Source organism: Streptomyces sp. NPDC007905 (assembly GCF_042959345.1).
Classification (GTDB): Bacteria; Actinomycetota; Actinomycetes; order Streptomycetales; family Streptomycetaceae; genus Streptomyces.
Genome location: NZ_JBIBKS010000010.1, coordinates 1 through 57,671, shown reverse-complemented (window position 1 = coordinate 57,671; position 57,671 = coordinate 1). Strand labels below are relative to the sequence as shown.

At 71.3% G+C, this 57,671-nt stretch carries 47 protein-coding genes and 2 tRNA genes (1 of these 49 running past the window's edge); 9 read left to right on the top strand and 40 right to left on the bottom strand.

Translation table 11 applies throughout. The annotated features are described in order from the left end of the window. The 3 genes from ACFZDC_RS19110 to lepA all read right to left on the bottom strand — a co-directional run. Positions 1-1,551, bottom strand: partial view of a SpoIIE family protein phosphatase gene (locus ACFZDC_RS19110; protein WP_391325639.1) — the 5' portion only. 321 nt of this gene lie to the left of the window's left edge; 1,551 of the gene's 1,872 nt are visible here — the first part of the coding sequence; it begins with the start codon at positions 1,549-1,551; its stop codon lies beyond the left edge, outside the window. Between the two features lie 241 nt (positions 1,552-1,792). Continuing rightward, positions 1,793-3,667 (bottom strand): AMP-binding protein, encoded by a 1,875-nt coding sequence (locus ACFZDC_RS19105; RefSeq protein WP_391325192.1) that lies wholly within the window; start codon positions 3,665-3,667, stop codon positions 1,793-1,795. A gap of 261 nt (positions 3,668-3,928) precedes the next feature. Next, positions 3,929-5,803, bottom strand: a complete 1,875-nt coding sequence (gene lepA / locus ACFZDC_RS19100; RefSeq protein WP_391325190.1) for a translation elongation factor 4 — start codon at positions 5,801-5,803, stop codon at positions 3,929-3,931. A 226-nt stretch (positions 5,804-6,029) separates the two neighbouring features. Between lepA and rpsT the strand changes: the two genes are divergently transcribed. Further along, on the top strand, positions 6,030-6,296 hold the full coding sequence (gene rpsT, locus ACFZDC_RS19095; protein ID WP_030735567.1) for a 30S ribosomal protein S20: 267 nt from the start codon (positions 6,030-6,032) through the stop codon (positions 6,294-6,296). Positions 6,297-6,499: 203 nt separating this feature from the next. Here rpsT and ACFZDC_RS19090 read toward each other — a convergent pair whose 3' ends face one another. The 9 genes from ACFZDC_RS19090 to leuS form a co-directional block, all read right to left on the bottom strand. After that, a complete protein-coding gene (locus ACFZDC_RS19090) occupies positions 6,500-6,895 on the bottom strand; it encodes a nuclear transport factor 2 family protein (protein WP_391325188.1) in 396 nt (131 codons plus the stop codon). Between the two features lie 112 nt (positions 6,896-7,007). Further along, positions 7,008-7,997 (bottom strand): DNA polymerase III subunit delta, encoded by a 990-nt coding sequence (gene holA / locus ACFZDC_RS19085; RefSeq protein ID WP_391325186.1) that lies wholly within the window; start codon positions 7,995-7,997, stop codon positions 7,008-7,010. A gap of 221 nt (positions 7,998-8,218) precedes the next feature. Continuing rightward, positions 8,219-8,464: a hypothetical protein gene (locus ACFZDC_RS19080; protein WP_391325184.1), complete on the bottom strand. Its 246-nt coding sequence runs from the start codon at positions 8,462-8,464 to the stop codon at positions 8,219-8,221. 220 nt (positions 8,465-8,684) lie between these two features. After that, positions 8,685-9,527: an arylamine N-acetyltransferase gene (locus ACFZDC_RS19075; RefSeq protein WP_391325182.1), complete on the bottom strand. Its 843-nt coding sequence runs from the start codon at positions 9,525-9,527 to the stop codon at positions 8,685-8,687. Positions 9,528-9,555: 28 nt separating this feature from the next. Then, the gene (locus ACFZDC_RS19070) at positions 9,556-12,099 is read right to left on the bottom strand and encodes a ComEC/Rec2 family competence protein (RefSeq protein ID WP_391325180.1); all 2,544 of its coding nucleotides are present in this window, start codon (positions 12,097-12,099) and stop codon (positions 9,556-9,558) included. Then, a complete protein-coding gene (locus tag ACFZDC_RS19065) occupies positions 12,096-13,238 on the bottom strand; it encodes a helix-hairpin-helix domain-containing protein (protein WP_391325178.1) in 1,143 nt (380 codons plus the stop codon). The genes ACFZDC_RS19070 and ACFZDC_RS19065 overlap by 4 nt, the downstream gene beginning before the upstream one ends. Positions 13,239-13,359: 121 nt before the next feature. Continuing rightward, positions 13,360-14,205 carry a DegV family protein gene (locus ACFZDC_RS19060; protein WP_391325176.1) on the bottom strand — a complete coding sequence of 282 codons (846 nt, stop codon included), beginning with the start codon at positions 14,203-14,205 and terminating at the stop codon, positions 13,360-13,362. Positions 14,206-14,277: 72 nt separating this feature from the next. Next, positions 14,278-15,000 (bottom strand): hypothetical protein, encoded by a 723-nt coding sequence (locus ACFZDC_RS19055; protein WP_391325175.1) that lies wholly within the window; start codon positions 14,998-15,000, stop codon positions 14,278-14,280. Positions 15,001-15,153: 153 nt separating this feature from the next. Further along, complete coding sequence (gene leuS / locus ACFZDC_RS19050) at positions 15,154-18,033, bottom strand: leucine--tRNA ligase (RefSeq protein WP_391325173.1); 2,880 nt, start codon at positions 18,031-18,033, stop codon at positions 15,154-15,156. A gap of 402 nt (positions 18,034-18,435) precedes the next feature. On the opposite strand from leuS, the gene ACFZDC_RS19045 reads away from it, so the two are divergent. Then, a complete protein-coding gene (locus tag ACFZDC_RS19045; RefSeq protein WP_391325171.1) occupies positions 18,436-19,722 on the top strand; it encodes a cytochrome b/b6 domain-containing protein in 1,287 nt (428 codons plus the stop codon). After that, positions 19,719-21,329 (top strand): NADH-ubiquinone oxidoreductase-F iron-sulfur binding region domain-containing protein, encoded by a 1,611-nt coding sequence (locus ACFZDC_RS19040; protein ID WP_391325170.1) that lies wholly within the window; start codon positions 19,719-19,721, stop codon positions 21,327-21,329. The genes ACFZDC_RS19045 and ACFZDC_RS19040 overlap by 4 nt, the downstream gene beginning before the upstream one ends. A 121-nt stretch (positions 21,330-21,450) precedes the next feature. Here ACFZDC_RS19040 and ACFZDC_RS19035 read toward each other — a convergent pair. After that, positions 21,451-21,523: transfer RNA gene (locus ACFZDC_RS19035), tRNA-Ala, on the bottom strand. Positions 21,524-21,650: 127 nt separating this feature from the next. On the opposite strand from ACFZDC_RS19035, the gene ACFZDC_RS19030 reads away from it, so the two are divergent. Next, complete coding sequence (locus tag ACFZDC_RS19030) at positions 21,651-22,886, top strand: glycosyltransferase 87 family protein (protein WP_391325167.1); 1,236 nt, start codon at positions 21,651-21,653, stop codon at positions 22,884-22,886. On the opposite strand, the gene ACFZDC_RS19025 is transcribed toward ACFZDC_RS19030, so the two are convergent. The 3 genes from ACFZDC_RS19025 to ACFZDC_RS19015 form a co-directional block, all read right to left on the bottom strand. Continuing rightward, the gene (locus ACFZDC_RS19025; RefSeq protein ID WP_003976229.1) at positions 22,865-23,098 is read right to left on the bottom strand and encodes a hypothetical protein; all 234 of its coding nucleotides are present in this window, start codon (positions 23,096-23,098) and stop codon (positions 22,865-22,867) included. The two genes, ACFZDC_RS19030 and ACFZDC_RS19025, sit on opposite strands and share 22 nt — an antisense overlap. Positions 23,099-23,101: 3 nt before the next feature. After that, on the bottom strand, positions 23,102-23,275 hold the full coding sequence (locus tag ACFZDC_RS19020) for a hypothetical protein (RefSeq protein WP_391325165.1): 174 nt from the start codon (positions 23,273-23,275) through the stop codon (positions 23,102-23,104). A 69-nt stretch (positions 23,276-23,344) separates the two neighbouring features. Next, entirely contained in the window at positions 23,345-24,709 is a 1,365-nt protein-coding gene (locus ACFZDC_RS19015; protein WP_391325637.1) for an MFS transporter, read from the bottom strand. Positions 24,710-25,029: 320 nt separating this feature from the next. On the opposite strand from ACFZDC_RS19015, the gene ACFZDC_RS19010 reads away from it, so the two are divergent. Further along, the gene (locus tag ACFZDC_RS19010) at positions 25,030-25,917 is read left to right on the top strand and encodes a helix-turn-helix domain-containing protein (protein WP_391325163.1); all 888 of its coding nucleotides are present in this window, start codon (positions 25,030-25,032) and stop codon (positions 25,915-25,917) included. A gap of 78 nt (positions 25,918-25,995) precedes the next feature. Here ACFZDC_RS19010 and ACFZDC_RS19005 read toward each other — a convergent pair. The 7 genes from ACFZDC_RS19005 to ACFZDC_RS18975 all read right to left on the bottom strand — a co-directional run bounded on the left by ACFZDC_RS19005 (position 25,996) and on the right by ACFZDC_RS18975 (position 30,374). Next, positions 25,996-26,068, bottom strand: a tRNA-Ala gene (locus ACFZDC_RS19005). Positions 26,069-26,172: 104 nt separating this feature from the next. Beyond that, positions 26,173-26,841 carry a histidine phosphatase family protein gene (locus tag ACFZDC_RS19000; protein ID WP_391325161.1) on the bottom strand — a complete coding sequence of 223 codons (669 nt, stop codon included), beginning with the start codon at positions 26,839-26,841 and terminating at the stop codon, positions 26,173-26,175. Further along, a complete protein-coding gene (gene rsfS / locus ACFZDC_RS18995) occupies positions 26,838-27,275 on the bottom strand; it encodes a ribosome silencing factor (RefSeq protein WP_391325159.1) in 438 nt (145 codons plus the stop codon). The genes ACFZDC_RS19000 and rsfS overlap by 4 nt, the downstream gene beginning before the upstream one ends. A 102-nt stretch (positions 27,276-27,377) precedes the next feature. After that, positions 27,378-29,108, bottom strand: a complete 1,731-nt coding sequence (locus tag ACFZDC_RS18990; RefSeq protein WP_391325157.1) for a LytR C-terminal domain-containing protein — start codon at positions 29,106-29,108, stop codon at positions 27,378-27,380. Between the two features lie 16 nt (positions 29,109-29,124). Further along, positions 29,125-29,853, bottom strand: a complete 729-nt coding sequence (nadD, locus tag ACFZDC_RS18985) for a nicotinate-nucleotide adenylyltransferase (RefSeq protein WP_391325155.1) — start codon at positions 29,851-29,853, stop codon at positions 29,125-29,127. A 56-nt stretch (positions 29,854-29,909) separates the two neighbouring features. Then, the gene (locus ACFZDC_RS18980) at positions 29,910-30,065 is read right to left on the bottom strand and encodes a hypothetical protein (protein WP_391325153.1); all 156 of its coding nucleotides are present in this window, start codon (positions 30,063-30,065) and stop codon (positions 29,910-29,912) included. Positions 30,066-30,209: 144 nt separating this feature from the next. Beyond that, on the bottom strand, positions 30,210-30,374 hold the full coding sequence (locus ACFZDC_RS18975) for a hypothetical protein (RefSeq protein WP_391325151.1): 165 nt from the start codon (positions 30,372-30,374) through the stop codon (positions 30,210-30,212). 103 nt (positions 30,375-30,477) lie between these two features. On the opposite strand from ACFZDC_RS18975, the gene ACFZDC_RS18970 reads away from it, so the two are divergent. After that, complete coding sequence (locus tag ACFZDC_RS18970) at positions 30,478-31,572, top strand: M48 family metalloprotease (protein ID WP_391325149.1); 1,095 nt, start codon at positions 30,478-30,480, stop codon at positions 31,570-31,572. A gap of 128 nt (positions 31,573-31,700) precedes the next feature. Here ACFZDC_RS18970 and ACFZDC_RS18965 read toward each other — a convergent pair whose 3' ends face one another. The 5 genes from ACFZDC_RS18965 to proB all read right to left on the bottom strand — a co-directional run bounded on the left by ACFZDC_RS18965 (position 31,701) and on the right by proB (position 36,689). Continuing rightward, positions 31,701-32,771, bottom strand: a complete 1,071-nt coding sequence (locus ACFZDC_RS18965; protein WP_391325147.1) for a hypothetical protein — start codon at positions 32,769-32,771, stop codon at positions 31,701-31,703. Positions 32,772-32,860: 89 nt separating this feature from the next. Next, a complete protein-coding gene (locus ACFZDC_RS18960; protein ID WP_391325146.1) occupies positions 32,861-33,460 on the bottom strand; it encodes a hypothetical protein in 600 nt (199 codons plus the stop codon). Between the two features lie 57 nt (positions 33,461-33,517). Continuing rightward, positions 33,518-34,804: a glutamate-5-semialdehyde dehydrogenase gene (locus ACFZDC_RS18955; protein ID WP_391325144.1), complete on the bottom strand. Its 1,287-nt coding sequence runs from the start codon at positions 34,802-34,804 to the stop codon at positions 33,518-33,520. A 184-nt stretch (positions 34,805-34,988) separates the two neighbouring features. After that, positions 34,989-35,423, bottom strand: coding sequence for a hypothetical protein (locus ACFZDC_RS18950; protein ID WP_391325142.1), 435 nt, complete (start codon positions 35,421-35,423; stop codon positions 34,989-34,991). Positions 35,424-35,573: 150 nt separating this feature from the next. Continuing rightward, positions 35,574-36,689, bottom strand: coding sequence for a glutamate 5-kinase (gene proB / locus ACFZDC_RS18945; RefSeq protein WP_391325635.1), 1,116 nt, complete (start codon positions 36,687-36,689; stop codon positions 35,574-35,576). A 232-nt stretch (positions 36,690-36,921) separates the two neighbouring features. On the opposite strand from proB, the gene ACFZDC_RS18940 reads away from it, so the two are divergent. Then, positions 36,922-38,307: a polysaccharide pyruvyl transferase family protein gene (locus ACFZDC_RS18940; protein ID WP_391325140.1), complete on the top strand. Its 1,386-nt coding sequence runs from the start codon at positions 36,922-36,924 to the stop codon at positions 38,305-38,307. Positions 38,308-38,329: 22 nt separating this feature from the next. Here ACFZDC_RS18940 and ACFZDC_RS18935 read toward each other — a convergent pair whose 3' ends face one another. From ACFZDC_RS18935 to ACFZDC_RS18880, 12 genes are all read right to left on the bottom strand, one after another. Beyond that, entirely contained in the window at positions 38,330-39,490 is a 1,161-nt protein-coding gene (locus tag ACFZDC_RS18935; RefSeq protein WP_391325633.1) for a glycosyltransferase, read from the bottom strand. A gap of 360 nt (positions 39,491-39,850) precedes the next feature. Beyond that, a complete protein-coding gene (locus tag ACFZDC_RS18930; protein WP_391325138.1) occupies positions 39,851-41,974 on the bottom strand; it encodes a hypothetical protein in 2,124 nt (707 codons plus the stop codon). 166 nt (positions 41,975-42,140) lie between these two features. After that, positions 42,141-43,637, bottom strand: a complete 1,497-nt coding sequence (locus ACFZDC_RS18925; protein ID WP_391325136.1) for a D-ribitol-5-phosphate cytidylyltransferase — start codon at positions 43,635-43,637, stop codon at positions 42,141-42,143. Positions 43,638-44,190: 553 nt separating this feature from the next. Then, positions 44,191-45,741 carry an alkaline phosphatase D family protein gene (locus ACFZDC_RS18920; RefSeq protein ID WP_391325134.1) on the bottom strand — a complete coding sequence of 517 codons (1,551 nt, stop codon included), beginning with the start codon at positions 45,739-45,741 and terminating at the stop codon, positions 44,191-44,193. Positions 45,742-45,980: 239 nt separating this feature from the next. Further along, a complete protein-coding gene (locus ACFZDC_RS18915) occupies positions 45,981-46,121 on the bottom strand; it encodes a hypothetical protein (RefSeq protein WP_391325133.1) in 141 nt (46 codons plus the stop codon). 223 nt (positions 46,122-46,344) lie between these two features. Continuing rightward, entirely contained in the window at positions 46,345-47,796 is a 1,452-nt protein-coding gene (obgE, locus tag ACFZDC_RS18910) for a GTPase ObgE (RefSeq protein ID WP_391325131.1), read from the bottom strand. Positions 47,797-47,948: 152 nt separating this feature from the next. Next, the gene (gene rpmA, locus ACFZDC_RS18905) at positions 47,949-48,203 is read right to left on the bottom strand and encodes a 50S ribosomal protein L27 (RefSeq protein WP_030605064.1); all 255 of its coding nucleotides are present in this window, start codon (positions 48,201-48,203) and stop codon (positions 47,949-47,951) included. A 14-nt stretch (positions 48,204-48,217) separates the two neighbouring features. Next, positions 48,218-48,538 carry a 50S ribosomal protein L21 gene (gene rplU / locus ACFZDC_RS18900; protein ID WP_003990208.1) on the bottom strand — a complete coding sequence of 107 codons (321 nt, stop codon included), beginning with the start codon at positions 48,536-48,538 and terminating at the stop codon, positions 48,218-48,220. Between the two features lie 226 nt (positions 48,539-48,764). Continuing rightward, entirely contained in the window at positions 48,765-53,261 is a 4,497-nt protein-coding gene (locus tag ACFZDC_RS18895; protein WP_391325129.1) for an Rne/Rng family ribonuclease, read from the bottom strand. 262 nt (positions 53,262-53,523) lie between these two features. Next, entirely contained in the window at positions 53,524-54,309 is a 786-nt protein-coding gene (locus ACFZDC_RS18890) for a TIGR03936 family radical SAM-associated protein (RefSeq protein ID WP_391325128.1), read from the bottom strand. Between the two features lie 46 nt (positions 54,310-54,355). Next, on the bottom strand, positions 54,356-55,447 hold the full coding sequence (locus ACFZDC_RS18885; protein WP_391325126.1) for a hypothetical protein: 1,092 nt from the start codon (positions 55,445-55,447) through the stop codon (positions 54,356-54,358). 36 nt (positions 55,448-55,483) lie between these two features. After that, positions 55,484-56,155, bottom strand: a complete 672-nt coding sequence (locus ACFZDC_RS18880; protein WP_391325124.1) for a hypothetical protein — start codon at positions 56,153-56,155, stop codon at positions 55,484-55,486. Between the two features lie 89 nt (positions 56,156-56,244). On the opposite strand from ACFZDC_RS18880, the gene ACFZDC_RS18875 reads away from it, so the two are divergent. Then, positions 56,245-56,835 (top strand): hypothetical protein, encoded by a 591-nt coding sequence (locus ACFZDC_RS18875; RefSeq protein WP_391325122.1) that lies wholly within the window; start codon positions 56,245-56,247, stop codon positions 56,833-56,835. Then, positions 56,763-57,497, top strand: coding sequence for an alpha/beta hydrolase family protein (locus ACFZDC_RS18870; protein WP_391325120.1), 735 nt, complete (start codon positions 56,763-56,765; stop codon positions 57,495-57,497). Before ACFZDC_RS18875 ends, ACFZDC_RS18870 begins: the two co-directional genes overlap by 73 nt. Positions 57,498-57,671: the final 174 nt, after the last annotated feature.

Here is a 57,671-nt window from a genome sequence, read left to right as displayed (position 1 = left end):
CGGCAGGGGGTGTCCGGCGGAGGCGAGGGTGCAGCGGACGCCGCCGTCGTGCGGGGTCAGCTCGCCGTAGAGGAGGGACAGGAAGCGGGTCTGCGGGCCGTCCCCGGCGACCACCGGCCGGCCGCCGGCGGCGACCAGCGCGCGGGCCGCCGCGTCGGCGGCCTCGGTGGCGTCGTCCAGGAGGAGCTGGTTGAGCCGGTCGAGGACGTCGGCGACCCGGTAGCCCTCGCGGGCCAGCAGCCGCAGCCAGGGGCGGGCGAGTCCGATCACCACCGCCGCCTCCGGCCCCTTGCCCTGCACATCGCCCACCGCGAAGCACCAGCGGCCGTCGCCCGCCGGGAACAGGTCGTAGAAGTCGCCGCTCGGGCCGCCCTTGTCGCAGGGTTCGTAGACGAGCGCGCTGCTCATCCCGGGGATCTCGGCGACCGCGCCGGGTAGCAGACCGCGCTGCAGGACGGCGCTGATGGTGGCCTGCCGGGCGTACTGGCGAGCCGCGCCGATGGCGAGGGCCACCCGGCGGCCGAGGTCCTCGACCAGTCCGGTGACCTCGTCGGGGAAGCGCTCGAGGCCGCAGCGCCCGATCACCAGCGTGCCCAGCGGGCGGCCGCCCGCGATCAGCCGGTAGGCCAGCGCCGTACCGTGGCCGCCGTGCGGGCCGAGCGCGTCGCCGGGCCACGGGTACGGCTCGGGGCCGGACCGCAGCCCGTCCCGCGGGCACGGCGGGCCCTTCTCCAGCGCGCGGGCCAGCTCCTCGATGCGGTTCTCGCTGGCGTGCCAGACACGCGCGGGCGCGCTGCCGTCGCCGCCGCGCACGGTCGCCTCGTCCTCCAGCCACACCGCGCACCAGTCCGCGAGCCGGGGCACGATCAGCTGGCCGGTGAGGGCCGTGACCAGGTTCTCGTCCAGCTGCCCGGCGAGCAGGTCGGAGGCCTCGGCGAGGAAGGACAGCGCGCCCCGGCCGAGCCAGTCCCGGCCGTCCCCGGGGCGCTGCGGCTGCGGTGCGAGGGCCTCGGCGGCCTCCAGGGTGTGCTCCGGGGCGGGACCGTCCGGGCGGTCCCGCCCACCGGCGGGCAAGCGCGCCCATACCGTCTTGGCGCCGGTGCGGTAGGTGACGCCCCAGGACTCGGCGAGCGTGGCGACCAGGCGCAGGCCGCGCCCGTGCTCGGGCATGTCGTACCACGCCTCGCCGCCCGCGGGGTCGCGCGGGGCGCGCGCCGGGTGGTGGTCGCGCACCTGCACGACGAATGCGCCGGTCTCCTCCAGGCACCAGTCGACCTCCACCTCCGTGCCCGCGTGGACGACGGCGTTGGTGACGAGTTCACTGACGACGGCCATGGCGTCGGCGGCCAGCCGGGCGGACCCCTCCGGCAAGGTGAGCCCCTGGTCGGCCCACTCGGCGAACGCGGCGCGCAGCAGCGCACGGGCGGAGCCCGGCGCGAGAGGACTGCCGGGCAGGGTGGCACACCCCTCGGCCCGCGGCCCCGCGCCCCGGTACGCGGGCGCGTCCCAGGCCCGGGAATCCGTCTCCCGCTGCGTCGGTATCGCCGCCATGTCCATGCGGCCAGGGTGACAGACAGACCCCACGCCTAAGCGTTGAGTTACCGAAGTGGACGGTCGCGCGTGAGAACTGTGCTACGGCTGTGCTCGAACACGGTCGGAAAATGTACGGAATGCGAGCGACCGCACGTCCTCGGTCCGGTCCTCGATGCGGTTCGGCTGCTTCCGGCCGGCCGGCTTCCGGGCACGCGCCGGCCCCGGAAGGTCCCAGTCCTTCCGGGGCCTGACGGTCGTCTCACGCCTCCCGCGTACCGGCGTACATCTCGTCGATCAGGTCCTTGTACTCCCGCTCGACCACCGGCCGCTTCAGCTTCAGGCTCGGCGTGATCTCACCGTGCTCCACGTCCAGGTCGCGCGGCAGCAGCCGGAACTTCTTGACGGTCTGCCAGCGCTGCAGGCCCTCGTTGAGCTGCTTGACATAGCCGTCGACCATCTCGACCGTCTGCGGCGCGGCGACGATCTCGGCGTACGACTTGCCCTCCAGGCCGTTGTCCTTGGCCCACTGCAGGATGGCGATCTCGTCGAGGGCGATGAGGGCGGTGCAGTAGTTGCGGTCGGCGCCGTGCACCAGGATGTTGGAGACGTAGGGGCACACCGCCTTGAACTGGCCCTCGACCTCGGCCGGGGCGACGTACTTGCCACCGGAGGTCTTGATGAGGTCCTTCTTGCGGTCGGTGATGCGCAGGTAGCCGTCGGGCGACAGTTCGCCGATGTCGCCGGTGTGGAACCAGCCGTCGGACTCCAGCACCTCCGCGGTCTTCTCGGGCTGCTGGTGGTAGCCGTCCATGACGCCGGGGCCGCGCAGCAGGATCTCGCCGTCGTCCGCGATGCGCACCTCGCAGCCGGGCAGCGGCTTGCCGACGGTGCCGGTGCGGTAGGCCTCCCCGGGGTTGACGAAGGAGGCGGCGGAGGTCTCGGTGAGGCCGTAGCCCTCCAGGATGTGGATGCCGGCGCCGGCGAAGAAGTAGCCGATCTCGGGGGAGAGCGCGGAGGCGCCGGAGACACAGGCGCGCAGCCGGCCGCCGAAGGCCTCACGGAGCTTGGAGTAGACGAGGGCGTCGGCGACCTTGTGCTTGGCGCCCAGCCCGAACGGCACCGCGTGGGTGCCGGTGCGCCGGAAGTTGTCCTGCGAGACCTTGGCGTACTCGCGGGCGATCTCCGCAGCCCACTGGAAGATCTTGTACTTGGCGGCGCCGCCCGCGCGGGCCTTGGCCGCGACACCGTTGTAGACCTTCTCGAAGATGCGCGGCACGGCCGCCATGTAGGTCGGCTGCACCACCGGAAGGTTCTCGATGATCTTGTCGACGCGGCCGTCGACGGCGGTGACGTGCCCGACCTCGATCTGCCCGGAAGTGAGCACCTTGCCGAAGACGTGCGCGAGCGGCAGCCACAGGTACTGCACGTCCTCGCCAGTGATCAGCCCGGTCGCCACGGTGGCCTTCGCCATGTACGCCCAGTTGTCGTGCGGCAGACGCACGCCCTTGGGACGGCCGGTGGTGCCGGAGGTGTAGATCAGGGTGGCGAGCTGGTCCTTGGTGATCGCGCCGACCCGCTCCTTGATCAGCTCGGGGTGCTTCTCCAGGTAGGCGGCGCCGCGCTGCTCCAGCTCGGTGAGGGTGATCACCCAGTCGTCCGTCTCGACGCCGGCCGGGTCGATGACGACGACCTTGGTCAGGGCGGGCAGCTCGGCGCGCTTCTCCACCGCCTTGGCGACCTGGGCCGCGTCCTCGGCGATCAGCACCCGGCTCTCGGAGTCGGAGAGGATGAACGCCGACTCGTCGGCGTTGGTCTGCGGGTAGACGGTCGTGGTGGCGCCGCCCGCGCACATGATGCCGAGGTCGGCGAGGATCCACTCGACGCGCGTGGAGGAGGCGAGCGCCACCCGCTGCTCCGGCTGAAGGCCCAGTTCGATGAGGCCGGCCGCGATGGCGTACACCCGCTGCGCCGCCTCGCCCCAGCTCAGCGACTTCCAGTCGTCTGGGCCCTGGCCGGAGGCCGGCGGTACGGGGTAGCGATAGGCCTCGGCGTCCGGTGTGGCCGCCACGCGCTCCAGGAAGAGGGCTGCCACGGACGGCGGACGGTTCTCGATCAGGGTCTGTGTGTCGCTCACGACATCCTCCGGGGGGCCCGCGACAGTGCGGCTGACTCGTGCGGCTGGGTTAACTCACGGTGGGGTTCGCGCTTGTTGTTTAACTCGCGAGTAACTATCGAGCAGGGATCAGAGTAAGGGGCGACCGGCCGCTGCGTAAGGGGCATCGGCCTGTCACTTTCCACGCAGAGCGACGCTACGCACGCGTAGGGGCCCGCCGCACTTTCGTACGACGAGCCCCCGCATGCCCGGTTTGGGCGCGTAACCCCTTGTTACCGTTGGTTACTTCTTGCCCTTGGCCGACCCCGCGCTGTCATCGCTGGAGAGCACCGCGATGAAGGCCTCCTGCGGAACCTCCACGGAACCCACCATCTTCATCCGCTTCTTGCCTTCCTTCTGCTTCTCCAGAAGCTTCCGCTTACGGGAGATGTCACCGCCGTAGCACTTGGCGAGGACGTCCTTGCGGATGGCGCGGATGGTCTCGCGGGCGATCACCCGGGAGCCGATGGCGGCCTGGATGGGCACTTCGAAGGCCTGCCGCGGGATGAGCTCGCGCAGCTTGGCCACGAGCCGCACGCCGTACGCGTAGGCCGCGTCCTTGTGGGTGATCGCCGAGAAGGCGTCCACCTTGTCGCCGTGCAGCAGGATGTCGACCTTGACCAGGCTCGACGTCTGCTCGCCGGTGGGCTCGTAGTCGAGGGAGGCATAGCCGCGGGTCTTGGACTTCAGCTGGTCGAAGAAGTCGAAGACGATCTCCGCGAGCGGGAGGGTGTAGCGGATCTCGACCCGGTCCTCGGAGAGGTAGTCCATGCCGAGCAGGGTGCCGCGCCTGGTCTGGCACAGCTCCATGATCGAGCCGATGAACTCGGTCGGCGCCAGGACGGTGGCACGCACGACCGGCTCGTACACCTCGTTGATCTTGCCTTCGGGGAACTCGCTCGGGTTGGTGACGGTGTGCTCGGTGCCGTCCTCCATGACCACGCGGTAGACCACGTTGGGCGCCGTGGCGATCAGGTCGAGCCCGAACTCGCGCTCGAGCCGCTCCCGGATCACGTCGAGGTGCAGCAGGCCGAGGAAGCCGACGCGGAAGCCGAAGCCGAGGGCGGCGGAGGTCTCCGGCTCGTAGACGAGGGCGGCGTCGTTGAGCTGCAGCTTGTCCAGGGCCTCGCGCAGCTCCGGGTAGTCGGAGCCGTCCAGCGGATACAGACCGGAGAAGACCATCGGCTTCGGGTCCTTGTAGCCGCCCAGTGCCTCGGTGGCGCCCTTGACCTGGCTGGTGACGGTGTCACCGACCTTGGACTGCCGGACGTCCTTCACACCGGTGATGAGGTAACCCACCTCACCGACTCCGAGGCCGTCCGCCGGGAGCATCTCGGGCGAGTTGGTCCCGATCTCCAGCAGCTCGTGGGTCGCGCCGGTCGACATCATCTTGATGCGCTCGCGCTTGTTGAGCTGGCCGTCGATGACACGGACGTACGTCACGACACCGCGGTAGGAGTCGTAGACCGAGTCGAAGATCATCGCGCGGGCCGGCGCGTCGGCGACCCCGACCGGCGCCGGGATCTCCTTGACGACCTTGTTCAGCAGTGCATCGACGCCGAGACCCGTCTTCGCGGAGACCTTGAGCACGTCGTCCGGGTCGCAGCCGACCAGGTTCGCCAGCTCCTCGGCGAACTTCTCCGGCTGCGCGGCCGGCAGGTCGATCTTGTTCAGTACGGGGATGATCGTGAGGTCGTTCTCCATCGCCAGGTAGAGGTTGGCGAGGGTCTGCGCCTCGATGCCCTGGGCGGCGTCGACGAGGAGAACGGTCCCCTCGCAGGCGGCCAGCGACCGCGAGACCTCGTAGGTGAAGTCGACGTGCCCCGGGGTGTCGATCATGTTGAGGATGTGGGTCGTGCCCTGGTCGGGGCCCTCGGTCGGGGCCCAGGGCAGACGCACCGCCTGGGACTTGATCGTGATGCCGCGCTCGCGCTCGATGTCCATCCGGTCGAGGTACTGAGCACGCATCTGCCGCTGCTCGACCACGCCGGTCAGCTGGAGCATCCGGTCGGCGAGTGTGGACTTGCCGTGGTCGATGTGCGCGATGATGCAGAAATTGCGGATCAGAGCCGGGGCGGTACGGCTCGGCTCGGGCACATGGTTAGGGGTCGCGGGCACGCAGGGTCCTGTCTCTTGAGGCGCCTTATGCCTCGGGTCGGATCGATACGTAGTCTCCATGGTCCCACGCGGAGGGACCGGGGACCGTTTTGGGCCGCCCGGTGGGCCACTGGTACTGTAGATGGCTGTGCCTCATGCCCTCTCAGCGCGAGGCACGTCCGAGAAATTTTGGATCACCGGTGCGGGACCCGAGCGGCCCCGCACCAGAACCTGAAAAGGCTCCTTCGTGGCGAACATCAAGTCCCAGATCAAGCGGATCAAGACCAACGAGAAGGCGCGGCTGCGCAACAAGGCCGTCAAGTCCTCCCTGAAGACCGCGATCCGCAAGGCCCGTGAGGCCGCGGCCGCGGGTGACGCCGAGAAGGCCACCGAGCTGCAGCGCGCTGCCGCGCGTGCGCTCGACAAGGCTGTCTCGAAGGGCGTCATCCACAAGAACCAGGCCGCCAACAAGAAGTCGGCGCTTGCTTCCAAGGTCGCTTCCCTCAAGGGCTGAAACTCCCTTTTGATCTGACCGCCGGAAGGACCCAGAGCGGGCCCTCTCTCATCCGCTCCCGACCGGCACCCCAGGATCCGCGCGCGGCCTGCGTTCGCCACGCGGGCGCGGATCCGACGAGCTTGATCCGCAGGCCCCGGCGCTCGCCCTTCCCCAGGGTGGGCGGCGGGGCCTTCGGTATGGCCGCCCCGGTGACCCGTGCGTCACGACCAGAAGTCGTCGTCCTTGTCGATGTCCGGTACGCACTGGTCGATGTCGGTGATCTTGCCCCCGACGATCCGGAAGACCAGGCACGCGTCCTCGTGGTAGCGCCTGCCCTCGCGCTCCGCCGTGATGCGGTGCAGGGCCACCGCATGGCCCCGGCCGTCGACGAACACACTGCGCAGGTCGGCACGGAAGCTGCCGCCGGTCTCCTGGAAGAGCCGGCCGTACATGCCGATGACCGCGTCCTGGCCCTTGAAGTCACCGGACAGCGGATGGCTGCCGGGCACGTGGTGAGTGACGTCCGCCGTCATCAGCCCGCGCAGGGCCTCCATGTCGACACGGAGGAATGCGTCGTACCCCTTGCGGACGAGGGTCGCATGCGGGTGTTCAGCCATGGCGATCGCCACCTTTCCACGCCTCGGCGATGACGGCTGACAGCTCCGATTGTCCTCGCCGACGGGCCGGGGGCGACCCGGAGGGTGATCGGGTCACCGCTCCCGGGGCGTCTCAGCCGCGTCCTCTGGACCGTGCGGCCCTGGCGACGGTCACGACCGCCTTCTCCAGGGCGTACTCGGGGTCGTCTCCACCGCCCTTGACCCCGGCGTCGGCCTCGGCGACCGCCCGCAGCGCCGCGGCCACCCCGTCCGGCGTCCAGCCCCGCATCTGCTGACGCACCCGATCGATCTTCCACGGCGGCATCCCCAGCTCACGGGCCAGGTCGGCGGGCCGGCCGCCGCGCGCCGACGACAGCTTCCCGATCGCCCGCACGCCCTGGGCCAGCGCACTGGTGATCATCACCGGGGCCACACCGGTGGCCAGCGACCACCGCAGGGCCTCCAGCGCCTCCGCCGTACGGCCCTCCACCGCCCGGTCGGCGACCGTGAAGCTGGACGCCTCGGCGCGCCCCGTGTAGTACCGCCCCACGACGGCCTCGTCGATCGTCCCCTCGACGTCGGCGACGAGCTGCGCCACCGCAGAGGCCAGTTCGCGCAGGTCACTGCCGATCGCGTCGACCAGGGCCTGGCAGGCCTCGGGCGTGGCCGACCGCCCGAACCCGCGGAACTCCCCCCTGACGAAAGCCAGCCGGTCCGCCGGCTTGGTCATCTTCGGACAGGCGACCTCCCGCGCCCCCGCCTTGCGCGCGGCGTCCAGCAGCCCCTTGCCCTTGGCACCGCCGGCATGCACCAGCACGAGGGTGATCTCCTCCGCGGGCGCCCCGAGGTACGCCTTCACGTCCTTGACCGTGTCGGCCGAGAGATCCTGCGCGTTGCGCACGACCACGACCTTGCGCTCGGCGAAGAGCGAGGGACTCGTGAGCTCGGCGAGCGTGCCGGGCTGCAACTGGTCCGGCGTCAGGTCCCGTACGTCCGTGTCGGCGTCCGCGGCCTTGGCGGCGGCCACCACCTCCCGCACGGCACGGTCGAGCAGGAGGTCCTCCTGGCCCACGGCAAGGGTCACCGGGGCGAGAGGGTCGTCATTCGCAGTCTTCCTGGCCATCGCCTACAGCATCCCATGCGGCACTGACAGCGAACCGGCTCCGCATCCCGATCGGCCCCCGACCGCACCCGGAGTTCCGTCCGGGCCCCGTGGTCACCGTCCTGTCGTCACCTTGCCGTCGTCAGCCCGCAGGGCGGGCCCGCGATGGCGAGGGGCGTGCCCCCGAGCGAGCGTGTTCGCGCGCGGGGAGCGTGCGATCGCAAGGACGACAGGGCCCGGGGTCACGGCTCCTCGCGCCAGCCGTCCCACTCCCCCGCGAACGCGTCCAACTCGGCGGGGTCCAGGCTTGCCTCCTCGTCGTGCAGGACCAGCAGCCACTGGGCGTCCTCCGCGTCGTCCTCGCCGGCCAGGGCGTCCCGGACGAGCTGGGGGTCCTCGTCGACGCCGAAGCGCTTCCCGAGCGCCTCGGCCGCCTCCTCGGCGGCGTCGCGGTCGGGCAGCACCAGCACGTGTCTCACTTCGCTCACGGCCCCATTCTCCGGCAGCCGGTGGAGCTCGAACCGCCGGGTCGGTTCGGGTCGGGGGCTGGGGCTCCCCGGCTGAGGCACGAGCGCGGGCTCGTGCGGGGGCTCGGGCTCAGGCAGGGGCTCAGGCTCGGGCAGGGGCAGAAGCTGGGCACGGGCGCGGGTTCGGGCTCGGGCACGGACCCCCGTCCGGTACGCACAAGCTGTCAGCCGCTGATCTCCCTCAGCCGTTCCAGTTACGGTCTCGCACAGTCGGCACACGGCTCAGCGCGATCCCGAACCGCTCCCGGTACACCGACAGCACCTCCTCGTCCGTGCCCAGTTCCCGTGTCTCCTTCCGCCCGTCGGGGGCCGTCGTCGTCAACGCCCGGCCGCTGAGGGTGATCCGCCCCCCGTCCTCCGTCACTCGCGAACAGACCAGGGACCGGGTGAAGTGCGACTGCGGCGAGGTGCTGTGCCACCAGGCCCCGGCCGCGAAGTCCTCGAGCACGCGGGGCCGCGTCTCCAGCCGGTACTGCGGCCTGCCGTCCCGTACGACGTCCAGGTCCGCGCTCCCGGCCGTGTCGCCCCCGCCACCGAGCACCCCGGCGGGGTCCGCACCGGCCTCCGCCACCCGGAACGCCCCGGCGGGGTCCGTCTGCTCCCCGCGTTCCGTGAACGCCAGCGGCCAGTGACTGTGCGCCCCGAACCCGACGTCGGCGAGCCACTCACCCCCGTCCGCCGTCCGCACCCACAGCGCGAGATGGTCGTACGGGATGCCGAGCCGCCCTTCCTCCCCGTACACCCGCGCCGCGAGCAGCCGAACCTCGTAGCCGAGAGCGGCGAGCAACGCCGCGAACGCGCCGTTGAGTTCGTAGCAGAAGCCACCCCGCCGCCCCTCGACCACCTTGTCCAGCAGCCGCTTCTCCTCCAGCACGATCTCCTCGCCGAGATGGATCGACAGGTTCTCGAAGGGGACGGCCCGCAGATGGCGCAGGTGCAGCTCGCGCAGGGCCCCGATGGTGGCGCGCTGCGGACGGGCGGTCCCGATGCGGCGAAGGCAGGCGTCTGCCTGTGCTGAGTTCATGCCCTCAGTCTGGGCGAACCGCCGCGGCTCAGTCTCTCGTCACCCGCACCTCCCGGTCCGTCCCGCCGACCGCCAGCGCTCCGTCCCGGTCGGTGCGCAGGACCATCGCGCCGCCGGCCCGCAGCGCGGCCACGGTCGCCGTTGCCGGGTGGCCGTAGGGGTTCCCTGCGCCGCAGGAGATGAGCGCCACTCGCGGGGCGGCCAGCCGTATCAGGTCCGGGTCCTGATACGCCGAGCCGTGATGGGCCACCTTCAGGACGTCCACGCCCGCCAGCTCGGCCGCGGCCGGGGAGTGCAACAGGGCCTGCTGGGAGGGCGGTTCGAGGTCCCCGAGCAGCAGCAGCCGCAGTCCGCCGGTCCGGACCAGCAGGGCGACACTGGCGTCGTTCGGTCCGTCCGGCTCCGCCACCGGGACCTGACCCGGGGCAGGAGCGGCGGGGGGCCACAGCACCCGCCAGTCCACCGGCCCGGTGCGCCGCTTCTCCCCGGCCACGGCCCGGGTGAGCGGAATGTGCCGTTCGGCCGCCTCCTTCCTCACGAACTCGACCTCGCCCGCCGGTTCCTCGAAATCCGTGGTCTCGATCGCGGCCACCGAGCGGCCCCGCAGGACGCCGGGAAGCCCCGCGACATGATCGGCGTGGAAGTGGGTCAGGACGACCAGGGGAATGCGGGTGATGCCCAGCTCCCCAAGGCAGTGGTCGACACGCGCGGGATCGGGTCCGGCGTCCACGACCACCCCGGTCCCCTCGCCTGCGGCCAGTACGGTCGCGTCGCCCTGCCCGACGTCGCACATCGCGTACCGCCAGCCCGGTGGCGGCCAGCCCGTGACCACCCGGGTCAGCGGCGCCGGCCGCACCACCACCAGCAGGAGCAGCACCCCGAGCGCACCGCACCACCAGGGGTTCCGCAGCAGCAGCCGCCCAGCCGACACGACGCCCCCGGTGACCGCTGCGAGGAGCAGCGCCCCGGGCCAGGTCCCCGGCCAGTCCACTCCCCCGCCGGGCAAGGCAGCCCCGGTCCGGGCGACACTCGCGATCCAGCCGGCGGGCCAACCGGCACACCAGGCGAGCGCCTTGGCCATCGGCATCGCCACCGGCGCCGTGGCGAGCGCCGCGAACCCCAGCACCGTGGCAGGGGCGACCGCGACCTCGGCCAGCAGGTTGCAGGGCACCGCCACCAGGCTCACCCGTGCCGACAGCACCGCCACGACCGGCGCGCACACGGCCTGCGCGGCGGCGGCCGCGGCCAGCGCCTCGGCGAGCCGGGCGGGCACCCGGCGCCGCTGCAGCGCCTCGCTCCAGCCCGGCGCCAGCACGAGCAGCGCGCCGGTGGCCAGCACGGAGAGCAGGAAGCCGTAACTGCGGGCCAGCCAGGGGTCGTACAGCACCAGCAGGAGTACGGCCGTGGCCAGTGCCGGGACGAGGGATCTGCGGCGCCCGGTCGCCAGGGCGAGCAGGGCGACCGAGCCGCAGGCCGCGGCCCGCAGCACGCTGGGGTCGGGTCGGGAGACGATCACGAAGCCGAGCGTGAGGACTCCCGCCAGCAGTGCGGTGGCCCGCAGCGAGAGCCCCAGGCGCGGGGCGAGTCCGCGGCGCTCCACGCGCTGGGCCAGGCCGGGCGGCCCGATGAGCAGGGCCAGCAGGATCGTGAGGTTGCTGCCCGAGACGGCGAGCGTGTGTGCCAGATCCGTCTCCTTGAAGGCGTCGTCCAGTTCGGGTGTGATCCGCGAGGTGTCACCGACGACCAGCCCAGGAAGCAGCGCCCGGGCGTCCGCAGGCAGCCCCTCGGTCGCCTCCCGCAGCCCGGCCCTGAGCCGGCCCGCCAGCCGTTGCGGCCCGCTCGGCCCCGCCACGACGTCCGGCACGGGCTCGCTCCGCACCCGCAGCACGGCCGTGGTCCGGTCGCCGCCGGTCAGGGCGGGCGCCAGCCGGGCGTTGACCCGCAGCCGGGTGGACGGCAGCAGCCCGAGCCAGGCCGGACGCGCACCGTGCGTGCTCTGCGCGGCGGGCACGCCCCCGGTGGGAGGTGCCCGCGGCGCCGGAACGTCCCCGTCGACGACCAACAGCACGGGAGTTCGCGTCCTGACAGCCGCCCCGCCCCTCTCCTCCACGCGGCGCACCTCAGCCCGGGCCAGTACCGCCACGGTCGCCGCATGATCGCCCCGCACCCGCGGCCTGCTCAGCCACGGGTCGCCGCTCAGCTCGACCTCGGCGGTCACGGTCGCGAACCGCCGCGCCAACTCGGGTACCGGCCCGCGCCGCACATCCGCTCCGTGCAATCCGGCGGAGGCGGCGGACGCGGCCACGCAGAGGAGCACGGCGGCGAGCGGGGCCCGGGCCCAGGCGAACCGGACGGGCGATCGGTCCGGCCTCCCCCACCGGCGGGCCCCCAGCAGGCCGGCTCCGGCGATCGCGCAGGTGACCGCGATACCCACGCTCCAGCCGAGCGGAGCATCGAGGACCAGGGCGGCCGTCGCCCAGACAGCGAGTGCGGGAGGAACCAGGCGCAGGTCGGTCGGGGCCGGCCGCGGGTCGGTCGGGTCCGATGGCTGCTTGCCGGAGGGGCCGCTCATGGCCGCACCATGGTTCGCAGGTCGGCGAAGCGGCGAGCGCCGATGCCGTTGACCTGGCGCAGTTCGTCCACCGAGCGGAAGCCGCCGTGCCGCGTGCGGTAGTCGATGATGTGCTGGGCCAGCACGGGGCCGACACCGGGCAGGGTGTCGAGCTGGTCGGCGGTCGCCGTGTTGAGGGAGACCGGGGCCGCGGGACCCGTCGCCGCCGGTCCGGGGCCCGCACCGCCGCCGGGCCCGGGCGGTGGGAGCGCCGTCCCTGCTGGGGCGCCGACCAGGACCTGCTCGCCGTCCACCAGGAAACGGGCCCGGTTGAGCCCGTCGGTGCTCACGCCCGGCCGCACCCCGCCCGCCGCCCGCAGCGCGTCGGCCACCCGCGAGCCGGCCGGCAGCCGCCGGATCCCGGGCTCGCGGACCTTGCCGCTGACGTCCACGACGATCTCGCCGCCCGGCGTGGCGGAGGCGCTCAGGGCGACACCGGACTTCCCGCCCTCGTCCTTCTTGGTCAACGGCGCCTCGGCCCGCACCACCTGAGGAGCACTCACGGTCCGCGTCCGGCCGGTCCAGAAGTGCTGGACGGCGAACACGGCTGCCACCACGAGCACCACGGCGAGGGCGACCACTCCCCGCCGCTCCACCCCGCACCGCACCTGCACCCACACCGGCAGCCGCTCGCGCAGGGCGAGCCCGGCCCGTTCCCGCAGGCTCGGTGCGAGGGGTTCGGCCGTCTGCGAACGGCTCTTGGGACCGGCCGGCTGCTCCTCGGGGGTCCTGGCGGCCCCGGGCCCGACGGACGGCGCGCGTGCCCCGCCCAGCCCGGGCGGAACCGTGCCGGCCGTACTCCGCCCCGGCGTCGGTCCCGTGGGCGTCGCCGTGCCCAACCCGGGCGCCGCCCCCGTCACCGTCGCCGTAGTCGCACACGGCCGCCCGTCCGGTGGAGCGTTGCCCGACTCCCCCCATTCCACGGCCCGTTCGCCGAAGAGGAGTTCCGCGCGGCGGCGCAGTTCCTCCGCGGGTGCGGGCACACGGTGGCGGGCGCGGCGGCGGTCGGCGGGGTAGCGGCGGACGCGGCCGTCGGAAGCGGGTCCGCGGCCGGGTCCGCTGGTCGGGACGGCTGTGCGTGAACGTGATCGAAGCGCCATGCGACGAGGATCGGGTATCTCGCCGCTTCGCGATGATCTTGGTCAATTCCCGGGGAAAACCGCTCCCTTGTGGAAAACTCCGTCACTCGCACGAGTGATGACGAGACCGAGGAGCAGGGTGTCAGCGCGTTGAGACGACCGCTCCCAGCAGCCCGGGCCCGGTGTGTGCGCCGATCACGGCACCGACTTCGCTGACATGCAGGTCGGCCAGTCCGGGGACCCGCACCCGCAGCCGGTCGGCGAGGGCGGAGGCACGGTCGGGGGCGGCGAGATGGTGCACGGCGATGTCGACCTCGGCGCCGCCCGCCCGCTCGGCGACGATCTCCTCGAGGCGGGCGATCGCCTTGGATGCCGTACGGACCTTCTCGAGGAGTTCGATGCGGCCGCCGTCCAGCTGGAGCAGCGGCTTGACGGCCAGCGCGGAACCGAACAGGGCCTGTGCGGCTCCGATCCGGCCGCCGCGGCGCAGATAGTCGAGCGTGTCGACGTAGAAGTAGGCGGAGGTGCCCGCGGCCCGCTTCTCGGCGGCCGTCACGGCCTCGTCCATCGTTCCGCCGGCCTCCGCCGCCGCGGCCGCGGCGAGCGCGCAGAAGCCCAGGGCCATCGCGACCATCCCGGTGTCCACCACCCGCACCGGCACCGGTGCCTCACGCGCCGCCAGGACCGCCGCGTCGTGGGTGCCGGACAGCTCGGCGGACAGGTGCAGGGAGACGATGCCGCTCGCCCCGGACTCGGCGACCTTGCGGTAGGTCTCCGCGAACACCTGAGGGCTGGGGCGGGAGGTGGTCACCGAGTGCCGCTTCTGCAGCGCATGGGCCAGGGAACGGGTCGAGATCTCGGTGCCCTCTTCGAGCGCCTGGTCGCCGAGGACCACGGTCAGGGGCACCGCGGTGATGCCGTGGCGCTCCATCGTCCGCGGCGGCAGGTAGGCCGTTGAATCGGTGACGATCGCGACATGGCGGGACATGAGCTGGAGATTACCTGCCGTGGCGCTCGTGTGGCAGCCCGGCCCCTCGCTGCCGGACCGGGAGCAGCCCGGTCATGTGGTGCTCTCGGGACGCGGCTTTTTCTGCCAGGGATAGGCGGGGCGCTGCGTGGGCGGCGCGATCGCGGGGGCCGGCCGCTCCTCTGCGGTGTGGGGGGTGTGCTGCCGCATCCCCGGGCCGTCGGCGGCGGCCGGGGCGTTGGGCCACGGCGGGGGCGCCGGTGCGGGTTCCGTCCTCGTCCAGTGCCGAAGGGCCCCCGCCTCGACGTCGATCTGGGCGCTCAGTGTGTCCAGGTCGTCGTCGCAGAAGCGGCGGGCCCGGTCGCGGGCGGCCCAGCGCAGGGAGTCGGCGGACTGAGTGATGCGCTCGGTGCGGCCTCGCAGCTCGGGCAGCCGCGCGACGAGCGTGTCCCGGTCGGGCTCGGACTCCAGGCGCTTGAGGTCGGCGTCCAGCTCGTGCCCGTGCGCGCTGAGCCGCTCGAAGAGACCGAGGGACTCCTTCAGCGACTCGTCCTCGACCGCGCCCGCGTACAGCGCGTCCTGGGTGGCCCGCATCGAGGCGCGCAGCGTGAGCCGCAGCTGGGCGATCTCGCCGCCCGGGCCGAGCTGGGCGAAGGACTTGGCGCGCAGGGTGTGGTCCTCGACCGTGCGCCTGGCCTGCGCGATCGTACGGTCCACTCCGCGCTTGGCGGCGCCGACCGCCTTCACCGTGGCGTACGCGCCGAGGCCGATGAAGAGCAGGAAGAGCAGGGCGAACACGGTGATCACTACTTCCATGGCGCTCCTCCTACAGCCGGCGCGGCACAAGTCGCCGCGCTCTCCACGGTAAACGCAATGGGCAGGTCCGGAGTTCCAGAAAAACCCCGAACCTGCCCGTAGGGGACTACCCCGAGGCGGAGTGCACCCGGCGTCCCGTGTACGCGGGAACCGTCACGCGGGGACGATGTTCACCAGCTTCGGCGCCCGCACGATCACCTTGCGGATGCCCGCGCCGCCCAGCGCCGCGACGACCTTCTCGTCCGCCAGCGCCGCCTTCTCCAGCTCCTCCTCGGAGATGGCCGGCGGCACCTCCAGTCGCGCCTTGACCTTGCCCTTGATCTGCACGACGCAGGTCACGGTCTCGTCCACCACGTACTGCGGGTCGGCGACCGGGAAGTCCTGGTGGACGACCGAGTCGGTGTGACCCAGCTTGCGCCACAGTTCCTCGGCGATGTGCGGGGCCAGCGGGGCGACCATCAGCACCAGCGGCTCGGCGACCGACCGCGGCACCGCGCCACCGGCCTTGGTCAGGTGGTTGTTCAGCTCGGTGACCTTGGCGATGGCGGTGTTGAAACGCAGGCCCTCCAGGTCCTGGCGCACGCCGTCGATCGCCTTGTGCAGGGCGCGCAGCGTCTCCTCATCGGGCTCGGCGTCGGTGACGGTGACCTCGCCCGTGTTCTCGTCGACGATGTTGCGCCACAGCCGCTGCAGCAGCCGGAACTGGCCGACCACCGCGCGCGTGTCCCAGGGCCGGGAGACGTCCAGCGGGCCCATGGCCATTTCGTACAGGCGCAGCGTGTCGGCGCCGTACTCGGCGGCGATCTCGTCCGGGGTCACCGCGTTCTTCAGGGACTTGCCCATCTTGCCCAGCAGGCGGGTGACCTTCTCGCCCTGGTAGTAGTACGCGCCGTCCAGCTCTTCGACCTCGGCGGCCGGCACCGCGATGCCACGGCTGTCGCGGTAGACGTAGGCCTGGATCATGCCCTGGTTGAACAGCTTGTGGAACGGCTCCGCGGAGGAGACGTGCCCCAGGTCGTACAGCACCTTGGACCAGAAACGCGCGTACAGCAGGTGCAGCACGGCGTGCTCGGCGCCGCCGACGTACAGGTCGACGCCACCGTGCGGCCGGCCCTCACGCGGGCCCATCCAGTACCGCTCGATCTCCGGGTCGACCAGCTTCTGCTCGTTGTGCGGGTCCAGGTAGCGGAACTCGTACCAGCAGGAACCGGCCCAGTTGGGCATGGTGTTGGTCTCGCGCCGGTACTTCTTCGGCCCGTCGCCCAGGTCCAGGGTGACGTTGACCCACTCCTCGTTGCGCGACAGCGGCGTCTCGGGCTGGGTGTCCGCGTCGTCCGGGTCGAAGGTGCGCGGGCTGTAGTCCTCGACCTCGGGCAGCTCCAGCGGCAGCATCGACTCGGGCAGCGCGTGGGCGACGCCGTCCTCGTCGTAGACGATCGGGAAGGGCTCGCCCCAGTAGCGCTGGCGGCTGAACAGCCAGTCGCGCAGCCGGAAGTTGACGGTGCCCTCGCCGATGCCCTTGCGCGCCAGCCACTCGGTGATGCGAGCCTTGGCCTCGACGACGCCCAGGCCGTCCAGGGAGACCTCCTCGTTGGCGGAGTTGACGATCTTCGCGTCGTACGAGGCGAAGGCGTCCTCCCAGGTGGAGGTGTCCGTGCCGCGGCCGTCGGCCGGCTCGACCACGCAGCGGATCGGCAGCTCGAAGGCCCGCGCGAACTCGAAGTCGCGGGTGTCGTGCGCCGGGACGGCCATGATCGCGCCGGTGCCGTAGCCCATCAGGACGTAGTCGGCGATGAAGACCGGCACCTGCTCGCCGTTGACCGGGTTGGTCGCGTACGCGCCGATGAAGACGCCGGTCTTGTCCTTGGCCTCGGCCTGCCGCTCCACGTCGGACTTCGAGGCGGCCTGCGCGCGGTAGGCGGCGACGGCCTCGGCCGGGGTGGCGTGGCCGCCGGTCCACACCTCGTGCGTGCCCTCGGGCCATGCCTCGGGGGTGAACTTCTCGACCATCGGGTGCTCGGGCGCCAGCACCATGTAGGTGGCGCCGAACAGGGTGTCCGGGCGGGTGGTGAAGACCGTGATGCGCTCGCCGTCGATCGGGAAGTCGACGCGGGCGCCCTCGCTGCGGCCGATCCAGTTGCGCTGCTGCAGCTTGATGGCCTCGGGCCAGTCCAGCTCCTCCAGGTCCTCCAGCAGCCGGTCGGCGTAGGCGGTGATGCGCATGTTCCACTGGCGCAGCTTGGCCTTGAAGACCGGGAAGTTGCCGCGCTCGGAGCGGCCGTCGGCGGTGACCTCCTCGTTGGCCAGCACGGTGCCCAGGCCGGGGCACCAGTTGACCGGCGCGTCGGAGGCGTAGGCCAGTCGGTACTCGCCCAGGACCTCGGCGCGCTCGGTGTCGCTCAGCTGGTTCCACGCGCGCGTGGTGCCCGGGATCGCGCGCTCACCGGACTCGAACCGGGCGATCAGCTCGGCGATCGGGCGGGCCTTCTTCGCCTCCTCGTCGTACCAGGAGTTGAAGATCTGCAGGAAGATCCACTGGGTCCACTTGTAGTAGTCCGGGTCGATCGTGGCGAACGACCGGCGCTTGTCGTGGCCCAGGCCCAGCCGGCGCAGCTGGGCCTTCATGTTCTCGATGTTGGCCTCGGTGGACACGCGCGGGTGGGTGCCCGTCTGCACGGCGTACTGCTCGGCGGGCAGGCCGAAGGCGTCGAAGCCCAGGGTGTGCAGGACGTTGTGGCCGGTCATGCGCTGGAACCGGGCGTAGACGTCGGTGGCGATGTATCCCAGGGGGTGACCGACGTGCAGACCCGCACCCGAGGGGTACGGGAACATGTCCATGATGAACTTCTTGGGCTTCGCGACCAGGTCGGGGTCTCCCGCCAGGTCGCCCTTCGGGTTGGGCGCACCGTACGTGCCGTCGGCGTCCCAGAAGTCCTGCCAGCGTGCCTCGATCTCGGCGGCCAGGCCGGCCGTGTAGCGGTGCGGCGCGGCGTCCGGCGCCGCAGCGGTGGCAGCGGGGTTCGTCTCGCTCATGATCCTCAAAGCTCCATCGATCGTCTCTGCCTGCGGAAATGAAAAAACCCCTCGCACAGGAGGGGACGCCGCGCCGATGCCGACCACACGGTTCGACCGGGGGTCGGTACTGATCAGCGCGGCCCGCTAAGCAGAAGGCGTACGGCACGCATGGCGTTAGAGTACCGCAGGCCTTGAGCAAGCCGCGACGCGCTTCCGTATGCCTTGTGGACATGCCACGAACCCGACCGGAACCGAACGAAAGTCAAGGGTTACTTCGCGTAACAGCCATTAAGGGACATTGGCCCAGTCGCATTGTCCTTTGATAACAACGCAATAACTCAAACCTCGTACTGATCGGTATGGCTCCACTTAGAGTTCGGCAGCGGGACCGCTTTCCCGAAACTGCTCGGAGTTGCCCCCATGAACCCTCGTCGTAGTAACAGCTCGCTCCCCAAACCGGGCCGGTCGGCCTATGGGGTGGCATCCGCTGTCATCCTGCTGCTCATACCCGTGATCGTGCTGGTCGGAGGCAGCCAGTTCCGCGAGTTCCTGAACTTCGGTGCGGGCGTGCTGTCCCTGGTCTCGCTCAGTTGCTCGGTGATCTGGGGCCTGTTCGCCCAGGACCGGATCTTCCTGAACACGCGCCAGCGGATCGTCGGCCAGGCGGTGCACCGGACGACAGCGGTCGCCTCGATCGCGTTCCTGCTGCTGCACATCACCACGAAGATCGCGCTGGACCACACCAAGCTGATCGCAGCGATCATCCCGTTCTCGCTCGGCCTCACCGGAAGCGCCGGCCTGATCGGACTCGGCTCACTGGCGGGCCTGCTGATGATCTTCGTGGGCGTCACCGGCGCCCTGCGCAGCAACTTCGCCGCCCCGGCCCCCGTCGCCGCCCGCTGGCGGGCCATGCACATGCTGGCGTACCCCGCCTGGTGCGCGGCGCTGATCCACGGGCTCTACGCGGGTCGCCAGGCGAAGCCGATCTTTGTGATCCTCTACAGCCTGTCCCTGCTGGGCGTCATGGGCGCCCTGGCGCTGCGCTCGGCCCCGCGTCCCTTCAAGCGCAAGGTCGCCGACCGGCTCGTCGCCCTCCTGGGCAGCTCCGAGCGGCCCGGCATGGACGATCTGGAGGCGAGCCGTTCCCGGGTCGCCGAGTCCGGCCCCCAGGGCTTCGAGGGACGGCGCGAGCCGAGGGCGCGCCCCGCCGAGGCCCCGACCCGCTCCGCGCCGCTGTACCAGACCCCGATGGCCCCGGCCGTCGAGGCCGCCTCCGGCTTCGCCGCCGCCTACCGGGCGGTGCAGATGCCCGGCTCCCAGCAGCCGTTCGCGCCCGGCCCGACGACGCGCATGGACCTGCCGCTGGACCTGCAGGCCACGGAGGCGATGCCGCGCGTGGACGGCCCGTCCAGCACCTCGGGCAGCTGGCCGATCCCGTCGCCGCCGCCGGTCGGCGAGGCCCCGCCGTCGGCGTACGACCCGCTCCAGGACACCGGATACAACATCCCGGCCTACGGCAATCCGGGCACCGCCGGCTACGGCCGGAGTGACATGTACGACACCGGTGAGACGAACAACCGCTATGGGACGTACAACTCGAACGACACGTTCAACGGCGGTCCCGCCACCGAGACAAACCCCGGTGCCTCGTACGACGCACCGGGTTCGGGCGAACCCTGGAACACGCCTTCCGGAGGCTATAGGTGAACGAGGCCCTGCCCGACGTACCCGAAGTCCGCGTGGTCGGTCTTCCCGTGCTCACGTCGGGCTTCGACCTTGTGGAGCGGCTCGACCTGCCCATGCACCTCAAGGTGCACGGGCCGCTCGACCCGCTCGGCGGTGAACAGCTCGCCCAGCTCGCCGAGCGCATCAACCTCAAGGGGCGCGGCGGCGCGGGCTTCCCCTTCCACAAGAAACTGCGCTCGGTCGCCGAGACGGCGATCAAGCGGGGCGTGCGGCCGGTCGTCGTCGTCAACGGCAGCGAGGACGAACCGGCCTGCCGCAAGGACACGGTGCTCATCAACCGCGCCCCGCACCTCATCCTGGACGGCGCGCTGCTGTGCGCCGAGGCCCTCGGCGCCCGCACGCTCGTGATCGGGGTCACCCGGGAGTCCACGCAGCGCTCCATGGAGGCCGCGCTCGCCGAGCGCGGCCTGAGCAACAGCCGCCGGTCGGCCCTGCGCGCGTGGGTGCAGCGCAACCCGGTGCGCATGGTCACCGGCGCCGCCGCGTCGCTGATCCGCTCGGTGGACGGCGGCCCGGCGATCCCGCCCGGCCGCAAGATCAGCGCCTCGCAGAGCGGCGTCGGCGGGGCGCCCACGCTGCTGTCGAACGCGGAGACCTTCGCGCAGCTGGCCATCGCCGCCCGGATCGGCCCCGAGCGCTACGGCAACACCGGCCTGTACGACGAGCCGGGCACCGTCATGCTCACGGTCTCCGGCGCGGTCGCCCGCCCGATGGTGATCGAGGTCCCCACGGGCGTGCCGCTGCGCTACGTACTGCAGCTGGCCGGTGCCCCGCCGGTGCCGCAGGGTGTGCTGACCGGCGGTTACCACGGCAAGTGGATCGACTCGGCGACCGTCAACGAGGCGATCGTCTCGCGCAACTCGCTGGACGCGGTGGGAGGTTCGCTGGGCGCGGGCGCGATCCTGCCGATCAGCCAGGACACCTGCCCGCTGGGCGAGTCGCTGCGGGTGGCCCAGTGGCTGGCCGAGGAGAGCGCCGGCCAGTGCGGCCCCTGCTACCTCGGACTGCCCGCCGCCGCGCGCGGTATGGAGGACATCCTCAACGGCGGCGGACCGGCGGCCCTGGAGGCGCTGAAGCAGGTCGCGAAGAACGTGAAGCGGCGCGGGGCGTGTTCGCACCCCGACGGCTCCGCGATGTTCCTGGAGTCGACCATCAAGGCGTTCACCGACGACCTGGCCGCGCATGTCCTCGGAAACGGCTGCGGACGGCCGGTGGAGGGCGTTCTGCCGCTCTTCGACGGGGGCAGGGCCCCTACGGGCATCCCGGGCGGCGGAGAGCCCGCAGAGACCGGCTCCAGCCGCCAGAAGATCTACGTCGACTGGACGCTGTGCCGGGGCCACGGACTGTGCGCCGACATCCTCCCGGAGGTCTTCGAACTGGGCGCGGACGGCTTCCCGACCGTGGCGCAGGCGCAGGTGCCGCGCTACGCGGAGGCGAAGGCGCTGCGCGCGGTGCGCCGGTGCCCGGCCCTGGCGCTGCGCATCGAGGAGGACACGCGCGGGCAGGCGCCGTCGCGCAACCTGCCCGTCCTTTCCCAGGGCCGCGGCCGCCGCGCCCTCGGCCGCTGAGCGAACAGACGGCGGGTCACCCGGCTCCGGGTGACCCGCCGTCGTGTCGTGTGCTCCGGAATGTGTCGTGGAACACGTCGAAGGCGGACCACCCGTTCGGATGGTCCGCCTTCGATTTCTGTGGAGCTAAGGAGAATTGAACTCCTGACCTCCTGCATGCCATGCAGGCGCTCTACCAACTGAGCTATAGCCCCTCGCGGCCATGCGGCGGAGCCGCATGTTCACCGTGCCGCCCGGTTTCCCTGGCGGCGACGCCAACATTACACGGTCACCGGGGTGCACCACCAAATCGGTTTCCTGTCTGCTCTGGTACAGGCGCTAATGTCCCCTTTCGTGACCGTGATCGCGTTCTCCGGACCCCGGCGCCGGTTGCCGGTGGCCGTGGGCGCGTGTCTGGTGTCGTTCACGGCGTTCTGGCTGGCCCAGCGGGCCGCACACGTGTCGATGATCGACCTGATGGTGTACCGGGCCGAGGGAGCCACCGTCCGTGCGGGAGGCGACCTGTACGCCCTGCGGGCAACCGCCGCGCACCTGCCCCCCACCTACCCGCCGTTCGCGGCCCTGCTGTTCACCGCGCTGACCCTGCCGGGCACCGTGACCCTGCGCACGCTGGCGACGGCCGGGAACCTCGCCCTCCTCGTGGTGTTCGTACGCCTGTCGCTGAAACTCGTCGGCCACGCGCGCGCGGAGAGCGTCTGGTGGGTCGCGGCAGTGGCCGTGTGGTGCGAGCCGGTGTGGACGACCCTGCGCTACGGCCAGGTCAATCTGCTGCTGGCCGCCCTGGTGCTGTGGGACCTTTCCCGCCACCCCGCCGGCCGGTACGACCGCTGGGCCGGGGCGGGCCTCGGACTCGCCGCGGCGGTCAAGCTGACACCCGCGCTGTTCCCGGTGTTCCTCCTCGCCGCGGGCGTCGCGGCCCGTCTCGGCGGCGGAGACGGGGGACCGTGGCTGCGGCACGCGCGCGGGGCGGCCACCGCGTTCGCCGGGGCGACGCTGCTCGCGGCGGCCGCCCTGCCGTACGACTCATGGCGGTACTGGACCGACACGGTGTTCCGCCCGGACCGGGCCGGGCACCCGGAGAGCACCGCCAACCAGGCCCTGCGTGGCGTTCTGGCGCGTCTGTTGCAGACGCCCTACCCGGGAGCCGTCTGGGTCGCCGCCGCGGCCGTGGTGGCCGCCCTGGGGCTCACGGTGGCGGTGACGGCCGAGCTGCGGGGCATGCGGTCCTGGGCGGTGTGCGCCTGCGCCGTCACGGCGCTGCTGATCAGCCCGGTGTCGTGGACGCACCATTGGGTGTGGTGCGTGCCTGTGGTGCTGCTGCTGTGGACACGCGGACGCCGGGCGGCCGCCACGGGCACGGCGCTGATCTTCTGCTCGTACGTCCCCTGGTGGGCGCCGCACGGCACCGGGCGCCCCGAACTGCACCAGACGGGCGCCCAGTTGACCCTGTCGGCCCTCTACGCGGGGGCCGGCGTGCTCTTCCTCGGGCTGACCCCGACATCGTTCCCGAGGTCCCGGCCGCGGTCAGGAGCCCGTCAAGCGGTGACGAAGGAGTAGAACCTCTTGAGCGTGCAGTGCTCCTCGAGCAGGCGCCCGTAGATCGGCTCCCCCTCCAGCTCACGGTAGGTCTCGATCGGGTCGCCCTTTATGATCAGCGCCCGCGCGCATTCCTCGCACCAGTACTGGTAGTCGGGATTGACCGGTTCCATGTCACGGACGATGGGCGTACCGCTCCCACACCAGTCGCACTTTCGCCTGTGTGCACCCATCGATCAGCTCCAGCTGTGGCCGCAGGCCGTGCACACGTAGGAAATTCCGCCGTTGTCGCCGAGCACTTGGGCCACGTGCGCGGAACCGCAGGAAGGGCAGCTGAGCCGGGTGGTCGTGCCCCGAATCAACGCCGCACCGAGGAGGTGGCCGACCTCCCCAAGGATGCTCGCAGGCATCGCTACTCCCTCCCGTCGGGTCGCGCCCCCTTCCGGCCGTTTGATTCTGCCACGGCCGGACCAATACGGTCAGCGACGCCTCAGTACCAGTCCGGACACAGCCCCCACCGCGGCCGTTCCGGCCAGCGCCCACGCGCTCACGGAGAACGCCGCCGCAGAGGTATACGCCCCCGGGCCCGCGAGTGACTCAAGCCGGTTCAGGAACAGTGTGCCGAAGGTCGCAACCCCGATCAGCTGACCGAGCTGGACGACCGTCGCCAGCAGCCCACTGGCGTCCGCCGCGTCCTCGGGCCGCACGGCGGCCAGCGCGCCCGTGAGCGTCGGACTGAAGGCGAGGGCGAGCCCGACCCCCACACCGGCGTAGCCGGCGTAGAGCACCGCTCCCCCGTCGCCGCCGTCGTGGAAGGCGAGGCCCACCACGGCCAAGGAGAGGGCCGTGAGCGCGAACCCGGCAGGGGTGAGCGCCCGCTGCCCGGCGGCCGGCCACTTCCGCCAGGTCAGACTGACCGCGCCGAAGACGACCGCGGTCGGCGCGAAGCTCAGGCCGGCCCGCAGGGCGCTGTAACCCAGGCCGCCCTGGACGTGCAGGGTCAGCGCGAAGAGAAATCCGGCGTTGAGCGACATGACGGCCAGGATGCGGAACACGGCCAGGCCGATGCCGGGGTGGCGCAGGACCCGGGGTGCGATCAGCGGGGCGCCGCCGCGCCGGGCGAGCCGGGACTCGTAGCCACAGAAGACGGCGAACAGGAGCACGGCGGCGCCCAGCGAAAGCCAGGACCACCTTGGCCAGCCCTCTTCCTGTCCGAGCACCAGCGGCACGGTCAGCAGCGACACGGCTGCGCCGAGCAGAACGAGGCCGGGCAGGTCCAGGGCGCGTGCCCGCTCGGGCTCCGCTGTGCGGCCCCTCGGCAGGACCCGCCTGCCCAGCACCAGCAGGACCGCGCCCACCGGCACGTTGACCAGGAACACCGGCCGCCATCCGGTGCCGAGCAGGTCGGCGCTGACCAGCACACCTCCGACGATCTGCCCAGCCGCCGCACCGACGGCGAGGACCGCCGAGTAGGCGCCGAGCGCCCGGGCCCGGGCCTCGCCGGTGAAGGAGCGCTGGATCAGGCTCAGCACCTGCGGGATCATCAGCGCCGCACCGGCGCCCTGCACCAGCCGGAACACGATCAGTTCGGTCGAGCCCTGCGCCAGGCCGCAGGCGAGCGAAGCGGCCGTGAAGACGGCGAGCCCGGCCAGGTGGACCCGGGCGTGGCCGAGCCGGTCACCTAGCCGGGCGCCGGTGATCAGCAGCACGGAGTAGCTGATGGTGTAGCCGGCGATCACCAGCTGCAGGTCGGCGCCCGAGGCGTGGAGATCGGAACCGATGGTGGGGGTGGCGACGTTCACGATGAAGACGTCGAGGGCTGCCATGAACAGGGCGGTCAGCAGGACCCGGAGCAACAGCCGGGACCGGTTGTCAGTGACGGGTGCTTCACTGTGCGTGACAGGAAACCCATTGTGACGGACGGGGGGAGCACTGTCAGTGTCAGACGCTTCACTGTCAGTGGCAGGTGCTTCACTGATCGCAGGGTTCGGAACGGGCGCGGAACTCGGCCCGGGCCGGGGTGTCGTCGTCATGGCATCGAGCCTGACGACGGGCCGGTACAGGTGCCGAGTGCCCACCGATGCTGGTACTGGCAGCACCTGGCAGCGCCCGGGCCGGGTGCCGACGATGGAAACGGGACGACGGGGGACGGGGGCGTACGCCGATGGGGACGACGACACAACGCCGCAGGCCGGAGCTGGCCGCCTTTCTACGCAGCAGGCGGGCCCGGGTGACACCGGCCGACGTGGGCATGCCGCCGGGGCTGCGGCGGCGCACGCCCGGGCTGCGCCGGGAGGAGGTCGCCCAGCTCTCAGGCGTGGGCGTGACCTGGTACACGTGGCTGGAGCAGGGCCGGCCGATCAACGCCTCGCCGCAGGTGCTGGACGCGGTGGCGCGGACGCTGCGGCTGGACCCGCCCGAGCGGGAGCACCTGTACCGGCTGGCCGAGGTGCCCTTCGATCCGGCCCCGGAGGGCATGGCCCGCCGGACCGGCCCGGAAGTGCAGGGCATCATCGACGCCCTCGACCCGCTGCTCGCGGTGGTCTACAACTCGCGGTACGACGTCCTGGCCACCAACCCGGCCTACCGCGATCTGTTCGTGGTGCCGGAGACCCTCCGGATCGGTGTGCCCAATGTGCTGTGGACGCTGTTCACGGTGCCGGAGGAGACATGTCCGGTGGTGCACCGCGAGCGCGAGCTGCCGGTGATGGTGGCGACGCTGCGGTCGGCGTACGGCAGACACGTGGGCGAGCCGGCCTGGGAGGAGTACATACGCGCGCTGTCGGCGGCGAGCCCCTACTTCGCGCTGCTGTGGGAGAGCGGTGAGGTGACGCCGCCGGGGCCGCGAGTGAAGACGTTCCGTCACCACGGGGTGGGCGAGATGCGGATGACCTCGCAGTCCCTGTCCATCGACGGGATGCCCGAGTGCCGGATCGTGGTCTACACCCCGGAGGACGAAGAGGCGCGTACGAAGGTCGCGTTGCTGAGGGAGCGGAGACAGCGGCTGTGGCCACCGACGGACGGGGAGGCCGCCGAGCCCATCCGCCGATGAAACGCAGCAGATCCCGCCCCCCTGAGGGGACGGGATCCTCATCACCGATCCTTGACAACTCAACAGAGTGTCGATCTGTGGAGCTAAGGAGAATTGAACTCCTGACCTCCTGCATGCCATGCAGGCGCTCTACCAACTGAGCTATAGCCCCTGGTGTTCTTCCCGCGCGGCGAGGCGAACAAGAAGAACTTTAGCCTGTGACCTGCCGGAAAGTGAAATCCGGGTCCCGGGCCGGGGACGGCGGACCGGGGAGGCTCAGTCGTCGTCGCCGAGGACGGGCTCCGGAAGGGTGCCCGCGTTGTGCTCCAGCAGACGCCAGCCGCGGGCGCCCTCGCCGAGCACGGACCAGCAGCAGTTGGAGAGACCGCCGAGGCTCTCCCAGTGCGGGGCCTCCAGGCCGAGGAGACGGCCGATGGTGGTGCGGATGGTGCCGCCGTGACTGACCACCACGAGGGTGCCGTCCTCGGGCAGCTTCTCGGCGTGCCGCAGCACGACGGGAGCGGCGCGTTCGGCGACCTCGGTCTCCAGTTCGCCGCCGCCGCGGCGGACCGCCTCGCCGCGCTTCCAGGCGGCGTACTCCTCGCCGTAGCGGGCGATGATCTCCTCGTGCGTCAGCCCCTGCCAGACGCCTGCGTAGGTCTCGCGCAGGCCCTCGTCGCGGATGATGTCGAGGCCCGTGAGGGCGGCCAGCTCGGCGGCCGTGTCCGCGGCCCGCCGCAGGTCCGAGGAGACGATCGCGTCAGGGGCCAGGGAGGCGAGCAGCCGGGCGGCGCGGCGGGCCTGGCCGATGCCGGTCTCGGTCAGCTCGACGTCCGTGGTGCCCTGGAAGCGGCGTTCCACGTTCCACGAGGTCTGGCCGTGCCGCCACAGGATGATGCGGCGGCCCCTGCCCTTGCGGTCGCTCACCTCGCCGGTGGCGCTCATCGCCACTCCCCGCCCGGCTCTTCGGCGTCCTGCAGCTTGGCGTGCTCCTCGGCCTTGCCGCGGGTGGCCTTGGCGTCGGCGGGCAGCTCCAGCTCGGGGCAGTCCTTCCACAGCCGCTCCAGGGCGTAGAAGACCCGCTCCTCGCTGTGCTGGACGTGCACGACGATGTCGACGTAGTCGAGCAGGATCCAGCGCGAGTCGCGGTCGCCCTCGCGGCGTACCGGCTTGGCGCCGAGTTCCTTCAGCAGGCGCTCCTCGATCTCGTCGACGATCGCCTTGACCTGGCGGTCGTTCGGCGCGGAGGCCAGCAGGAATGCGTCCGTGATCGACAGGACGTCGCTGACGTCGTAGGCGATGACGTCGTGGGCGAGCTTGTCGGCCGCCGCCTGCGCGGCGGTGTTGATGAGCTCAAGGGAACGATCGGTGGCGGTCACTACATGGCTTTCCGTCAAGGGGTCACTTGACACCAAGGGTCTCACGGACCGCCTGGCGCACCCCACGTGATTACCGCATCACATGGGGTGCCCCGGCCGCTGTCAGGAGGAGGCGGGCTTGTAGTCGCTGCCGAGGACGACCGAAACGTCGGCCCCGGAGGAGACGGTGCCCTTGGTCACCGAGCCGGCGGGCAGGCCGAGGGTCTTGGCGACCTCGGTGGCGTTCGCCTTGTCGGCGGCATCGGCGTAGAGCACCTTGGAGGTGGCCTGGGTGCCGGACTCGGTGCCGCCCTCGAGGAAGGTGAAGCCGCCGTTGAGGAGGACCACGCGGGCCTTCTCCGTGTCGTCCTTCACGCCGGTGGCGTTCTGGACGGAGACCCGGACCGCGGAGCCCGCGTCGGGGCTCTTGGCGGTGCCGCCGAGGATGTCCTTCACCACGCTGCCGCTGGTCCTGGCGCTCAGCGTGCCGTCGGACTGCACGGGAAGCAGGGCCGTCCGGTAGTCGCCGCCCTTGGCGAGGTCCGCGAGCCTGGCGAGGAAGCTGCCGAGGTCCTTGTCGGTCAGCGGCGGGTCGAGAATCTGCGCGAGGGTCTGCACGGTGGTCGTGGCGTCCGCCGGATCGGAGGAGACCTTGCGCAGTACGCCCTGCATGACCTGCCCGAACCGCTCCAGCTGGGCGTTCTGGGCCTCGCCGGCGGCGCGGTAGGTGGCGTAGGCGACGGCCATCTTGCCGCTGAGGGTCTGGCCCTTGCCCTGGTGGACCAGTGGCGAGGTGTTCTTCTTCTTGGCGTCCGGGTCGGGTACGTCGGCATTGGTGTCGATGTCGATGTTGCCGACCAGGTCGACGAGGTTCTGCAGGTAGGGAGTGTCCAGGCGCCAGGTGCCCTGGATGTCGGTGCCGAGGACGGTGTCGAGCTGGTCGCGGGTGCCGGAGGCGCCGTCGTCGTCGACCGACTTGGCGAGGGTCGTGGTGGAGCCGTCGTCGCCGCTCAGCGCGAGGGAGTTGGGCAGCAGGACGGTGGTGCCCTGTTTGGTGGTGGTGTTGTCGACCAGCAGTGCCGTGGAGGTGCCGCCCTTGCCGGTGTTGTGCAGGTGGACGACGATCACGTCGCGTTTCTGGGCGCTCACCGGCGTCGCCGTGCCCGTTTTGGAGCCGGACGAGGACAGGCCGGGCAGTTTCCCGGCGTACCAGAGGTAGCCGACGCCGCCGACGGCGACGAGGGCGAGGACGACGACGAGGGCGGTGACCCGGGCGCGGGCGCGACGGCGGGCCTCCTCGCGGCGCTCGGTGCGGTTCTCGGTGAACTTCAGCCAGTCGATGACGTCCTCGGAGTCACCGTCCGGGTCCTCCACGAAGGCGAACTGCTCGGTGTGGTACTCCCGTTCCCCGGAGGTCGCCTGCTCGGGCTCGTCCGGGGCATGAGCCGGCTCGGCCGGACCGGCCTGCTGCGGGATGTACGCGGTCTGTTCGGCGACGCGGTGCTGCTGCTGCCCGCTGGTGGCCGCCTGCCCGTAGGGGTCCGGGGTGGCGGCGCGGTGCGTGCCGGTGCCGTACGGGTCGTACGGGGCCTGCGAGCGATAAGCGTCGTAGGAGGGTGCGGCGGGCGGCTGTTGACCGGTGTCGTAGGGGTCGTAGGAGGGCGGCTGCTGCTGGCCGCCCGTAGCGTACGAGTCGTAGCCGTAGCCCTGCTGGGCGTACGGGTCGTACGGCTGCTGCGGCGCCTGCTGTGCCGGGATCTGCCGGTACACGGGCTGCCCGTGCTCGTCGTAGCCGACGAGTTCGTACGGGGCGGCGCCGTAGCCGGCGTCACCTGTGTCGTATCGGTCGTTCACCGGTGCCCCTCTCGGCTCACTCGCCGCGGTACAGCTCGCGCTTGTCGATGTAGCGCACGACTCCGTCCGGCACCATGTACCAGATGGGGTCGCCCTTGGCGACTCTCGCACGGCAGCCTGTGGAGGAGATGGCGAGCGCCGGCACCTCGACGAGCGAGACGCCGCCCGCCGGCAGGCCCGGGTCGGTCAGGTGGTGCCCGGGCCGCGTGACGCCGATGAAGTGCGCGAGGGAGAACAGCTCCTCCGAGTCCCGCCAGGTCAGCAACTGGGCGAGGGCGTCCGCGCCGGTGATGAAGAACAGGTCGGTGTCGGGGTTGAGGGCCCGCAGGTCGCGCAGCGTGTCCACGGTGTAGGTGGGGCCGCCGCGGTCGATGTCGATGCGGCTGACGGAGAACTGCGGGTTCTCGGCGGTCGCGATGACCGTCATCAGATAGCGGTCCTCGGCCGGGGAGACTTTGCGGTGGGACTTCTGCCACGGCTGGCCGGTGGGCACGAACACCACCTCGTCCAGCTGGAACTGGGCCGCGACCTCGCTGGCCGCCACGAGGTGCCCGTGGTGGATCGGGTCGAAGGTTCCGCCCATGACGCCGAGGCGGCGCTTGCCCGTGTGGGCGGGGCCGTTGCCCGGCCCGTACGCCGGGGTCTTCACCGTGCCGGCCGCCGGGTCGGCGTTCTTGGCGGCGGCGCCGGCCGTGTGCGCGGCCGCTTCGTTCGCCGGACCGGTAGGCATGTCCTGCTCTCCCATGCGTGCAGACCCTACCGGCCCGGTCTGAGGGCCCCGGCGGGGGACGGGGTCCCGGGTCAGCGGTCGCGGTTGAAGCGGGTGGTGATCCACAGGAGCAGCAGCAGGATGATGAAGGCGCCGCCGCCGGTGACGGCCGGGTTGAGGCTGTTGTGGTTGCCGCCGTGCTCCTCGGCGAGGGTGACCAGCTGGGCAGCGGCGCGGTGGATGCTCATCTTCGGCAGGACCTATCGCGTGTGGGCGGGATAAAGATGTCGGCTCATCGTATGCGGGCGGCCCGGCGCCGATCACCCCGACTCCGCCGTTGGTGCGGGTGGCGGGGCGCGGGTCGGGCGCGGCCGGGGAACCTTCGGCGACCGTCAGTCGTCCTTCCCCTTGTAGCCGCGCAGCAGGAACCACGCGGTCAGTACGCACCCAAGGACCATCACGATCAGGACGACCCGGAGCAGGTTCCCCGCCCCGTGCTGCTGGACGGCGCTCGTGGCGGCCTCGGTCAGCCAGGCGGCTGTGGGGTGGTGCTCCATGACGCGGACTCCTTCGGCTGTACTGCCCGTCCACGGTATCTCCGCCTAGGCTGGCCTCTGCCTTGGGGGCACAGTGGGCACTCACACGCACATGGGGGAAGACATGTCCGACGACGGCCGCGAGCAGACGGGGCACGAGCGTGTGCCGAGCAGGCAGCGCAGGCGCTTCCCGGGGATCTCCTCGCGTGCGTACGAGCACCCGGCCGACCGGTCGGCCCTGGTGGCGCTGCGCAGGCTCAGCGGATTCGACACGGTGTTCAAGGCGCTCAGCGGGCTGCTTCCGGAGCGGAGCCTGAGACTGCTGTTCCTGTCCGACTCGGTGCGCGTCTCGGAGCGGCAGTTCTCGCACCTGCACGACATGCTGCTCGACGCCTGTTACATCCTGGACCTGGAGAAGGTCCCGCCGATGTACGTCACGCAGGACCCGCAGCCGAACGCGATGTGCATCGGGCTTGACGAGCCGATCATCGTGGTCACCACGGGGCTGGTCGAGCTGCTCGACGAGGAGGAGATGCGGGCGGTCGTCGGGCACGAGGTGGGCCACGCCCTGTCCGGGCACTCGGTGTACCGCACGATTCTGCTGTTCCTGACATCCCTGGCGTTGAAGGTCGCCTGGATCCCGCTGGGCAATCTGGCGATCATGGCGATCGTGACGGCGCTGCGGGAGTGGTTCCGCAAGTCGGAGCTGTCCGCGGACCGGGCGGGGCTGCTGGTGGGGCAGGACCTGCGGGCCTCCATGCGCGGCCTGATGAAGATCGCGGGTGGCAACCATCTGCACGAGATGAACGTGGACGCGTTCCTGGAGCAGGCCGAGGAGTACGAGTCCGGGGGCGATCTGCGCGACTCCGTGCTGAAGATCCTGAACGTGCTGCCCCGCTCGCATCCCTTCGCCACCCTACGGGCGGCCGAGCTGAAGAAATGGGCCGGGTCCCGGGACTACCAGCGGATCATGGACGGGCACTATCCGAGGCGCAGCGAGGACAAGGACACCTCGGTCAGCGACTCCTTCCGCGAGTCCGCCGCGAGCTACGCCAGCGATGTGAAGAGCTCCAAGGATCCCCTGATGAAGCTGGTCACGGATCTCGCGGGCGGCGCCGGCGACCTGGGTGACCGGGTCCGCCGCGGCTTCGACGGCTTCAGGACCCCGGCTCCCCCGAAGGACGGGCCGAGCGACACGCCGCCGCAGGAAGGGGACTGACCCGAGCCCTCTCACACCTCGACCCCAGTCCCCCTCACGGCTTGGCCCCGGCCTCGTTCACGGCTTTGCCCCGGGCCTCCCTCGCACCTTGGCCCCGGCGCCTCCTTCACACCTCGGCCCAGGCCCCCTCAGACCTTCGGCTGGGCCTGAGGGGCCAGCGTTCCGCACAGGGCCGTCGCGCTGTCCATCGCGAAGGGGTTGGTGCCGGCCGGGCGGCCCGTCCGGGCGGTCTGGCCGGACAGAAGGGGGCGCAGATAGGAGGTGGCGTCGTCCACGCAGGACATGGGGCCGGCCTGGAGGTAGGAAGCGATCAGCTGGAGCTCGCCCAGGCGCAGGTCGTCGGGGTCGAAGCGGAGGGTCAGCTCGCGGCGGACGGTGAACAGGGACACAGGGGCGTCGGCAGCGGCGCCGGCCGGGCGCAGGGCGTAGACGAAGATCGTGTGGGCGTCGACCTCCAGGGTGGCCGGGTCGGTTTCGGTGGCCTGCAGGGTGCCCTGGACGCGGATCCTGTCGTCGGCCAGTTCCGCGCGGGAGGGGTCGAGGCGGACCAGCCAGCCGGTGGGGGCGTGACGGCCGTCCGCCGCCGGGTGGTCGAAGCTCTGGTCGAACTGGTCGAGCTGGTCGGAGTCCAGAAGGGACCGGGCCGGGCGGACCTGGTGGCCGGTGAGCACGTCGGGGTCGAGGGAGGAGCGGACGAGGTAGTTCCTGGTGATGCTCAGGGCGGCCGTGACCTGGCTGTCGGAGAAGTGGGCGGTGCTGCGGGTGGCGGGCAGTGGTATCCCGGTGGCGCCGACCTCGAACTGGGCGGCGGGGCTGTGCGCGTAGAGGAACTCGGCGTCGGCGGCGCCGGGCACCTTTCCCTGGGGGGCGAGCGGGATGACGGTCATCCGCAGGGCCTCGACGGAGCGCCGGGCCTGCGGGGAGCTGTAGGGATGGCGGACGCCCATGTAGACCGCGGTGCCGAAGGCGACGGCGATCAGCATGGCGAGGATCAGGGCCTGCCGGGTCAGCCCCCGGCGCAGGGGCGGGCGGCGGCGTACGGCGGGCGCGTGGTCGGCCATGCGCTCCTGCGCGGAGTATTCCTGGAGGCGGGCAGCACGGACGAACGATTCGTCGAACACGACGGATCGGTACTCGTCCTCTGCACCGCCGGGGCCGCCCTCGGGTGTCCCCTCCGGTGGGTCTCCAGGCCCGCCCATACTTTCAGGGTAGGTCTCGCGGGCCTCGGGTAAACGCCGTGCTGCACGACAACTTCTGACAGGTTCTCACCAGAAGTGTGTGCGGCTGTTCAGGGCGATCGCGGGATCGCCGAGACCGCCGGCTGGGCGGAGTCGGCGGAGGCGGAGGGGGGTGAGGCCGCGCCCTGTTCCAGGCCGGTCGAGGCGGGTGAGGGCACCCGGTCGCGGGTGTTCGAGGAGGCGCCCCGGTAGACCGCGGCGAAGGCCAGCGCGACCATGCCGATGCCCACCACGAGGGCGAGCACCCAGGCGACGGGCCGGTGCCAGCGGACCTGCCTGCCGTAGGGTCCGAAGGCACCGCGGTGGTCGCCGAGGACGTAGGTGTCGTCCAGTTCGTCATCGTCCCGGTCATGACCGAAATCGGTACCTTCGGGGCCGTACCCGTCGTCGTAGCGCTCGCCTCTGGCGTGGGCTCGGCGGGCTTCTGCCTCGGAGGCCTCGGCTCTGGCCTGCGCGGCGGCCAGGAGGCGTTCGACGGCGGTCGGCTCGTGCACCACGGCCGCCTGTACGAAGGCCTCGTCGAATACCACGGAGGCGAACTCTTCGTCCGGCACCCCGTGGTCGTGGTCGTCGTCGGGCTCCCAGCCGTCAGGGAACGGCGTGCCCCCCACGTCCTCCGGCACGGATCCAGAGTAGACCTGGGGGATCAATTTGGGCAGACGGTATGGAAATTCATCCGCCTGATGAGACGTCTTTCCGCCAGGCCGTCAGCGGCGGACGTGGCCGTCGCCGGTGACGATGTACTTCGTGCTGGTCAGCTCCGGAAGGCCCATGGGACCGCGGGCGTGCAGCTTCTGGGTGGAGATGCCGATCTCGGCGCCGAAGCCGAACTGGCCGCCGTCGGTGAAGCGGGTGGAGGCGTTCACGGCGACGGTGGTGGAATCGACCAGCTGGGTGAAGCGGCGGGCCGCCTGCTGGGAGGTGGTGACGATCGCCTCGGTGTGGCCTGAGGTCCACAGCCGGATGTGCTCGACGGCCTTGTCGAGGGAGTCCACGACGGCGGCGGCGATGTCGTACGAGAGGTACTCGGTCTCCCAGTCCTCCGGGGTCGCCTCGACCACGGTGGCCTTCGAGTCCTTGGCGTGGGCCAGCACCCGCTCGTCGGCGTGCACGGTCACCCCTGCCTCGGCGAGGGCGTCGAGGGCACGCGGCAGGAACTCCGGGGCGATGTCCTGGTGGACCAGGAGGGTCTCGGCTGCGTTGCAGACGCTGACCCGCTGGGCCTTGGAGTTGATCAGGATCTCGATCGCCATGTCGATGTCCGCCTGGGCGTCGACGTAGACGTGGCAGTTGCCGGTGCCGGTCTCGATGACGGGGACGGTGGACTCGCTGACCACGGTCTGGATCAGGGAGGCGCCGCCGCGCGGGATCAGCACGTCGACGAGTCCCCGGGCGCGCATCAGCTCGCGCACGGACTCACGGCTCTCGCCCGGCACCAGCTGGACGGCGTCGGCGGGCAGCCCGGCGCCGCCGACGGCGTCGCGGATCACCCGGACGAGGGCGGTGTTGGACTCGTAGGCGGAGACCGAGCCGCGCAGCAGGACGGCGTTGCCGGACTTCAGGCAGAGGGCGGCGGCGTCGACGGTGACGTTGGGGCGGGCTTCGTAGATGATGCCGACCACGCCGAGCGGGACGCGGACCTGCCGCAGGTCGATGCCGTTGGGGAGGGTGGAGCCGCGGACGACCTCGCCGACCGGGTCGGGCAGCTTCGCGACGTCGCGGACGTCGGAGGCGATGGCGCGGATCCGCTCGGGGGTGAGGGTGAGCCGGTCGACGATGGCCTCGCTGGTGCCGTTCTCCCGGGCCTTGGACACGTCCTTGGCGTTGGCCTCGACGATCTCGCTGGTCCGGACCTCCAGGGCGTCGGCGATGGCGAGCAGCGCGTCGTCCTTCACGGCGCGCGGGAGCGGCGCGAGGTCGGCGGCGGCGGCCTTGGCCCGGTAGGCGGCCTGGGTGACCGGGGACATGGAGTCGTACGGCGAGAGCGTGGTCATGAGGGAAGGGTAGTGCGCGGCCCGGAGCGGTTCAGCCGTCGTCCCACACGGCGAGACGGGTGAAAAGGGGCGAGCCGGTCCCACGCCGGACGGTCAGGAGCCGAGCCGGTCCCACGCCGGACGGTCAGGAGCCGAGCCGGTCCCACGCCGGACGGTCAGGACCCGAGCCGGTCCCGCCGGAAGGTCAGAAGGGGTGAACCCCGACGGGTGTCGCGGGCGCCGGCCCGTACCCCTCGGCGATGCGCTGGTGGTACGTCTCCCGGTCGATGACCTCGAGCCCGACGATCTCCCAGGCCGGCAGGCCCGCGCTCTGCCGGTGCTCGCCCCACAGGCGCAGGGCGACGGCGGCCGCGTCGTGCAGGTCGCGGGCCTCCTCCCAGTACCGGATCTCCGCGTGGTCGCTCGCGTATCTGCTGGTCAACAGGAAGGGGTGGTCGTGGGCGAGCTGTTCCAGGGCGCGTCGCAGGTCCGGCAGGGGAACCTTCGCCCCGGAGACGCTGAGGGTGACGTGCCACAGGCGGGGCAGGTCCTTGGGCTCCTCGTAGTCCTGGTACGTGTCGCCGGCCGCGACGCTCGTCAGAGCACCGCGGGACGCCGCCCCAGGGCGCACTCGTCTCACGACGGCCTCCTTCACGCAATGCCCCTCGACGGAACCTGTCCCTTCAACTGCCTCTGGGAGAAAGTTGAGCAGGCCGCGGGGCTCCGCGTGGCGGTTTTACGGAACGTCCCCCACCGGGAGCCGTCCTTACGCCCCGTTTCACTGGTGGTTTTACGCGTGTTGCGAGTGCAGCAGCACCAGGTCGTCCCTGTGTACGACCTCGCGTTCGTACGCCGGGCCGAGCTCGCGCGCCAGCTCCCGGGTCGAACGCCCGATCAGCTGGGGGATCTCCTTGGCGTCGAAGTTGACGAGTCCACGGGCCACCGCACGTCCGCTGCCGTCCCGCAGCTCGACGGGGTCACCGGCGCTGAACTCGCCCTCCACGGCGGCGATTCCCGCGGGCAGCAGCGACTTGCGCCGCTCGACGACCGCGCGGACCGCGCCGTCGTCCAGCGTGAGGGAACCCTGCGGTGTGGAGGCGTGCTGGAGCCACAGCATCCGGTCGGCCGAGCGCTTGCCGGCAGGGTGGAAGTAGGTGCCGGTGTCGCCGCCGGCCAGCGCCTCCGCCGCGTGGACGGCGCTGGTCAGCACCACCGGGATGCCCGCGGCGGCCGCGATCCGGGCGGCCTCCACCTTGGTGACCATGCCGCCGGTGCCGACGCCGGCCTTGCCCGCGCTGCCGATCTCGACCTCGGCGAGGTCCTCGGGCCCGCGCACCTCCGCTATCCGCGAGGTGCCCGGCTTACTGGGATCGCCGTCGTAGACGCCGTCGACGTCGGAGAGGAGCACCAGCAGGTCGGCGTGGACGAGGTGGGCGACGAGCGCGGCGAGGCGGTCGTTGTCGCCGAAGCGGATCTCGTCGGTGGCGACGGTGTCGTTCTCGTTGACGATCGGGCAGGCACCCATGGCCAGCAGCTTGTCCAGGGTGCGGGAGGCGTTGCGGTGGTGGGCGCGGCGGCTCATGTCGTCGCTGGTGAGCAGGACCTGGCCGACGCGTACGCCGTAGCGGGCGAAGGAGGCGGTGTAGCGAGCGACGAGCAGGCCCTGGCCGACGCTGGCGGCGGCCTGCTGGCGGGCCAGGTCCCTGGGGCGGCGGCGCAGGCCCAGGGGGGCGAGGCCGGCAGCGATGGCTCCGGAGGAGACGAGGACGACCTCCTTCTCCCCGCCGCTGCGGCTCTTGGCGAGGACGTCGACCAGCGCGTCGACGCGGTCGGCGTCCAGGCCGCCCGCGGCGGTGGTCAGCGAGGAGGAGCCCACCTTGACGACGATCCTGCGGGCCTCGCCCACGGCCTGCCTTGCCCTTGCCACCTTGCCTGCTGTCCCCTCGCCCGGTTCCGGCTGCCTGTCCGGCAATCTACGCGACGGGGCCCTGTAGTGCGCACCGGTCCAGCCTCCGGACAGGCGGGCTGTAGCCATCTGCGCACGAGTCGCTTACGGCAAAAAGGTTGTGTTGGTTGCTTATAGAAATTAAAGCTGACGCAAACTTAGGTTGAAGCTTGTGTCTCCTACTGTTCGCCCTGTGAAGCGCATCCTGCTGAGATCCGGCAAGAGCCCCTATGACGTCTACACCGTGGAAGAGGCTCTCCATCAGGACGTCATGGCCACCAACGCGGGCAACCTGATCTTCCAGGACGCGGCCCACAAGATCCTCGAGGTACCGGGAACCGAGGTCGTCTCGAACGGCGGGCGGACCGAGGTGGCCGCCGCCGCCCGGATCAACGAGGAGTACGACGCCTTCGTCGTGCCGCTCGCCAACGCCTTCCGGCCCTCCTTCGAGACCGCGCTGAAGCGCCTGACCCGGCTCATCACGCGGCTCAGGATCCCGGTCGTGGTGCTCGGCGTCGGCGCGCAGACCGGGGTGAGCTACGACCCGGAGCGGCTGCGGCAGATCGAGCCGACGGTCCGCGAGTTCTGCTCGGCGGTGCTGGAGCGCAGTGCCTCGATCGGGGTGCGGGGTGAGTTCACCGAGCAGTATCTGCGGGACATGGGCTTCCGGGACGTGGAGGTGATCGGCTGCCCGTCGCTGTTCCTGTACGGCAGCGCGCTCGACGTCCGCAAGCGGGTGCCCGAGCTGACCGCTCAGTCACGGATCGCGATCAACGGTTCGCACAGCGCGGTGAAGAAGCAGGGCCTCGGCCGGATCATCACTCGCACCCACGACCGGTACCCCCACCTGCGCTTCGTCGGCCAGAACCTCAGCGACGCGCGGCAGCTGCACTGGCGCGACCTCAGCGACCCGAACGCCCAGGTGACCGCGATGCCGACGCACCCGGACCACCCGATGTACGGGGAGGACAAGGTGCGGGTGTACATCGACCCGGTCACCTGGATCGACGACCTGCGCCCCTTCGACTTCTCCTTCGGCTCCCGCATCCACGGCAACATCGCGGCGCTGCTCGCGGGGACGCCCGCGACCGTGCTGTGCGGGGACTCGCGCACGCTGGAGCTGTGCCGGTACTTCGAGATCCCGCACCAGCGGCTGGACAAGGTCGCCAAGGACCCGGAGGCGGCCGACCCGGCGCGGCTGTACGAGCAGGCCGACTTCGGCGGCCTGCTCGGCAACCACCGGGAGCGCTTCGAGCGGTTCGCCGGGTTCCTGGACAAGAACGGCCTGCAGAACACGTTCACGCACGGCGACGGCGGCGCGGCCTTCGAGGAGAAGATGGGGTCATTGGCGTTCCCGCCGGGCGTGCGCCCCTGGAACGACACCGACCTCGCCTCGCTCAGCAGCCGGTTCGGCTGGCTGCACACCCGTGTCAGCGAACTGACCCAGGACAACAACCAGTTGAGGCGGGAGCTGGCGCGGGCGCGCCGGTCCAAGGACACGGTGCCCGCTCCCGCCGCCTCCGTCTACCGGCGCGCCCGCCGCGTGATGGGCCGGGCGTTGCAGTCGGGCAAGCAGTGACTCCCTGCCTCATGGGGCACCTTCAGGCCGCCGCCGCGCCGACTCCTCCGCTGGGCAGCATCCGCCGGATCTTCCTGAGCGCCCGGCGCAGGAAGGAGGTGGCGGCGGCCTCCCGGTAACCGTCGAAGACCCGGGCCTCGCGGGGTTCGGCGAGGTAGACGTGGTCGGGGATGCCGGCCGCCTTCGACCGGAAGTGCGGGTAGATGAGGTACAGACGGGTACCGCGCTTCTCCAGGACGGCGGCGGCCTGCTTCTTCGCCTTCACGAACTCCACGACGTCCAGTAGCAGATCGGGCCGCTGCTGGGCCACCAGGTGCAGCCGCAGCCGCTCGTGCACCTTGAGCCGACGGGCCACCCCGGGCGTCCAGTAGGCGTCCATCAGCGGCTTGGCCAGCTCGAACTTGCGCCGGCGGACCTCTTCGCCGTCCTTGAGGAACTTCGGCCCGAACTGTGGCAGCAGGGTGATGAGGAAGGGCCGGACCATGAGGGTGTCGCGCTTGGCGCCCGCCGGGACCATGTCCGCGATCAGTTTCATCAGGGCGCGCGCGGAGTCGAAGCGGAGGGTGTAACTCCCGCTCTTCGTCACGTGCTTGCCGTCCTCGCGGCCGACCAGGTAGTAGCAGGTGTAGTCAGCGAGCACGGACACGCCGTTCGCCCGCAGGTACGCCTCCATGGTGAAGAGCGCGTCCTCGCCGGTCCACAGGGACTCGTCGAAGCGCATGCCGTGCTGCTCCAGCAGTTCGCGGCGGAAGAGTTTCTGCGCGCTCAGCGTGAACTTGATGTTGGAGGAGTAGACGTCGGTCCGGTCGAGCGTCTTGCCCCACATGGACTTCGGCGGGATTCGGTTGATGCCCTCGACCCGGCCGAGGACGACGTCGGTGCCGTTCTTGTCGGCCATGGCGACCATGCGCTCCAGGGCCTCGGGCCCGAGCCGGTCGTCGGCGTCGAGGAAGAAGACGTAGCGTCCGGCGGCCTTGCCGAGGCCGACGTTGCGCGGGCCGCTGGGGCCGCCGGAGTTCTCCTGCCGGATGACGGTGACCGGCATGGGGGCGCGGGCCGCGAACTCCTCCAGGTACTCCCCCGTGCCGTCCGTGGAGCCGTCGTCGACGGAGATGACCTCCATACGTGCCGGGTCGATGGTCTGTGCCTCGACGGACGCCAGGCACTCGACCAGGTATGGCATCGCCTCGTACGCCCCGATGATCACACTCACATCAGGCTGCGTCACGACGGTCACAATTCCCCCTAGTCAACTGAATAATTCTCCCGTATAGCCTCAATCGCACCTTGTTAGACGGGCTTCCCGTGGAAGCGGTTGCCTCACGTTCGGTGATGAGTGATGTACGTCACGCGGGCGTACGGCGGGCACGGGCGGCGGATACATCGGACAGTACGCTCGGCCGGTAAGAGCTGCTCACCCTCGGGCAGCGGCACCGGTAAGAGTGCCTGGTAAGAAACCTGAACGGCGGGGAGAGACGCGAAAAGGGCCGGTCCCCGGGCTCGCTCCCGTGGACCGGCCCCGTGACGGCGGGGTCGGTACCTGTCAGCCCGCGCTCACGCCGTCCGCCTCCTCACCGGCGGACGCGCCCCGCTGGCGGGGCAGCGCGTTGGTCAGCTCGGCCGTCTCGGCGGGGTCGGCGTTGGCCGCCCCGAGCCGGGACACCTGGCCGACGTTGCGGGCCTCGGCCTTGAGGGCCAGGTTGGCGACCGCGGTGTTGAACTGGTCGATCGACTTCGGCTCGTCCGGGCCCAGCAGGTAGCGCTTCAGCTCTCCCCGGTCCTTCGCCAGCGGGTCGCTGGACGGGTCGCGTACGGCGTCCAGCAGATCGCCCAGCTCCGCCGCGCTGTTGGACAGGATCGTCGCGGCGCGCACCGCCGTGTTCTGCCGTTTGAACTCCTCCACGCCGAGTTCGGCGGAGTCGGTGACCGCGTACGGCTTGCCGCTCGCGATGAAGTCGGAGACCACGGAGGAGATGTCGGAGACCATCGCGTCCGAGACGTTGAAGCAGTCGTACAGACGCGGCTCGGCGCCCGTGATCACGCGGTGCTCGTGCGACGGGAACGAGCGCCAGTAGGCGCCGTTCCACTCGGCGCGCAGCCGGGCGATCTCCTCGTGCTTGTCGACGTCGACGATCCCGTCGCGGGTGGCCTCGGCCTCGTCGCCCTTGTCACCGCCGACGCCGGCCAACTCGGCGAGGCGGGCCTCGATGCGGGCCAGCTCCTCCGTGGCCCGGTCCTGGGCGGCGGTGTCGCCGGTGAAGCGGGAGTCGGCGGCGCGCTCGGCGGCGGCCTTCTCGACCAGGGCGGTGATGCACCGGTGCGCGGCGCCCGCCTCGGCGCTGACGGTGCCGGTGAAGGGGTGCGGCTTGTACAGGACACGGACCGGCGGGTCGGCCTTGACCAGCTTCTTCACGATGTTCTCGCCGGCGAGCACGATCGAGGTGTTGCCCGGGTTGCCGTCCCAGCCCTCCCAGGTCGGCGCGTAGAGCACGGTCGGGATGCGGCCGTCCGGCACGCCCTGCCAGCTCTGGATGGGGGCGAGCTGGGGGCGGCCGACCTCGACGATGTCCTCGTCGCGGACTCCGACGTCGGCGATGGCGTAGCGGTCGCGGCCCGCGCGGCCCGCGGTCCACACCTCGTCGTACACCTTGCTGTACGGGTTGACGCTGGCCAGCTTGTCGCTGTCGCCGTGGCCGATGAAGACGTGCTTCATGGTGGGCACGCGCAGCAGGTGGATGTTCTTGCCCACGTTCGCCGCGTACAGGGCGACGCGCACGGTCGACAGGTCCAGGTTCATCAGGTGCACCCCTCCGGGCACGCAGATGACGGGGACCGTGGTGGGCGCGAGGTTGGTCAGGATGGCGCGCTCGCGCAGGATGATCAGCGGCCGGGTCTCCAGCTGCTCCATCGTCTCCAGCCACATGTTGACCTGGTACGCGGAGTCCTTGGAGCCGGAGAAGTAGAGGACCGTCTCCGGCTTGTAGACGGCCAGCCAGTCGTCGACGGCGGCGAGCACGGCGTCGGCCTTCGGCGGGGTCCTCCGGCCGCGCACGTAGGGCACGAGCGCGAGGACGTACAGGCAGCCCAGGGCGATGGTGACACCGATGCCCGCGAACCCGGCGGCGGAGTCGTCCACGGCCGCCGAGACCAGGATGCAGACGACCGCGAAGAGGTCGAGGTGGAGCATCTTCTCCGCGGACCGGTGCAGCAGCCGGCGCGGCGGGGCGTCCGGGATGCGGATGCGGGACTTCAGATCGACGTTGCGGGTGGCGACCGGCATCCGGCGGCGGTTGCGGATCAGGGTGACCAGGGCGCCGTGCGGGGCCTGGAGGCCGTAGAACGCGATGAAGCAGGCGACCGCGCCGTAGAAGATCAGGTTGTCTGCGAGGGACAAACGGGCCAGCAGCAGAATCAGCAGCAGTTGGCGGATCAGAAAGCGGATCGACAGGCCTGCGCGCACCTTGCTGAGGCGGTTGACCAGGTAACTGTTCTTGCGGTGCAGAAAGTGGTCCGCCAAGTACGTCACGGCGGCCGCGGCCGCGAAGGCGGGAACGCTCGGGACGAGCGCGGCCAGCATGAGCGCCGGGAAGCCCAGGATCATGAGGGCCGCCGCGGCCAGCTCGGCCGCGCTGCCCACCCGGGCGACGCGAATAGCGGTGGATATCACTAAGAAACCTGCTCTGGGAGGGGGAGTGCCGGTTTTGTTCTGTAATGCCGCGGGGTGTGCGGGTAGTCGGTAATTCGCGAGGTGTAAGGACTCAGGCCTCCGCGGATACCCGTTGAATGAGTACCCACAGAGGCCTGAATTCCCGAAAGCTAATTGGCCTTGATTATTACACGCCGTCCTGGCGGTCAAGGACAGAAGCCAGGGCCTGCTCGAACCCGGAGGCCTTGGCAGCGCCCGCCGTCGGGTCCTGCTGGCGGACGTCGATGACGTGACCGGTCAGCTCGGACAGCAGCACGTCGAGGGAGGTGCGGGCCACGGCCTCGGAGGAGAGCAGCGAGCCGGCCGGCTCCTGGCCGAAGGCCTTGGTGCGCATCGGGGTCGCGGTGCGCTCGGGGTTGATGCAGTTGACGCGGATGCCCTCGGAGGCCCATTCGTCGGACAGGGCCTGGGTGAGGTTCACCATGGCAGCCTTGGTCGAGGAGTAGAGGCTGTACTCGGCCCGGCCGCGGGTGTAGCTGCTGGAGGTGTACAGCAGCAACTGCCCCTTGGTCTCGGACAGGTACTTGTACGACGAACGCGCGATCTGCACCGGGGCCAGGTAGTTGACCTTGAGCGCTTCCTCGATGGTCGCGTTGTCGGTCTCGGCGAGCTTGCCGATGCGCAGCACGCCCGCGGTGTTGACCACGTAGTCGATCCGGCCGGTCTCCGCGTACGCCTTGGACAGCGCGTCGTCGACCTCCTCCGGGTTCTCGACGTGGGTGCCGGTGGTGGAGCGGCCCAGCGCGTACACCTTGGCACCGTAGGACTCGGCGAGTTCGCAGATGTCCTTGCCAATGCCGTACGAACCGCCGAAGACGACGACCGTCTTGCCGGTCAGCAACTCGCGGTAGAGCTCCTCGCCCTTCTGTTCCGGGGCCGCCGTGGAAGCGAGCTGGAACAGCTTGTCGGCGATGAAGACGTCGACCGGCTGCGTCACCTTCATGTTGTACTCGTCGCCCGCGACGACGTGGATCGGCACGTCCGGCAGGTACTTGAGGACGACGGAGCAGTCGTCCGTGGCCTGGAAGTTGGGGTCGCCGGCGGCGACCTCGTAGGCGCGGCGGATCGTGGACAGCTTGAAGGCCTGCGGGGTCTGGCCGCGGCGCAGCCGGGAGCGGTCCGGGATCTCGGTGATGAACTCGCCGTCCTCGCCGTGCGTGCGGGTGACGATGATGGTGTCCGCGGACGGGATGGCGACGTCCACGGCCTGGTAGCGCTCCAGGGCGGTCACGCAGTCGTCGATGACGCGCTGCGCGAGCAGGGGGCGTACGGCGTCGTGGAAGAGGACGTTGAGGTCCTCCCCCTCGGCCAGGCCCTCGCCGAGGGCCGAGATGGCGCGCTCGGTGGTCTCGTTCCGGGTGGAGCCGCCCTCGATGATCTTCTTGACCTTGGTGAACCCGGCCTTGGCGACGATCTTCTCGATGTCCGGCACGTAGCCCGGCGCCATCAGCACGATGATGTCGTCGATCGAGTCGGCCTTCTCGAAGGTGGTCAGGGTGTGCTCGATGACTGCCTTGCCGGCGATCTTCAGCAGCTGCTTGGGGATCGACAGACCTACCCGCTGACCGGTGCCACCGGCCAGGATCACTGCGGTGGTTCGGGGCTTGGCTATGTGCTGTGACACAGGCTGACCTACCTTGGGGCGACAGGGAACCGTGAAATCGTCCCACTCCGGGTAACCGCAGTGCAAGGTGAGTGACGTCCCCTGCATATGTGCGCGCAACCCACCATTCACCTTGCACTCCTGGTGATTGGGCGCCGGTTCCGTGAACCCCCGCGAAATTACTGTGAGTAAGTCCACAAGCGGTGCACGGAGGTTCCACAGGGACGCCCGGTACCGCCGCGGCCGTGTCGACGCGGCACGGCGAGCGCTCCCGACAGCGCCCGGCGACCGCCGCGCCGGCTCGGCTCGAACGAGCGGGGATGTGACTTGCGCGGATCGTCATTACCACGGAATTCCGAAGCAGGGTTCCGCAGCATTTGAGTTTCGGCCGGAGCGAGGGGCCGGATTCACGGTGTCCGGCGCGGACGGGCGGGTAGGGATTTACCCAGAACATAGTAAGAGCGGCCCGGGACGCGGATACGTCCCCGGTCCGCTCTCACACGCAATTCACACGGTCACACAGGGGTGCACCGGTTTCCCGGTGTCACGCGGTGGTTCAGCGGTCACATCGGGTTCACACGACCTGGACGCCGGGCTCGTCCGACTCCACCCGCAGCCGGGCCAGCGTGCTCGCCGTGGCCTGCGGCCGGACGACCGTGTCGACGACCCGGACCTGGGCGTCGATGCCGTCGCGGTCGATGTCGAACAGGTGGTAGCCGCGGTGGGCGTCGATCACCTTCCAGTGCGGGTTGTCCGCCTTCAGCGGGTCCCACTGGGCGTGGAAGGCAGCCTGGTCCTGGTCGCCGTTGCTGGAGATGGAGGTGCCGACGAACTCGGCGCCGACGACGTCGGAGTCCGGGTCGGCGAAGTCCTCCTTCAGGTCGCTGATCATGGTCAGGTGCCGGTCGCCGCTGAGCACGACCGGGTTGCGGATGTCGGCGAACTCCTGCAGCAGGGCGTTGCGCTCGACCTGGTAGCCGTCCCAGGCGTCGTAGTACCAGAGCTTGCCCTCGCCGGCCAGCAGGTCGGTCTCGGCCATCATGATCTGCGAGGCGATCAGGTTCCAGCGGGCCGGGGAGTCGTACAGCCCGTCCAGCAGCCACTGCTTCTGCTCGGCGCCGAGCATGGTCTGCGACGGCGACTCGGCGCCGTCCTGCGTGGTGGCCTGGTCGCTGCGGAACTGCCGGGTGTCGAGGACGTTGAGCCGGGCCAGCCGGCCGAACTCCAGGCGGCGGTACATCTGGATGTGCGGGCCGTTCGGGATCGCGGTGGCACGGACCGGCATGTGCTCGTAGTACGCCTGGTAGGCCGCGGTCAGCCGGGCCACGAAGGCGTCGTGGGACTGCTTGTCGGGGTCCTGCGGGATCTCGCCGGCGAAGTCGTTGTCGACCTCGTGGTCGTCGAAGGTGACCACCCAGGGGGCGTTCGCGTGCATGGCGGCGAGGTCGGGGTCGGTGCGGTACTGGGCGTAGCGGTTGCGGTACTGGACGAGGGTGTACGGCTCGTCGCTGCCCTCGTGCCGGCGTACGGCGGTGGCGGAAGGCTTGGACTCGTAGATGTAGTCGCCGACGAAGAGGACGAAGTCGGGGTCCTGGGCGAGCATGTCGGCGTACGGCGTGAAGTAGCCGTGCTGCCAGTTCTGGCAGGAGGCGAGGGCGACGCGCAGCGAGTCGCCCCTGTGGTGCGGGTAGGGCGCGGTGCGGGTGCGGCCGGTGGGCGAGAGCCGGCCGCCGGCGCGGAAGCGGTACCAGTAGGGGCGGTCCGGGCACAGACCCCGTACGTCCACGTGAACGCTGTGCCCGTACTCGGGCCTGGCCTGGGCGGTGCCCCGCCGGGTGGTCCCTTTGAACCGCTCGTCCTCGGCGATCTCCCAGTCCACGGAGAACACCGCGTCGGGCATGCCTCCGCCGTGGAGCGGGTCGGGGGCGAGCCGGGTCCACAGCACGATGCCGTCGGGCAGCGGATCGCCGGACGCGACGCCGAGACCGAACACACCGTCGGGCAGCGGGGTTTCGGCCGCGCGGGCGACGGCAGGCAGCCAGAGCTGGGCGGAGGCCGCGGCGCCGAGGACGGCGGCCCCGGCGGTCAGAAACCGGCGTCGGTCGGGCGCTGCTGCTCCGGACATTCGCTGACTCCCTTTCCAGGTGGGCCTTTTGGACTTCTCGCCGGACCTTCGGAAGCTCCCACGGCCGGACGGTCCGCCCGCTGAACGGGAGCGTTCGCGTGCATGACAACCAGGCAGACAACAGAAGACCCGTTGCGGCACGGGAACCACATGAAGAACGTGATCTTGCCGCAACGGGTCCTACAGGGCGTCAGTAGACACTTACAGAACCGGGGTTCAGAAGCGAGATGCGATTCCGGTCAGTCGTTGAACGTCGAGCCGAGCTGGGCGAACACCAAGACGGAATGGCCCCACCCGTCGGACCAGCAGGCACCGGCGCTCAGGGCGACGCCGGTGCCGGTCGCCGGACCGCGCCGGCGAACGGGACGGGGCTGGGCCACGTCGGCTCCGGGAAATGGTGGCGCCGCAGTGGTCGTCGCTCTCGGCGGTGCCGGCCACGTCGGAGCCGTCCTGGCCGAAGCGGGGAGACAGAGGAGTGCGACACGGAATGGACCGGGATCCCTTCCGTGTCGCACAGTTCGGCTCATCGGGGAGCGACGACGTCGCCCGCACAGCCAGCGCGCACCGTCCCGACGTTCACATGGCCGGGTCGGGCGGGCGGGCTCACTGCTTGAACGGGTCGAACTCGTCGTACTCGTGCAGCACCTCGTCCCGCTCGGCCTGCTTGTCGCGCCGGCGCTGAGCCGCGGGCCGGGGCTCGTCGAAGCGGTGGTCCTCGCCACGGCGGCCGAGCATCTCCGCGCCCGCCATCACCGTCGGCTCCCAGTCGAAGACGACCGCGTTCTCTTCGGGTCCGATGGCGACGCCGTCGCCGTTGCGGGCGCCCGCCTTCATCAACGCCTCCTCGACACCGAGGCGGTTGAGGCGGTCGGCGAGGTAGCCGACGGCCTCGTCGTTGTTGAAGTCGGTCTGCCGCACCCAGCGCTCCGGCTTCTCGCCGCGCACGCGGAACAGCGGCTCGCCGCCGGCCTCCTCGCGGCTGACCGTGAAGCCCGTGTCGTCCACGGCCTTGGGCCGGATGACGATCCGCGTCGCCTCCTCCTTCGGCTTCGCGGCGCGGGCGCCCGCGACCAGCTCACCGAGAGCGAACGACAGCTCCCGCAGCCCGATGTGGGCCACCGCCGACACCTCGAAGACGCGGTAGCCGCGCGCCTCCAGGTCGGGGCGGACCATCTCGGCGAGGTCCTTGCCGTCCGGCACGTCGACCTTGTTCAGGACGACGATCCGGGGACGGTTGTCGAGGCCGCCGTACTGCCGCAGCTCCTCCTCGATGATGTCGAGGTCGGAGACCGGGTCGCGGTCGGACTCCAGGGTCGCGGTGTCCAGCACGTGCACCAGCACACTGCACCGCTCCACGTGCCGCAGGAACTCGAGCCCGAGGCCCTTGCCCTGGCTTGCACCCGGAATCAGACCGGGCACGTCCGCGATGGTGTAGACGGTGGAGCCGGCGGTCACCACGCCCAGGTTGGGGACGAGCGTCGTGAACGGGTAGTCGGCGATCTTCGGCTTGGCCGCGCTGAGCACGGAGATCAGCGAGGACTTGCCCGCGCTCGGGTAGCCCACCAGGGCCACGTCGGCGACGGTCTTCAGCTCCAGGACGATGTCCTGCAGGTCACCGGGCTCGCCCAGCAGCGCGAAGCCGGGCGCCTTGCGGCGGGCGCTGGCCAGCGCCGCGTTGCCGAGGCCGCCCCGGCCGCCCTGCGCTGCGATGTACGAGGTGCCGTGGCCGACCAGGTCGGCGAGCACGTTGCCCGCCTTGTCCAGGACGACCGTGCCGTCCGGCACCGGCAGGACCAGGTCCTGGCCGTCCTTGCCGGAGCGGTTGCCGCCCTCGCCGGGCTTGCCGTTGGTGGCCTTGCGGTGCGGGGAGTGGTGGTAGTCGAGGAGCGTGGTGACCGACTGGTCCACGGTCAGGATGACATCACCGCCACGGCCGCCGTTGCCGCCGTCCGGGCCGCCGAGCGGCTTGAACTTCTCACGGTGGACGGAGGCACAGCCGTGGCCTCCGTTACCCGCGGCGACGTGCAGTTCGACGCGGTCCACGAAGGTGGTCATGGTTCAGTGCCTCCAGAAAAACGTACGGATGTCGCTTGGCACGAAATGTCTCTCACGTGCCCGCGTCTGATAACACGCGAAGGCGGACCCGCCTTCCCGACCGGGAAGTGAGGTCCGCCTCGCGCGACGAAACGCTCGGTCTGAGCCCTGTGTCAGGCGACCGGAACGATGTTCACGACCTTGCGGCCACGGTGGGTGCCGAACTCCACCGCACCGGCCTGCAGCGCGAACAGGGTGTCGTCGCCGCCACGGCCGACACCGGCGCCCGGGTGGAAGTGGGTGCCGCGCTGGCGGACCAGGATCTCACCCGCGCTCACGACCTGACCGCCGAAGCGCTTCACGCCGAGCCGCTGGGCGTTGGAGTCGCGACCGTTCCGGGTGGACGATGCGCCCTTCTTGTGTGCCATCTGTTCTCAGTCCCTTACTTCGCAGCCGTGGGGATCTCAGTGACCTTGATCGCCGTGTACTGCTGGCGGTGGCCCTGACGACGGCGGTAGCCGGTCTTGTTCTTGTAGCGCAGAATGTCGATCTTCTGGCCCTTGTGGTGGTCCACGACCTCGGCCTGGACCTTGATGCCGGCCAGCACCCACGGGTCGCTGGTCACAGCGTCGCCGTCGACAACGAGCAGGGTCGAGAGCTCGACCGTGTCGCCAACCTTGGCGGTGGAAATCTTGTCAACCTCAACGATGTCGCCGACAGCAACCTTGTGCTGGCGACCACCGCTGCGCACGATGGCGTACACGCGGATCTCTCTTTCGCTCGAGAACGGCACCCCCGCAGGCCAGCCACCCAGAAACGACATGGACGACCTCTCCCGGCCCGCATCGCGCCCGGGAGGAATAGGTTTACGGGGATGTGGCGTGTCAGTGGACACGCCGACGGTCAAGGTTACGGGGCCACGGCCGAGGGGGTCAAACCGGGCCCCGTGCGTGTGGGGCCGGTCACGTGGACCGGCCCCACACCGGGTGTCAGCCCTCGTCGGTGGCGGCCGGGACCGTGGCGGCCTTCTTCGCCGTCGACTTGGCGGCGGCCGTCTTGGTGGTCTTCGCCGCCTTCTTGGCCGTCGTCTTCTTGGCGGCCGTCTTCTTGGCCGCGGTCTTCTTGGTGGCCGCCTTCTTCGCCGTGGCCTTCTTGGCGGTCTTGCGGGCCGCCTTCTTGGCCGGAGCCGCCTCCTCGTCCGTCGCCACGGGCTCCACCGTCTCCACGGCGACCGGGGCCTCCTCCGGCGCGGCCGACGGGACGACCACGACGGCCGCCTCCTCGGACGCGGTCGGCGCGGTGGCCTTGCGCACCGCACGGCGCCGCGGGCGGGCCGGGGCGGCGCTCTCGGCGGGCGCCTCCTCGGCCGGGGCCGGGGCCTCGGCCTCGGGCTGCTCCACCGGTGCCCCGGCCGCGGGCGCGGTCTCGGGCACGGTCACCACGGCCGCCTCGGCCCCCGCGGGGGAACCGGCCGGTGCCGACTCCTTCCGGGTCGCACGACGGCGCGCACGGCCCTTGGGCGCGGCCTCCTCGGCGGCGGGGGCCTCGGCAGCGGGAGCGTCGGCCGGGACGACGGCGTCCTCGACGGCCGCGGGCTCGGCCAGCGCCTCGGCGGCCGTCTCCGGCTGCACGGGACGTACGGCTTCCTCCGCGGGGGTGACGGCCTGGGCCGTGGGCGCCTCGGCGGCCTCGGTGGTCTCGGCGACCTGCGCGGGCCTGCGGCTCTCGGTCTTCGGCATACCCGCCGGTGCCGAGGCCCTGCGGCTCGCGCGGCGGCGGGTACGGCCACGGCCGGCGGCCGCCTCCGCCTCGGCGACGCTGCTGTACAGCTCCTCGTCCGGCTCGAAGTCGGGCGCGGGCAGCTCGACCGGTTCGGCCGGCTCGGCGGCCACCTCGACCGCGGTCTCCACCTCGGGCTCGACGGCCTCGCCGGTCTCCACGGCCACGGCGGCGGTCTCGTGCACGTGCCCGTCACCGCCACGGCCGCGCTTCTTGCGCTTGCCGCCACCGCCGCCGGCGACGACGGTCGGCTGCTCCATGTGCACGATGACGCCACGGCCGTTGCAGTGGACGCAGGTCTCGGAGAAGGACTCCAGCAGGCCCTGGCCGACGCGCTTGCGCGTCATCTGGACGAGACCCAGCGAGGTCACCTCGGCGACCTGGTGCTTCGTACGGTCGCGGCCCAGGCACTCCAGCAGGCGCCGCAGCACCAGGTCCCGGTTGGACTCGAGCACCATGTCGATGAAGTCGATCACGATGATGCCGCCGAGGTCGCGCAGCCGCAGCTGTCGGACGATCTCCTCGGCCGCCTCCAGGTTGTTCCTGGTGACCGTCTCCTCGAGGTTGCCGCCCTGACCGGTGAACTTGCCGGTGTTGACGTCGACGACGACCATCGCCTCGGTCCGGTCGATCACCAGCGAACCGCCGCTGGGCAGCCAGACCTTGCGGTCCAGCGCCTTGGCGAGCTGCTCGTCGATCCGGTAGGTGGCGAAGACGTCGACCTCGGAGGTCCACTTCGACAGCCGCTCGGCGAGGTCGGGCGCGACGTGCGAGACGTACCCGTGGATGGTCGACCAGGCCTCGTCGCCGCTGACGACGACCTTGGAGAAGTCCTCGTTGAAGATGTCCCGGACGACCCGCACGGTCATGTCCGGCTCGCCGTACAGCAGCGAAGGCGCATTTGAGCCGCCGCCGTTCTTGGCCTTCTTCTGGATCTCCTCCCACTGGCCCTGCAGCCGCTCGACGTCCCGGCGCAGCTCGTCCTCGCTCGCGCCCTCGGCGGCGGTGCGCACGATGACGCCCGCGTTCTCGGGGACGATCTTCTTGAGGATGCTCTTCAGCCGGGCCCGCTCGGTGTCGGGCAGCTTGCGGCTGATGCCGGTCATGGAGCCCTCGGGCACGTACACGAGGTAGCGGCCCGGGAGGGAGACCTGGCTGGTCAGACGGGCGCCCTTGTGCCCGATGGGGTCCTTCGTCACCTGGACGAGGACGGGCTGCCCGGACTTCAGGGCGGACTCGATGCGGCGCGGCCCGTTGGCCATGCCCAGCGCCTCGAAGTTGACCTCACCGGCGTAGAGGACGGCGTTGCGGCCCTTGCCGATGTCGATGAAGGCGGCCTCCATCGACGGCAGCACGTTCTGGACCTTGCCCAGGTAGACGTTGCCGACGTACGAGGTCGACTGCTCCTTGTTGACGTAGTGCTCGACGAGCACGCCGTCCTCGAGCACGCCGATCTGGGTGCGCTCGCCGTGCTGGCGGACGACCATCACACGCTCGACGGCCTCGCGGCGGGCCAGGAACTCGGCCTCGGTGATGATCGGAACGCGCCGGCGGCCCTGCTCGCGGCCCTCCCGGCGGCGCTGCTTCTTGGCCTCCAGACGGGTCGAGCCCTTGATGGACTGCACCTCGTCGGACGGCTCGGAGGCCTTGCGGGGTTCGCGGACCTTGACGACCGTGCGCTCCGGGTCGTCGGTGGACGGCTCGGCCTCCGTGGAGGTGTCCCCGGCCCGGCGGCGGCGACGGCGCCGGCGGCGGCTGGAGCTGGAACCGTCGGACTCGTCACCACGAGCCTCGTCGGCGTCCTCTTCCTCCTGCTCGGCGGTGTCCTCGGCGTCCTGGGCGGCCTGCTCGGCAGCCAGCTCGTCGGCCTCGGCGTCCCCGCCCTCGCCCTCGGGGGCATCCCCACGGCGACGGCGACGGCCGCCCCGGCGGCGACGGCGGCGCGAGCCGAACTCCTCGGCGCCCTCGGCCTCTTCGCCCTCGTCGCCATCGGCGAGGTCCTCGGCAGCGGCCTCCTCGGCCTCCTCCGGCTCCTCGTCCTCGGCGGCGGCCTCGACAACCTGCGCCTCCTCGGCGAAGGGGGCGCCCCGGCGACGACGGCGACGGCGCGAGCCGGCCTCGGCGCGCTCCTCCGTGTAGCCGTCGCTCTCCTCGGTCTCCTCCGCCTCGGCGGCCTCGGCAGCGGCCTCGGCGGCGGCCCGCTCCGGGGTCTGGAACTTCGGCTCGGTGAACACCGGTGCCTGGAACACGGCCACGGTGGGCCGGGTCGGCCGGCGCGGGGCCTCGGCCTCGGCTCCCTCGGAGGGTGCGGGCGCGGAGAACCCGGTCGCGGCCTGCCGTACGACCCGGCGGCGGCGGCGCGGCGCCGCCTCCTCGGCGGGGGCTTCGGCGGCGGGGGCCTGCGGCGCTTCGGCGGGGGTCTGGGCGGCGACGGGCTCGGCGATCTCGGTCTCCTCGGCGGACGGGGGGGTCTCGGCCTGCTCGGTGGCGGCCGCGGGGGCCTCGTCGGCCGCGGGAACACCGGCGGGCGCGGACACCCGGCGGGTCGCGCGGCGGCGCGTACGGCGCGGCGCGGTCTCTTCGGCGCCCTCGGCGGTCGCGGGCTCCTCCTGCGCGGACTCGGCGGCAGGCTCGGCGGCGGCCGGTACGACGCTCTCCGCGGTCTCGGCGGCTTCGGGGGCCCCGGCGGGCGCGGAGACCCGACGGGTCGCGCGACGACGCGTGCGACCGGCGGGCGCGGCCTCCGCCTCGACGGCGGGAGCGGCTTCGGCTGCGACCGGGGCTTCCACGGCGGGGGCCGCTTCGGCTGCGACCGGGGCTTCCACGGCGGGCGCGGACTCGGGCGCCTCGGCGGCCTGCGGCACACCGGCGGGGGCCGAGGCGCGCCGGGCGGCACGGCGGCGCGGGCGGGCCGCGGGCGCGGCTTCGGCGACGGACTCGGCCTGCACGGCCTCCGTCACCGGCTGCTCCGCCTTCTCCCCGGACCCGGACTCGGCGGCGGGCGCCACGACCTCGGCGGACGCGGGCGCCCCGACGGGCGCGGACGCACGGCGCGTGGCCCGGCGACGGGCAGGACGAGGAGCGACTTCCTCAGCGGCCCCAGGGGCTTCAGCGGCCCCACCGGACTCACCAGCCGCCTCGGTCTCAACGGTCTCCGCCACAGCAGCCACCGCCGGCACGACCGTCTCGGCGACCTCGGCAGACGCGGGCGCCCCGACAGGCGCGGACGCACGGCGCGTGGCCCGGCGACGGGCAGGACGAGGAGCGACTTCCTCAGCGGCCCCAGGGGCTTCAGCGGCCCCACCGGACTCACCAGCCGCCTCGGTCTCAACGGTCTCCGCCACAGCAGCCACCGCCGGCACGACCGTCTCGGCGACCTCGGCGGACGCGGGCGCCCCGACAGGCGCGGACGCACGGCGCGTGGCCCGGCGACGGGCAGGACGGGCGGGGGCGGTCTCCTGGACGGCGGCGGGTGCCTCCACGGCCCCGCCCTCGGCCTCGGTTGCGGCCTGGGCCTTCTCCTCGGCCCCGGCGATCTCGTCGGCCTCCGCGGCCGGTATGGCCGGCACGGTGACCTCACTGGGGGCCTCGGCCGCGGCGGGCGGACCCGCCGGGCGAGAGGCGGCACGGCGACGACTGCGCGGCGGCAGGGTGTCGCTGGGAGTGTTCAGTTCGGAACCCTCATGGGGTTCGGTCGGCTCGAGCATGCGGGCGTTTCTCCCGTCAGGCTCCCGGGCGCCGCGCCTGGTCCGGCGCCGGTCTCGATGGACCGTCCGCCGTTGACGTCCGCGGCCCGCGCGATGCGCGATGGCCGCCGTCCGGGGCGCGGTCGCCGCACGGGAGCACTCTGTGTCCTGTCTCGCCGGTTCCGTACGCCTTGTCGGTACGGCCTGGCGAAAGTCTTCTGGTCGGTGCGCTGCCCGACCCAGGTGGCTCCCGAGTACGAGGGCGGCGCTACGACGTCCGTCCTTACGCGGAACCTTCCGGCGTCGCCGCCGTCGCGGCGGCAGCCGGTGCGGCCGTCAGGGCCTCGGCTGCCTCGCGGTCGGGCGCGAGCGGGTCGGTCACCGTGCCGGTCTCTTCATCGAACAGCCCCTGCGCCAGCCTGGTCACCGCTGCGGGGACCGGCGGCGCCAGGTCGGCCACGGCGCGGAGACCGGACAGGACGTCGTCGGGTCGTACGGCAGGCGTCACGTGCCGAACAACCAGCCGCAGTATCGCACAAGGCTGGTCGCTCGTCCTATCAGCCTGCTGACTCTGCGTCGTCGCGCTTTCCAGGCTCGCGACCGCCGGGCGGGCGTCGAAGGTGCGGACGCCGTTCTTGGTCATGCGCTGCACCTCGACGGTGTCGGCCTTGATGAAGGCCTCGACCGCACTTTCGGCGTCGACCGGGTCGACGCCGTCCAGCCGCAACTCCCAGACGGAGGCCGTGAGCCGGTCGGCGAGGCCCGAGGTCCGTGCCTCGACCGCGTCGACGATGTCCAGCCCGGCGGGCAGCGACTCGTCGAGGAGGACGCGCAGCGGCTCGGGGTCGCGCGACTCGGTCAGCGCGATCTCCAGGTACTCCGCCTCACTGCCCGTGCCGGTGGGTGCGGCATTGGCGTACGACACCTTCGGATGCGGCGTGAACCCCGCCGAGTAGGCCATGGGCACCTCGGCGCGACGCAGCGCACGCTCGAAGGCGCGCTGGAAGTCACGGTGGCTGGTGAACCGGAGGCGGCCGCGCTTGGTGTAGCGCAGTCGGATGCGCTGCACCGCGGGTGCGGGCGGCGGGCCTTCGGGCTGTCGCTTGCCCAGTGTCCTAGTCCTTCGTGAGAGCGGTGGTACTCCTACCAAGAGTACGTGTCTCGCGGCCCGTGGGTTCCCGCCGGTCCACCGCGGCCGGCGGGCGGGGCTCGCCGAAGAGCACGCGCCTCAGGTCGGCGCGGGCCTGCCGTACGGCCTCGCGGGCGCCGGCCAGTGCCTGCCGCACGGTCCGGCCCACGAAACGCGAGGCCTCGGCGACCGGCCGCAGGACGAGGTCCCGTACGACGTGCCCGACGGGGGTCAGGACCGTGCGGTACACCCAGCGCAGCGGCTCCACGAAGATCCACCGGAAGAGGGTCGCGAGCACCCGTCCGACGGCGCGCGAGACCCGCCCGGCCACCCGCCAGGCATGCCCGAGCGCCTCCCCCACCTCCCGTGCGACGAGGGCGAGGACCCGGCCGACGGGTGCGAGGACCCAGCGCCACAGGGCGAGGGCGGGCAGGACGAGAAGGATGCGGGTCGTCCAGCACAGGGCCGCGCCGATCGCGGTGACGACGGCGCCGGCGAGCCATGCCAGCGCCCGCCCGACCGGCGCGAGGACCCACTCGTACAGCCACCGCGCGGGGACGACGAGCAGGTACCGCACCAGCCGGGCCACGGCGGCGTACACACCCGCCCCGGCGGCGGCGAGCAGCATGCCGACGCCCTTCACCAACCGGGCGACGGTGCGGCCCACCGGCGCGAGAACGCGCGCGTACAGCCACGCGAGACCGGCCCCGGTCCCCCGCACGATCCGGGCGAGGGCGTGCCCGACGGGGGTCAGCACACAGGTGTACAGCCACCGGAGCGGCACGACGACGAGGACGTACCCCAGCCGTCCGAGCGCCTTGCCGACGGGCACGAGGACGTGACGCCACAGCGCACCCCAAGGCCACACCAGGAGCGCCCACCCGACCCACAGCAGCGCGCGGCCCACCGGCCGCAGCACGGTGTCGGTCAGGAACCGGCCACAGACCACCAGCGCGTCCCACACCATCCGCACCGGCAGCACCAGCACGAACACGACGATCCGCACGGGCAGACGGATCGCCACCGTGAGGCACCCCTCGGGGTGTTGCGGGCGGGCGGGCGGCTTGTCGAGGTCCATACCTGCGTAGACGTTCCGAACGCCCGTCCGGATGCGCTACGTCGTGCGGGCCTTGTACGACTCCGGATAGCGCTCCGTGAGCTTGATCACCGCGACCAGCAGGACCACCGGGATGACCCAGTTGAACCAGTCGTCCAGGGACGGGATGCGGATGGCCAGCCAGGTCGAGAGGGCCATGAGGACGAAGACCACGCCCCAGGCCGCGGTCAGCACCCGGTTGATGTGCAGGAAGACGGGCGAGTCCCACACGTCGCGGGGTGTCTGCTGCCGGGCGTACTGCGCCGTGAAGGGATCCACCAGCAGTGATCCCAGCGCGACGGCGGCCACGACCCCGTTGGAGATCACCTGGGCATACGTCTCGAGCCACACGAGTTCCGAACGGTTCAGGGCGAGCGCGAGGACCGTGATCACCGCGAAGAAGACGATGCCGACCATGTCGAGGACGTAGATCCTCCCCCGCAGGATGTCCTGGCCCGACAGGACGATCGCGGCGATCAGCGCGGCGAGCGCCGCGTACTTCCAGGTACTGGGACTGGCGACCACACCGAAGATGATCCACGGGGCGAACGAGAAGAACACACTGCCCGTGCCGACGGGTTTCTTGGCCGGAGCTTTCGTCGCCGCCTGCTGAGCCATGGGAGCGCCTTCCGCCGGGTGTGTCGCCACCCCCTCCTCTCCCATCGTGCCGTCGGTGGGCGCAGCGCGCATGCCACTCGTTGTGCGCCCCGCCCGTAAGGGCCCTAGCGTGAAAGGCGCGGTGCGGACGATCGGGGGTGCCTCTACGGCCTGGAGCCGCCATGACCCACCGTTTCAGCGAGAACGTCCAGTTCAACTACGAGATACTGCTCGCCCTCGGCTCGGTCTGGCGCCAGGGCGCCGACGTGGGCGAAGTGCTGGCGACCGTCTCCGCCGTCGCGGACGCCGACGGTCAGGCGTGGTTCAACGCCTGGGTCGAACTGGGCCGCAGGGCCCGGGAACAGGCCGACCGCAGCGCGGCGGAGGGACACGGGGTGAGCGCTCGGGACGCCTTCCTGCGCGCCGCCGGCTACTTCGGCACGGCCCTCGTGGGCGTCGACGCGGTCGCGGATCCCGAGAAACGGCTGGACGAGGTGTTCGCGGAGCACCGCGCCTGCTTCGACCGCTTCCTGCGGGCCTGGGATCCGCCCGCCGAGCCGGTGGCCATCCCGTACGAGGACACGTCGCTGCCCGGGTACCTGGTCGACCCGCCCGGCGTGTCCGGTCCGCTGCCGACGCTGATCGCCAACAACGGCAGGGCCCGATCAGCTCCGCCTGGACGCTGCTCGGCGCACCGGCGGTGGCCCGCGGTTACCGCGTCCTGCTCTTCGACGGCCCGGGCCAGCAGTCGATGCTCTTCGAACGCGGGGTGACCTTCCGGCCCGACTGGGAGCATGTCATCACCCCGGTCGTGGACTTTCTCCTCTCCCGCCCCGACGTCGACCCCGGCGGGATCGTGCTGGCCGGCATCAGCCAGGCCGGCTACTGGGTCCCGCGCGCCCTCGGCTTCGAGCACCGGATCGCGGCCGCGGTCGCCGACCCCGGAGTGATCCGCGTGGTGGACAGCTGGTGGCCCAGCCTCGGCGCCGATCTGCGCGGCCTGTGGGAGTCCGGCGACCGTGACACCTTCGACCGCGTCGTCGAGGGCGCTCTCGCCCAGGACCCGGCGCTGGCCGCGACATGGCGCTGGCGGGCGAAGCCGTACGGCATCGACTCACCGTTCGATCTGCTCGTGGAGGTCTCCCGGTACGACCTCACGCCCGTCGCCGACCGGATCACCACCCCGCTGCTGATCACCGACCCGGACGGCGAGCACTTCTGGCCCGGCGCCTCACGGCGGTTGTACGACGCCCTCCCCGGTCCGAAGCGTCTGGTCCGCTTCACCGAGGCGGAAGGGGCGCATCTGCACTGCGAACCCCTGGGCCGCGCCCTGTTCGAGCAGCGCGTCTTCGAGGTTGCGTCCTGGGAAGTGGTGTACGGGCTCCCACCTGATCCGGGCGTTTGGCCCGGCGTCGGAGTGAGTGTCCGGATATGAGAACGGCCACCGGCTGATCTTCGAGATGTCGAAGGCTCGAAGGAGATCAGCACGATGACCGCACCAGACAGTCTGCCCCTGCATGCCCTCGCCGAGGACAACCTCGCCGCGGCGAGTCCCGATCTGCTGCGCGCGATGGTCAAGACGTTCGCCGACGCACTCATGTCCGCCGAG

Excerpts from the sequence above, each read along its gene's own strand:
- ACFZDC_RS19090 (WP_391325188.1), bottom strand. The coding sequence starts at position 6,895 with ATGGCTGAACACCCGCATGCGACCCTCGTCCGCAAGGGGTACGACGCA.
- holA (WP_391325186.1), bottom strand. The coding sequence starts at position 7,997 with ATGGCCAGGAAGACTGCGAATGACGACCCTCTCGCCCCGGTGACCCTT.
- ACFZDC_RS19075 (WP_391325182.1), bottom strand. The coding sequence starts at position 9,527 with ATGAACTCAGCACAGGCAGACGCCTGCCTTCGCCGCATCGGGACCGCC.
- ACFZDC_RS19070 (WP_391325180.1), bottom strand. The coding sequence starts at position 12,099 with ATGAGCGGCCCCTCCGGCAAGCAGCCATCGGACCCGACCGACCCGCGG.
- ACFZDC_RS19065 (WP_391325178.1), bottom strand. The coding sequence starts at position 13,238 with ATGGCGCTTCGATCACGTTCACGCACAGCCGTCCCGACCAGCGGACCC.
- ACFZDC_RS19060 (WP_391325176.1), bottom strand. The coding sequence starts at position 14,205 with ATGTCCCGCCATGTCGCGATCGTCACCGATTCAACGGCCTACCTGCCG.
- ACFZDC_RS19055 (WP_391325175.1), bottom strand. The coding sequence starts at position 15,000 with ATGGAAGTAGTGATCACCGTGTTCGCCCTGCTCTTCCTGCTCTTCATC.
- leuS (WP_391325173.1), bottom strand. The coding sequence starts at position 18,033 with ATGAGCGAGACGAACCCCGCTGCCACCGCTGCGGCGCCGGACGCCGCG.
- ACFZDC_RS19045 (WP_391325171.1), top strand. The coding sequence starts at position 18,436 with ATGAACCCTCGTCGTAGTAACAGCTCGCTCCCCAAACCGGGCCGGTCG.
- ACFZDC_RS19030 (WP_391325167.1), top strand. The coding sequence starts at position 21,651 with ATGTCCCCTTTCGTGACCGTGATCGCGTTCTCCGGACCCCGGCGCCGG.
- ACFZDC_RS19025 (WP_003976229.1), bottom strand. The coding sequence starts at position 23,098 with ATGGGTGCACACAGGCGAAAGTGCGACTGGTGTGGGAGCGGTACGCCC.
- ACFZDC_RS19020 (WP_391325165.1), bottom strand. The coding sequence starts at position 23,275 with ATGCCTGCGAGCATCCTTGGGGAGGTCGGCCACCTCCTCGGTGCGGCG.
- ACFZDC_RS19010 (WP_391325163.1), top strand. The coding sequence starts at position 25,030 with ATGGGGACGACGACACAACGCCGCAGGCCGGAGCTGGCCGCCTTTCTA.
- ACFZDC_RS19000 (WP_391325161.1), bottom strand. The coding sequence starts at position 26,841 with ATGAGCGCCACCGGCGAGGTGAGCGACCGCAAGGGCAGGGGCCGCCGC.
- nadD (WP_391325155.1), bottom strand. The coding sequence starts at position 29,853 with ATGGGAGAGCAGGACATGCCTACCGGTCCGGCGAACGAAGCGGCCGCG.
- ACFZDC_RS18980 (WP_391325153.1), bottom strand. The coding sequence starts at position 30,065 with ATGAGCATCCACCGCGCCGCTGCCCAGCTGGTCACCCTCGCCGAGGAG.
- ACFZDC_RS18975 (WP_391325151.1), bottom strand. The coding sequence starts at position 30,374 with ATGGAGCACCACCCCACAGCCGCCTGGCTGACCGAGGCCGCCACGAGC.
- ACFZDC_RS18970 (WP_391325149.1), top strand. The coding sequence starts at position 30,478 with ATGTCCGACGACGGCCGCGAGCAGACGGGGCACGAGCGTGTGCCGAGC.
- ACFZDC_RS18965 (WP_391325147.1), bottom strand. The coding sequence starts at position 32,771 with ATGGGCGGGCCTGGAGACCCACCGGAGGGGACACCCGAGGGCGGCCCC.
- ACFZDC_RS18955 (WP_391325144.1), bottom strand. The coding sequence starts at position 34,804 with ATGACCACGCTCTCGCCGTACGACTCCATGTCCCCGGTCACCCAGGCC.
- ACFZDC_RS18935 (WP_391325633.1), bottom strand. The coding sequence starts at position 39,490 with ATGCCATACCTGGTCGAGTGCCTGGCGTCCGTCGAGGCACAGACCATC.
- ACFZDC_RS18920 (WP_391325134.1), bottom strand. The coding sequence starts at position 45,741 with ATGTCCGGAGCAGCAGCGCCCGACCGACGCCGGTTTCTGACCGCCGGG.
- obgE (WP_391325131.1), bottom strand. The coding sequence starts at position 47,796 with ATGACCACCTTCGTGGACCGCGTCGAACTGCACGTCGCCGCGGGTAAC.
- rpmA (WP_030605064.1), bottom strand. The coding sequence starts at position 48,203 with ATGGCACACAAGAAGGGCGCATCGTCCACCCGGAACGGTCGCGACTCC.
- ACFZDC_RS18895 (WP_391325129.1), bottom strand. The coding sequence starts at position 53,261 with ATGCTCGAGCCGACCGAACCCCATGAGGGTTCCGAACTGAACACTCCC.
- ACFZDC_RS18885 (WP_391325126.1), bottom strand. The coding sequence starts at position 55,447 with ATGGACCTCGACAAGCCGCCCGCCCGCCCGCAACACCCCGAGGGGTGC.
- ACFZDC_RS18880 (WP_391325124.1), bottom strand. The coding sequence starts at position 56,155 with ATGCGCGCTGCGCCCACCGACGGCACGATGGGAGAGGAGGGGGTGGCG.
- ACFZDC_RS18875 (WP_391325122.1), top strand. The coding sequence starts at position 56,245 with ATGACCCACCGTTTCAGCGAGAACGTCCAGTTCAACTACGAGATACTG.